Source organism: Nostoc sp. (assembly GCF_036916985.1).
Taxonomy (GTDB): Bacteria; Cyanobacteriota; Cyanobacteriia; order Cyanobacteriales; family Nostocaceae; genus Nostoc.
Map to the genome: position 1 here is coordinate 1 of NZ_JBALFD010000052.1, position 57,671 is coordinate 57,671.

Genomic DNA, 57,671 nt, shown 5'->3' on the forward strand with positions numbered 1-57,671 from the left:
AGTTCAGAGGTCGAAGTTTCGAGTTCAGAGGTCGAAGTTCCGAGTTCAGAGGTCGAAGTTCCGAGTTCAGAGGTCGAAGTTCCGAGTTCAGAGGTCGAAGTTCCGAGTTCAGAGGTCGAAGTTTCGAGTTCAGAGGTCGAAGTTCCGAGTTCAGAGGTCGAAGTTCCGAGTTCAGAGGTCGAAGTTCCGAGTTCAGAGGTTGAAGTTCCGAGTTCAGAGGTTGAAGTTTCGAGTTCTAACTCTCCCTCATCTCTCCGATTTCCCAAAACCCTCCCCAACTCTTCCACCCAGTTGGTGTAAACACGCATTACCACCGGTAAATAATCCTGAATACCGATCGCTTTATTCTTTAAAGCTGGCACTAGTCCCGCATTCACCAGGGAACTTTTGCCTACACCCGATTGCCCATGAATTACTATTAACTTATAATCAGACCGACCCATGCGTTCAATTAAACGTTCTACATCCAAGAGGCGACCAGATGCAGCAATTTCTGGGGCAATGTTTCCTTGGGGAGAGTTTGAGCGCAATGTCTCGACAAATGCCTGTTTTGTAGCTTCTAACCTACCCGCACCAATAAAAGCCCGCAAGCCAAATTGCTGTTCAATGGAACGCCGTTGCTGTTTAATGTTGTATGCTTTGAGATATTCTTTCTGCTCAAAATAAAGCTGCTGCAAAAATCTGAGTATATCCAAATAAAGCCTGACATCTTCTAGGGGATTACCCACATCTCTAGCAGTTTCTAAGCTGAGAGTTGCCTGTTGAGTTTGACCTAAATGGTATTGAGAATGACCTAAAATAAATCGATATAAACTCAAATCTTTTGATTCTAAAACCCTTTCGGGAATATCAGATAAAACCTGACTTTTTACCTCATCCGCGAAACCTAACCCCCCAGCCCCCTTCCCTACGTTCGCGCAGCGTCTCGAAGAGAGGGAAGGGGGATAATTCAAAGGCTCTCTCCTTGCAGGAGAGAGGTTTTTCAGATCCCGTGAAAAGTCAGCAGATAAAACCCCTGACATATTAGCTGATTCTAGATTGGGAATCTCATCAAAAACTTTTAAGGCTTCCTTAACTAACTGATTTGCTTTCAGCCAGTTATTTTGAGCCAAAGCCACCGCAGCTAAAAAGCCGTAATCTTTCGCTAATTCCCTTGGCTGGTTGTTAGTTTGATGGATTACTAAAGCTTGCTCTGAAAGACTCTGCAACATTTCCCACTTTTGCAAGTCTCGTAAGATATCACCAAATTTAACTAATGAATTGGCGATTAAATCTGGATTTTGGAACTGGTTAATAAAATCAATATACGCTTGAACATAATGCCAAGTCGCTTGCCAATCTGGATGATTGATATCTTGATGCTTAAAAGCTTTGAGATAATAGCAAAACCCAATATCACCGAGGATTTTTGCCTGTCGTTCTAAATTATGATTTTGCTGCCAGAGCTTCTCAGCTTTGTGATAATGCTCTAACGCCGAATCTTTTTGATTATTTATTTGTTTAATAAAACCTAACAAAGATTCTAAATTAGCTTGAATTTCTAAATTATAAACATCTGGCTTATTGAGTAAATATCTTTGCGCTGCTTCTAACTCATTTTCTAATTTAATATATACATCTACGCTAAATTTTAAGTTATTGCTAAACCATTGATTAGCCGTTTCGATGACAAAATCTACTAATTCCTGTGTTGATATGGGAAAGTCTCTCGTAGTTGCCCAACTTTCCAAATCTGGCGCAAACTCTATTAGTTGCTTGTAGATTTCATCGTCAATCCACAACACTAAGGGAAAAGCAAAATTCTTGCGAAACTCCTCCCGCACCTGATTCGCAGAAGTTAATATCACAGACAAATTCTGCACTGATTCCAAACCGACAACCATCACACAGGCTGGTATTTCTTCGCCGACTTCTTCCCGAATTGCAGTATAAAGAGTCCTGTTAGATTGCTGCACCACCAAGACACGAATTTCAACTTGACAAATTTCCTGCAATCTGGAGATTAAGCGATCGCGCAAGCTACCATAATTACACCGTGCCAAAATCAGCTTAAACTTTCCCGCAGAGGATTCTATTGCCCAAGCTAATTGTTGCAGAGTGCGTTCGCTGTTTACATGGTTATCTTCTGATGGTTGCGAGTCTGTCATAAGAGTCTGTCATAAGTTAAAAGGGCGGTTAGAAACCGCGTCTACACAGGCAAAACCCACCTCCGTGGGTTATAAAATCTTGATTTTCTCTTAGCCCACGGAGGTGGGCTTTGTTTGTGTAGCCGCGAATTCCATTCGCCCTGGCTATAAGTTGATTCTTGGATTGTTTTCACTGCAACTCTCTGGCTTCTGCCAATATGGGGTTGACATCAAACCAAGATTCACCACCATCGCGGTATTCAAAGACAAACCGACTGCGAATCAGTTTTTGATATCCCTGGTCATCACTTACCTTTTTCCTTTCCTTGACGTGACGTAACAATTGCCACTCATCATCAGAAATCGGTAACATGATTTCATTACGCCGAGAACGAATAACTTGCTCTAAAGTTTCACGAGTTAGGGGAAGACTCATTTCTTCCATAATCCAGGTATTCAGCAGCCTCAGCACGTCCCGCACATGACCACCGCTCATTTTACATAACCGTTCAAGGCTAGCAGCACTATCAAAAATCTCGGTAATTTTATTTAAACGCTCCTCTTCTGGCAAGTCAGGAAAAGCTCTCGCTAGTACCATTTGCTGCATAAGTGCCATTCCCTGTGTATGAACACTGCCATCAGTTTTTTGTACAGGTACCATTGGTAACACTTTGGGATCTTCTGGGAAACGCTGAGTCAGCATTCCGTAATCGTTGGAAAACTTTAAAGCCAAGGGCATAGTGTAGAGTAGATGACAATTCAGCCTTGTTAAAAACTCACCTTGATCGACAAATAAATATTCCTGCTGCGGACGACCCCAAGGTTTGGCACGATTATCTATGCGGTCAAGATTATCGACAATTACAACTAGACCTTTTTTACCCTGCTGTTTGAGTTTAGCGATCGCAGGTTCTAATAATTCTTGATTAATCGCTTCCAGCAGTTTAGTTTTTTGCGGTGCTAAATACTGATTGAGTTTTTCTCGCAGCGTTGGGTCATTTTTCATCTTCGCGGTGATTTCACCAATACCCACAGACAGAGAAAACTTTTCTTTATCTGCGGATAAACCGACATCACCAAGCACTGGAACCTTAACTTTTCCCGCCGTCACCTCGGAGTTTAAGACTTTCCAAGCACCTTGCAGCAACTCATTAAATTTGTTAGGTGTCTCCAGAGTAATTTTATCCAGACTTTGACTCACCCGCCGAGCGATCGCTAGCAGCACATCAGCAATATCGACATCAGTCATTTCTAAGTCATCACTGGACTCAAAATAGACAACGTGGAAATCTAACTTTTCCAGTTCTGCCTGTAACCGTAATAGTTCTGTCGATTTACCACAACCAATATGCCCAGTAAATAAAGTACAAGTGGGTTCATTCGGCTTAAAAAAAGTAATTTTCTGCTTCAGCTTGCCAAGAATATCACCACCTCGTACCGAGGAAAAATCTATATAATACTTGCCATCAGAGCTATTTTTGACAAACAGAGTTCTGCTGGGATCGCTAGCCTGATAAAATTCCCGTAAATCTATGGGCATAACCTGGTAGTGCAATTATCTCGTCTTGTCTTAACACATCTTGTGCAAAAGGATAAAGTTACTTACATCATGGATCTCACTATTTCGGAGAATTTTCGCATTTACTACCTCAAAAGCCATCGAATGACATCGCTAATTCTCTGCGTACCTCTGTGCCCCTCTGCGTTTAAAAATATTTAAGTTATCTGCAAAAACCGAGACTCTTTTTTGATACTATTTAAGACCGGACTCTTTAAATACTGATTGACGTATGAGCAAAGGTACCCTGTTTGACAAAGTTTGGGACTTACACACCGTTGGTACACTTCCCTCAGGGCTAACGCAACTATTTATCGGGCTTCATCTAGTTCATGAAGTCACCAGTCCCCAGGCCTTTGCTATGTTACGCGAGAAGGGTCTAAAAGTACTGTTTCCAGAACGAACTGTGGCCACGGTCGATCATATTGTGCCCACAGATAATCAAACGCGTCCCTTTGCCGATAGCTTGGCAGAGGAAATGATTCAAGCCCTGGAAAATAATTGTCAAGAAAATAACATAACTTTTTACAATATTGGTTCTGGTAGTCAGGGTATAGTTCACGTCATCGCCCCAGAACTGGGAATCACCCAGCCAGGAATGACGATCGCTTGTGGAGATAGTCACACTTCCAGTCATGGGGCATTTGGTGCGATCGCATTTGGCATTGGTACTAGTCAAGTTAGGGATGTTCTTGCTTCCCAAACCCTTGCCCTTTCCAAACTGAAAGTCCGCAAAATAGAAGTTAACGGCACTCTCAACCCAGGAGTTTACGCCAAAGATGTCATCCTGCATATCATCCGCACCCTTGGGGTAAAAGGTGGTGTGGGTTATGGCTACGAATTTGCAGGGACGACCTTTGCACAAATGAATATGGAAGAAAGGATGACTGTCTGCAATATGGCGATCGAAGGCGGTGCTAGATGCGGCTACGTCAATCCCGATCGTGTCACCTATGATTACCTCAAAGGCAGAGATTTTGCTCCCAAAGATGCAGATTGGGATCAAGCAGTAGTTTGGTGGGAATCCATCAAGAGTGATGCTGATGCCCAGTACGATGATGTAGTAGTATTTGACGCGGCGGAAATTCCTCCTACCGTCACCTGGGGGATTACTCCCGGTCAAGGTATCGGTGTCAATCAGTCAGTGCCTCAACCAGAAGAACTGCTGGAAGAAGACCGATTTATTGCCGAAGAAGCTTACCGCTACATGGATTTATATCCTGGTCAACCCATCAAGGGCACTAAAATAGATGTCTGCTTTATTGGTAGTTGCACCAACGGCAGAATTAGTGATTTACGAGAAGCGGCAAAAATCGCCAAAGGTCGCCACGTTGCAGAAGGAATCAAAGCCTTCGTTGTCCCTGGTTCTGAAAGGGTGAAGGAAGAGGCGGAAGCTGAAGGACTGGATAAAATCTTTCAGGAAGCCGGATTTGAGTGGCGGGAACCGGGATGTTCCATGTGCCTGGCTATGAACCCCGATAAGTTAGAAGGAAGACAAATCAGCGCCTCCTCCTCCAACCGCAACTTTAAAGGAAGACAGGGTTCCTCTTCCGGTCGGACATTGTTAATGAGTCCGGCGATGGTCGCCACTGCTGCCATTAAAGGCGAAGTCTCTGATGTGCGCGAGTTGCTGTAACCCCATCTTGTGACAGAGAAAACTCTCTTAAACTTTCTTTCTTTCCTTTGCGTTCTTTGCGGTTCGTTTCTTATAAAAATTATGGTGAGTGAAGTTAAAACGGTTTCAGGACGCGGTATACCCTTAGTGGGCAATGATATAGATACCGATCGCATCATTCCCGCACGATATTTGAAAGCCATTACCTTTGATGGCTTAGGCGAAGGCGCGTTTATTGATGATCGGAAAGCGCTTAAAGGTGAACACGCCTTTGACCAACCCCAGTATCAAGGCGCGAAGATTTTAATAGTCAACCGTAACTTTGGCTGTGGTTCATCACGGGAACATGCACCCCAAGCGATCGCCAAATGGGGAATCCAAGCTTTAATCGGTGAAAGCTTTGCCGAAATCTTTTTTGGTAACTGTGTGGCAATGGGCATACCTTGTCTGACAGCCGATGCTGTGACTGTTAAACAACTACAAGATTTAGTTGCTGCTAATCCCCAAGCCGCCGTGACAGTAAATCTGGAAACCTTGCAAGTGCAAATTGATGATTACACCGCCCCAGTTGCGATCGGTGAAGGGACAAGAAGCACATTTATTTCTGGAACTTGGGACGCTTGCGGTCAGTTGGTGGCTAACGCTGATCAAGTTCGGTCAACGGCTGCAAAATTACCTTATGTGGGTTGGGGCAATTTAGCCGCAAGTTAACGATGTGTAAAAAATTAATTGCCTTTGCAATCCCCATCTTCGGAGTAACTTGTTCGTCTTAGCATCTCGTATAGAAGATGGGGAATTTCGCAACCTGTTAAAAGCCACTTTTAGGAGTTTCTATAGTATTAGGACTCTCTGTAGTGGTAGGTTTCTTAGTATCGGGAACTTTCTGTTCGGTACTCTTTTGATTACCTTGATTCCCTAGTCTAGTTAGTGCTTCTTTTGCCAGATTTGCGGCTGCTTGTTTAAATAATGGTTCTATTTTATTTCGCCAATATTGAGTATTCGGCAACTTTTCTGGATGGTTTCTATAATCTAAAACTTTATCCCATTTCCCATCATCTATTGCTTTATTGATCTCATTAGACAAAGCCTCAGCCTTCGCCCAATCTTGTTGCCACTGGGCAATCATTTTGCCCGTCTCTTGGATACCAGAAGCAGCATTTGCCGGAATTGTTCTCAAAAGTGCGATCGCTCCTGTTATATCCCCTGAATCATACTTCTGTCTTGCTTGTTCTATAATATTGGCACTGTTATCACTAGGCTGCGATCGTTCTGATTTCCCAGCATCGTCAGCTGACCCCTTCGACTTTTCTGGTAATGAAGTTGCGACATCCCGCGATTTTGATTTTGTTTTGGTAGTCGGTCGATTCGCAATCGAGCTACTATCATCTACAATCTTTGTTGCAATGCCTTTTTCGCGTAAGCAAGAACTCCATTCTTGATTATTGGTTATCTCATCCGAGTCGACCCAAGCCAAACGACCAGGTTTAAGTTTAATTTCTACCCAACCTCCTTTTGTCCGCTTGCCAGTCACCTCGAAATTGGTGTTATCAGCAACAGTTTGCAAAACATTATTAGAATTTATCGAACTAGGTTTAGAACGGATATTAGAATTTCCCGCGACAATAGCCAAGCATTTGTCTGTTAAGGCAGTATTATTACCTGTAATATTTAAAGCGAAATTTTTCATATTTGGATATACATTTGCTACCAAAGCAGCCGCACCACCCGCCAATAATATGCCAATTAATATCGGCCATGGGTCGGATTTCTGAGAATCTTGACGCCCAGGTTTCGCGCGGACAGGATTTGCCGGTGCAACTGCAACAGTTTGCAGGCGAGATACTTGAGGCTGGGATTTAGCTGTTTGGTAGCTGGAATTATTGGCGGCTTCTTGAGATGTGGAAAGTGCTGGTACAGGATTAATTGCCTCTTTACACGCTTGCAATGCCTCCGTGGCGCTTTGGTAGCGGTCTTTGAAGTGATAACGTACCATCTTAGACAACACTGCCGCCAGTCGATGGTTCACGGTTACTGAATGACGCCAGATGATTTCGCCCGTTTCTGGGTCTTCTTGCAATTCTGTTGGCTGTAATCCTGTTAATGCTTGAATGGCAATCACACCAAGGGAATAGATATCGCTGTTGGGGCGGGGTTTACCTTGCCCTTGTTCTGTGGGCATATAGCCAGGAGTGCCAATAACTACTGTCGCCGAGGCTTGTCCGCCCACTGCTACCATTTGTGTACGCAGTTGCTTCACTGCCCCAAAATCTACTAAAACTAACTTATTATCGGAAGCGCGACGAATGATATTATCCGGTTTGATATCGCGGTGAATCACGCCTTGGCGATGGACAAATTCGAGAATTTCTAAAACTTCCTGCAACAGTTGAATTACCTGGCTTTCATTCCAGCGCTTACCAGGGATAAGTTCTTCAGCTAAGGTATGTCCTTCAATATATTCTTGTACTAGATAGAATTCTTGATTGTCGTCAAAATACGCTAGTAGCCTGGGTATTTGGTCATGATTGCCCAGTCTTTCTAAGGTTTCGGCTTCACTGTTGAATAGGCGTTTCGCAGTATCAAAAACTCTGGGGTCAGTTCCGGGTTTAAGGTGCTTAACAACGCAGATGGGATTGCCAGGCCGTCTAGTATCTTGAGCAATATAGGTTTGACCAAATCCTCCCATCGCGAGGACTCGAATTACTTGGTAACGATGATCTAGTAGCTTGCCTATCATATTCCCTCCCCAGAGTTCTTACCTAATTTTCCAGCTAGTAATAAATATCTCCAAATTTTCTTCAATGAAATCCGCTATCTTGAGAAAAGATTTAGATTAAAAACGCAGCTTTTTAATAAACATAGACTGTTTATTTTTCTTTATAGTGCCCCTGTTTACTACCAATGCCACCTAAAATAACAAACTCAGTTGCATGGCAACAGGCTGAAATCCTCATGCAGCCTGCTTTCATTCGGGTTATCGACAATCTCCGCAAGCTGCTTGATGAATCTTCCTGGACGGGAACTTACCATGATGTCCTGATTTGGCCGCCTAGCACCACTGATGAAATCAAAGCATTGGTGACTGAACTGTTGCAAGCAATGGAAACTGCAACGCCCCAAGAGGCAGATGAAATCAGAGAGACTCTGGCTCGTCTGCCGATGCCCCATCCAGGATATCATCTACGTTTAGAGCGTCAACAGCAGCAAGCAAGTATCGATTTGTGGGAACTCTGTTATCAAGTGTGTTTTCTTAAATACAGCCCAGTTGAGGAATCTGCTGATGTTGATACTAGTTTAATTGATGAACTCGGTGAAGTGGATTGGCTGCGTTTGGATGCGAAGGCAAAGGAGTTAGTTGAACAGGCATTTGCTAAATTACCAGAGAGTTGAACAAGAGGCAAGGGGGCAGGGTGCAGGGAGCAGGGGAGATAGAATAGAAAAGGGATTCGACCCCTTCCTGTTCGAGAACCACTTAACAAAAGTGGAGGACGTAAGAACATGTTCCCCCCTTCATTCCACCACAGGAGTCAGAGGTCATTTTTCTCCGCTCCCTGCCCCCTACCTCTTCGTTAAAGGCTGTATGGTAGTTTTGCACCCACTTTCAGATTTCATCGACTGCGATTTTGCCATCAGCGACTTATCTTGTAGCTATTGGTACGAAGGCCGCTGTCTGGAAAGTGGCCTTCGCCTAAAATTACCCCGCACCTCAATGTCTGAAGCGATCGCCCACGGACTAATGCAAGAGTTAGCTAATAATGACTGTTATTCTCGTGAAGGCAAGATGTATGGCATCCTATTGGTTGAACTGCCTAATGGCGAACAATGGGTACTAAAAGCCTTCTCAGGTCTTTTAAATGGTTGTAGTGTTGTTGAGGGCTGGGTGCCACCAATTCCAGGTAGAGACAAAGTTGCTTTCGAGGAAGCCCGTACTTTGGCACAGTTGGACGCGATTAAGCAAGAACTTCTGACCTTGAAGCAACTGACCGAACGCCAGCAATATGAAACTCTATTAAATGATTTTGAACAACAATTGCAAGCAATGAGCGATCGCCATCGCGATTGCAAACATCAACGACAGGAAAAGCGTCAGCAAATCTGCAAGACACTCAGCCCAGAAGCACTGACTATTGCTCTTGAACAACTCGATGAAGAAAGTCGCCAGCAGGGAATTGAGCGACGACAACTTAAACGCCAACAAAATGACCGATTACAACCCCTGCAACAGTTAATTGCAGCAACAGATGCGCGAATTAGTGAACTGAAACAACAGCGTAAAGCACTGTCTCGTCAATTACAAGCTCAAATGCAGGCTAGCTATAGCTTGACTAATTTTTCTGGGCGATCGCAATCATTGCAAGAATTGATGCCAGGAGGTTCCCCCACTGGTACAGGAGACTGTTGTGCCCCAAAGCTGCTTCATTATGCGGCAACACATAATCTCAAACCGTTGGCAATGGCAGAATTTTGGTGGGGTGCGTCTTCCATGAAAAGTGCTGAGTTTCGAGTGCTGAGTGCTGAGTTGAAAGACCGCTCACAAGAGGCGGAGTATGAACCTTCTCCGAGTATGGTAAATCAAGATAAAATTCAGGGAGAATTTTATGGAGCATGTGCGGAGCGATGTCAGCCATTGATGGGGTTTTTGCTCTCAGGGTTAAGACCTAACCCCCCAACTCCCTTGCCTTGCAGGGAAGGGGGAGAGGTCACTTTACCCATTATTTATGAAGACGAATGGCTGATTGCGGTAAATAAACCTGCTGGGTTACTTTCGGTACCTGGTCGTTATCGCGATCGCCAAGATAGTGTCTTGAGTCGCTTCGCTCATCTGTTACCGGATGGTATGTCACTTACATCTGTGCATCGCCTAGATCAAGAAACTTCCGGGATTTTGTTGTTAGCACGCGATCGCCAAACCCATCGACAACTCAGCCAGCAGTTTCAGCAACGCCAGGTTCACAAGGTTTATGAAGCCATACTTGCCGGTGCTGTAACAGTTGACCAAGGTGTAATTGACTTGCCATTGTGGGGAGATCCTGAAAATCGCCCCTATCAAAAAGTTGATTGGCAGCATGGCAAACCCAGCTTGACACAATTCCGGGTAATGGCAAGAGAAGGAGACTACACCCGCGTAGAATTTACGCCACTAACAGGACGCACCCATCAATTGAGAGTTCATGCGGCTGATGCGCGAGGACTGGGGATTGCTATTTTAGGCGAGCGTCTTTATGGATGCTGTGCAGTTACTAGTCGGTTACATCTGCACGCCAGAGAACTTCGCTTCAAGCATCCGCAGTTAGAAAAAACCCTGCATCTACAAGCAATTATGCCCTTCTGATGCGTTCTCTAATTTCCACTTGAAGACTACAACGGGGAATAGGGTTGAAAATCTCTTGATATATGACCTCACTTATCTGAAATCTGCTGTATTAAGCTGTTGCGCCTTTAATTTGCACTAATATTTTTCCAATATGATTGTGGGGTGGGCATATAGCCTGGGCGGGCAAGATGGCCACCCTACATAAGTTAATTGGATATTTTTTTATTTGTCAGTCCCTAAATAGACCACACGGTAGAGGCACAGCAATGCTGTGCCCTGACGATAGATATGGTTCAAATACATGAAAACTGCTGTAAATCCCAATAACCCCAAATAGCTAAAGCTATGCTTTGTCTCTCCTCACAGCTAGCCTATTGCTTTTTAACTTTGTATGTGATAATTTCTGCTTGTAGTTAATTCAACGGTTATCCGACCGACTTGCCGTATTTACGGGAACTAGTATCACAATTAAGAGACTTCCCAATCAAAATATCCAACTATAAATGATTGTGAGATACCCCACAAAATTTGGATAGTTTGTTACTTGGAAATCCCTAAATGAGCATTAACTATGAGAGTGCTGGAGTTGATATCTAAACTCTCATTCTTATCTTTTTTTTTAATAAAAGGAGTAATAAAAAAGTTGTTAAATCAATTCAAAAAGTTCTTATTTTTATTGCCGCAACGCTCAAGCAAATCCTTGAGTGCCTTATTGATTGCTAGTTCCTGGCTAGGTTTGGGGATTTCTAGCTGCGCTCCAAGTAACTCTGCAAATACTAATACCACTGCCCAAAATGTCAGTAATCAAACTCAAGAAAAAACTAGTTTGATTCGCTTGGGATATCAAAAGGGAGGTGTAGTACCAATTGCACGTCAACGAGGAGAGTTAGAAAAGAAGCTTGTAGCTCAGAATATCAAAGTTGAATGGGCTGGCCCCTTTGACCGATGTGCTACCTTACTCCAAGCAATTAGCGCGAATCAAGCCGATATTGGTGGGTGCGGAGACATTCCTGGGTTATCAGCTATTGCTGCCGGTCAAGAGCTTTGTATTGGGGCTGTCCAGCGTCCCAGACCAGAATCATTGGGCAGTGCGATCGTCGTTCGGGGCGATTCTCCTATCCGTAAACCTGCTGACCTTGTAGGTAAAAAAGTTGCAGTAAATCAGGCTGGTGCAGGTGAGTATTTGTTATTAAAAGTATTGGAAAAAGAGAAAATTTCTAAAGATAAAGTTCAGCGTGTATTTTTAGCGCCAACTGATGCTGCACCCGCCCTCTATCAAGGAACTGTGGACGCTTGGGCAGTTTGGGAACCATACGTTTCAGTTGCCGAATTAGAGCATGGTGCTAGGAGAATCACCACAACCCATCCAGCTCCTACCTACAGTGTAATGCTTGTGCGTAATGAGGCGGCGGCTAAATCTCCAGAAGCCGTGAAAGCTGCTTTTAGCGGTTTAACCGAGGAATACGATTGGTTGAATGCAAATACGGCAAAATCAGCCGAATATCTGGTCAAAGATATCAAAATCTCTCCAGCCGTAGCCAAGCGGGTAACTGAAAATCAAGGGCCGCAACTACTTGCCACACCAAATGCTGATGATGTTGCAAAAATTCAGAAAACTGCTGACTGGATGCTAGAGCAAAAGATTTTACCCAAAAGAGTAGATGTTGCTGCTACTATCTGCCCCACCGCTAAGTAGGAGGTGGGGGGCAGGGAGCAGGGAGCAAGGGAGAAGAGTTTTCATGCGCTGCGCCCCGCCCCTCTGCCTCTTTCCAATGCCCCATTCCCAAATTAAGATTTGTAATTTTTGAGGTGATGCACTATGCCAATTGAATTTATTGGGATGATTGGAACGCGACAAATATCTGAGTTAGATGGGCCGACAGTTTCAATCACAGGTGGTTCTATAGATGCCGCTTATGTCCGCAAGTTTGCTCAGGCACATGAGGAGGGTGGTTTTGATCGGGTATTGGTTGGTTATGGCTCAACTGGCCCCGATGGCTTAACTGTGGCTTCCTTCGCGGCGGCGGCAACAGAACGGTTGAAATTTTTAATCGCCCACCGCCCTGGTTTTGTGGCTCCGACACTCTTCGCCCGGAAGACGGCAACTTTAGATCATTTTACTAATGGTCGCATTGCTGTACACATTATTACAGGTGGCAGTGATGCCGAACAGCAACGCGATGGTGATTGGCTTGACCACGATACGCGTTATCGCCGTACAGATGAGTACCTCGATATTGTGCGGCGGGTGTGGACGAGTAATACTCCCTTCGATTATGAGGGCGAATTCTATCGTGTGAAAGATGCTTACTCAGATGTGAAGCCTTTACAACAACCCCATATACCTCTATATTTTGGTGGTGCTTCTGGTGCAGCAATACCTGTGGGTGCAAAGCATAGTGATGTCTATGCCATGTGGGGAGAACCCATTGCGGCGGTTAAGGAACGGATACGCGAAGTAAAAGCCGTAACACCGCCAGGGCGATCGCCACGCTTCAGTGTCTCGTTGCGGCCGATTCTGGGTGCTACTGAAAAGAAAGCTTGGGAAAAAGCGCACTCGATTTTATCGCGGGTTAAGGAAATTCGGGCTGCAAAAACAGAAAATCAACTGCCGATCACTCCCGACTTTAATTCAGCACGTCCGCAAGCAGTGGGTTCCAATCGGTTATTACAGTTTGCTCAAGAAAGCGAAATTTTCGACAAACGCTTATGGACGCCCATTGCCGCCGCTACTGGTGCTTATGGTAATACTACTGCCCTCGTTGGTACACCGGAGCAAGTCGCAGAGTCCTTGGTGGATTACTATGATGCAGGGGTAACTACTCTATTGATTCGGGGATTCGATCCCTTAGGAGATGCGATCGCCTATGGTCGTGATGTGATTCCCCTAGTCCGCGCAGAAGTGCAACGGCGGGAGCGACAAGCCGCTGTTGTTGCTTAGTGCAGCGTTGCGTAAAATCGTAGTGTTTTTCAACGCAGAGGTATGCAGAGTGTATTGAAGTACTACAGCACTCGCTATTTTACCTGAAAACTGCTGTAAATAATTTGATTATTTCAAAATAGCATGACCAAAGTATTCATTCTCGATGCCAACCAAGAACCGTTATATCCAGTACGCATCAGCCATGCTAGGCTGCTATTGTCACAAGGGAAAGCTACGGTATTTCAGCGATATCCTTTTACGATCATTCTGAAAGAGTCCCTTTCTCATCTAAAACTTGAGCAACTTGGCTTTAAGATTCACCCTGGTGTTAAAACTACTAGTACTATTGTCAATAAAGATAACAAAATTGGTATTAATATTAGTCGCCTCCCAAACAGAGGAGTATAGATGACAAACCACACAATTTTGGAACCATTACCGGAAGACCAATGGTTTATTGAGAGTCAGGAACTACGATCCTTTGTCGCAAAGGTGCGGGAAATTAGCGCCAGTACTGTTGACGATCGCCCACAAACTCTCGCTAGACTAGAACCCTATTTTCAAGAACTCCTTGCCCAACAGGGATGGCTACCGGAAAAGTTTGCCCAAGTCAATCCTGAAAGCCGGATGGGTGGCGGTATTGGTCAGTGGCTACTTTATCGCGCCAAAGACCGCTCACTGTCAGTATTCAGTTTGGTGATTCCCCCAGGTTCCACAACTCCCGTCCACGACCATTTAGCTTGGGGATTGATTGGTTTATATCAAGGCAATCAAGAAGAAACAGTCTATCGCCGTGTAGATAGCGGTGATGCCGAAGGACACGCACAATTACAAGTAACTGAAGTGCGATCGCTTCAACCAGGAGATATCTACCGCCTGTTACCGCCAGATGGTGATATCCACGCCGTCAAAACCACATCCCAGAGCGCATCTGTATCTATCCATATTCTAGGTAATGATACTGGTTGCATTTTGCGTCACCAGTTCATCCCAGAATCTCACAGCGTCAAATCCTTTCGCTCTGGATATTCCAACGCTCCCTGTAAAGAGGAAGAGGAAAAAGAACATGCCCAAGTACGATAGACCACAACCCCCAGTATTTGATCGAGTTGAAGACGAACGCCTGTACCGTAAGCAACGCCTCGCTGCTGCCTTTCGCCTGTTTGGCAAATTTGGATTCAGTGAGGGAATCGCCGGACATATTACAGCTCGCGATCCAGAGTTTACAGACCATTTCTGGGTCAATCCATTAGGGACATACTTCGGTCATATCCGAGTTTCTGACCTGATCTTAGTTAACAGAGAAGGTGAGGTGGTTAAAGGTGATGCTCAGGTAAATCAAGCTGCTTTCGCCATCCATTCTCAGATTCATGAAGCTCGACCTGATGTCATCGCGGCGGCTCACGCCCATTCCCTTTATGGTAAAGCCTGGTCTAGTTTGGGGCGTCTCCTTGACCCCTTGACTCAAGATTCTTGTGCTTTTTACGAAGACCATGCCCTGTTTGACGATTTTACAGGTGTTGTTTTAGAAACTTCTGAAGGTCTGCGATTGGCCCAAGCTTTGGAGTCAAAGAAAGCTATTATCTTACGTAACCACAGCATTTTAACTGTGGGACATACAGTAGATGAAGCTGCTTTCTGGTACATTAGCTTAGAGCGATCATGCCAAGCCCAATTGCTAGCAGAAGCAGCGGGTAGACCAACTACTATTAAACACGAAACAGCTCGTTTAACTCAAACTCAAGTAGGGTCACATACAAGTGGGTGGTTCGGCTTTCAGCCCCTTTACGACAGGATTGTGCGCGAAGAGCCTGACTTACTGAATTAGTGGTATGTTTTTTGTCACTGCGACAATAGGCGAGAAAGTATTAATTACCCCACTTATCTCTATTTTTATCTCGACTTTCCCTGACTTTCTTAGTATACTGCAATACCGTTGAGTTAAGTATTTCTTCCTTCTTTTCTTTTGCATTATTCTCTACAAGACGCTATGGGTTCGCGTAGCATTTCGTAGAGAAGGCCGTTTGTTAAAAAAAACTGACTACTTGAGGATGTGCATTATCCATAACCCTTGTAGAGACGTAGAGTACTACGTCTCTATATTCATATTCGGAGATATGCCTTGAAGATTCGCGGGGGCGATCGCACTTTCCCCCTTGCAAGCACTGCACTATGCATTTCCCAGTAGGACAGACTTGTTATTCGTGACAAGTTAAGATGAAATTCTTTTTGTCAATAGTACTTGGCTAAAAATAAATGCTGGTGTGCGGGTATTCAATTAACTTGTGTAAATGCTTTTTTGGAATATTTTCACAACCACTTCAAACAAATATGAAGTGTGGCTATTTAATTAACTTGTGTAAATGCTTTTTCCGGTCAGGATAAATGGCGCTTGTTTTAATGACGCTTAGGCGTAGGCATCGTCAGCCCTAAAATTGTGTTTCCTACGTCTGTTTTTCGCAAAATTTTCAGCACTATTACTTATTGACAAATTGTTTATGACCTCAAACTGTCAATTGACAGAATTGCTTAGTTCAAACTGCGATCGCCTCCATTAGAATCTCATTCGTTGCACCTGAGTTTTTACTCTCTACCAATGCCTATCAAATCGCGAATGTCTTGAGAAATCGAACATATCGCTCAAATCGCCGATGGCTGGGCCATTAATCGGTACATAGGGATTTTTACGGCGGGTTTCAGGATTGGGTAGATTGTCACGACTACGACTGGTGAGTGGTGACAGTCTCCAATTCTTCTCGATAAACTTCAGAATTGAAACATGGTCATAATACGTATGAACAACGCGACCACCACGAGAATATGGCGACACCACAATTAAAGGAATCCGTGTTCCGTCGCCGAAGAAGTCGAGGGGCTGAATGTAGCCAGAATCGTAATATCCACCACCTTCATCAACTGTAATCAGGATTGCTGTGTCTTTCCAGAGTTCGGGCTTGCTTTGAACCTCTTTGATAATCTTCTTAGTAAAAGCTTCAAACAGATCAAATTTTGATGATGCTGGATGACCGTCAAGTAAGCCACCAGGCTTCACAAAGGAAACGGCGGGTAGATAATTGTTGTGAATATCATTATCCAGATCCGTGGTGTCCTTCAAATGCTCCGTTCGTACCTTCTCGTTCGCCATAATTGACGTCACGTACTGGAAGGGGTTGCAAATGTTGCAATAGACGTTGGTGTTACTGGTGGGATTTTGAACGTATTTATTCCAACCTTCACCGTAGTATCGCCACGAAATCCTCTTTTCCAACAACGCATCACCAATGGTGCGAATGGGTGACGGCGGGATCACAAAACCATTGTTAGTGACCCCGTTGTTAACTGTTCCGTTACCAAAATAGCCAGGATCGTAGTTGTTCAGCAGATAGTAGGTATTCGCTGCACAGTTAGACTTTGGTTTGTAGGGGAGGGAATTCAGATAATTCAAAACAGGTCTTACCCCTGGCTGACTGGAGTCAGAACAATTGGTATAAGTACCACCAGAATAGCCATCCTGGGTGTAGAAGTTGTTGGTTCCAGGCTGCGGATTGGGATTCTCGATCTCATTTGGCGGCGGTGTCGCTGGATTGCCTTTACCATTGCTGTACCAAATGGCATCACCGATACCAATCATTACTGAGTTTGCGCCAGTACCACCCATAACAGGTTGGTGGTAGTTATCGCTGATTGCATAGTTATCAGCCAGAGACTTGAAGTATGGCACATCTCCGTCATTGACGTTGTAGAAGCCCATAGAGGTAGCCCCCTCCTTATCGGTGAAGGTCGAAAATGGCTTCCCATTACTACCTGCGCTAACACTTACCTCAACCCAAGGGAAAAGATCCTTAAGACAGCCACTAGGATTCTCTGCACTGGCATGGCTAATGCTGCAATCCACCTGCTGCCACATCTGATAGAAGCGGTGTACAGGGCTAGCTGCGTAAGCGTCATAAGGCAGGCTAGGCGTTAGTTGGAAAGGGCCACTCCGTAAGTTATTGACGTTCTGGATTCGGGTATCAACAGTACCACTCGGCAATCCAGTTGCACCTGTCAGTAGCAGCTTGACATCCTCCGGTAGCAGCGCAGGTTCGGCAGCTTGGGCAGCAGCCAAGGTCTTAAAGGGAGGTGGACTTGTGTCACTTGCAACTTTTCCACCACCAGCTTTCGGTGGTGGTAGCGTTGTATAGGGTTCTTTGTTAGCAGGACTTATCGAGAAGGTGTTGGTGACGGAAGCTTTATATTGAGTTGCTGCTTGGAAGTTCGGCCCAGGTCTTCCATTAGCATTGATAATGCCCTTGGATAACAGATTAGAAACTGTCTGCCCTGATCGCGGTTGGTAAGTACCAAAGAGATGATCGAAGGTTCGGTTCTCGCCAACAATGACAATGACGTGTTTGATCGGAGTCAGGGTTCTAATCTCCTCAGCCTGGGCAAGAGTGGAGAATATCGGCCCTCCAGTCAGCCCCATAATCACTGCACCGATAGATGCATAGTTTAAACATTTTTGTCTATCAGGTTTGGTCAACATGACATCACTAGAATGAACTACCGAGAATTAAGACTAGTGATAGAGCATTAAACTGTGATTATGTTTTTAGTAAATATTCTTTAACAAAACCTTAACCCAAAATAGAGGTAGTCTAGCTTTGGAACTTCCAAAAATTAAATTACTCAATTTTTGCATCCAATAGCCTGGATTTCTCACCAGATTTATCAAACTGAAGTGCAGAGGTCGTAGGGGCGGGTTAAGCGAGACATTCATCAATGATGGATCATATCTGTTAACCCGCCCCTACTGAAGAGTGAGAAATGCGGGAATAGGAGCAGGGGGACAAGGTAGACAAGGTAGCCTCCCCCCTCTTCCTTGTCTCCCCAAAGCGAATACTCGTAAATTGGCGAAGGTGTTGCTTGATTGAACCCTATTGTCGTATACTCCGGTAAACCTATAAGTTTATAGTATTCATATAGTTCGGAGAAATCATATTGATGATTAACTTAATCTTGCGTCGTTTCATTGCCAAGTGGATATCATTCATAAAATTCAGGAATATCCCCTTTAGCAACCAGTATTATAAGTTATTCTTTTCTTCTCCTTTGCCAATAGTGGGGGCTTTTGTTACAGGTCTTTGTCTGAGCTTGCTATTTGCTGCCTGTTCATCGACACCTACAGTTAATGCCCCCAATCCCAGCGCCACATCTGTTAGTAATTCTACTTCCAATGCAAAAGTAGTCAGATTTGGCTATCAAAAATCGACCATTTTGTTGAGAGCTAAGGGTGTTTTAGAAAAGCGTTTAGCACCTGAAGGTATCACTGTACAGTGGACTGAATTTCAAGCGGGGCCACAACTACTAGAAGCGATGAATGTCGGTAGCATTGACATCGGCCCAGTAGGAGAATCACCGCCAATATTTGCCCAAGCTGCGGGAGCATCACTAACTTATGTTGTTGGTACTGCTGCTAGTCCGGCTGGTTCAGCAATTCTTGTTCCCCAAAATTCACAAATTAAAAAAGTTACTGACCTAAAAGGTAAAAAAGTTGCCTTTCAAAAAGGATCTAGTGCCCACTTATTGTTAGTCCAAGCTTTAGAAAAAGCTGGATTGAAATATACAGACATTGAACCTAAATATTTGGCTCCAGCAGATGCCCGCGCGGCATTTGTCAAGGGTAGTGTGGATGCCTGGGTAATTTGGGACCCATTCTATGCAGCGGCTCAAGAGGCAACTAAAGCCAGAGTCCTGATTGATGGCACGGGAATTAATAAACAGGGAGGATATTATTTGATGACCCGCAAGTTTGTTACAGAAAATCCGCAAACTGTCAAGGCAATACTGGAGGAAATTCAAAATCTAGAAGAATGGTCTAAAACCCATCGAGAAGAAGTAGCAAAAACTCTTGCACCTGTGTTAGGAATTGATCTAGAAACGATGAGGAAGGCAACTAACAGACGAACTTTTGGGCTTGTACCAGTTGATGACAATTTGATAAATCTCCAACAAGGTGTTGCAGATACATATTACAAATTGAAGTTAATTCCCAAAGAGGTAAAAGTGAAGGATGCAGTGTTGACAAAAGAAGAATACGCTGCTTTTTCACCAAAAACTTAAACTAGTACAATGAATCAGTTGTAAGGGCATAGAAATGTATGCCCCTACAGATTAAATTGGTATTAGTAGCAAAACAATTGACAACTTTTGAAATGTAAATCTTGGAATTAATTATGACTAATGCTACAGAACTACTGCGATCGCGCTACGGTGAAACTCCTTTCAATTCGGAAATTGAATGGAATGATTCGCTGACATCACTGCTATCTCACCGTTCGATCCGGTCTTATGTATCAGATCCTCTACCACCAGGAACTCTAGAGTTGCTAATTGCAGCCGCCCAATCTGCATCTACTTCCTCTAATTTACAAACCTGGAGTGTAGTTGCAATCGAAGACCAAGAACGCAAAGAAGAATTATCTAAACTAGCGTCAAATCAAGCACACATTAAGCAAGTGCCTTTATTCTTGGTTTGGTTAGCAGACTTGGCGCGTCTAAGTTACGTTGCTGACAGTCGCGGACTATCTCATGATGCTTTAGAATATTTGGAATCCTTTGTGACAGCTACAATCGATGCCGCATTGGCAGCGCAAAATGCAACTGTAGCTGCTGAGTCCCTTGGTTTGGGAACAGTGTATATCGGCGCACTACGGAACCATCCTCAAGAAGTAGCAGCACTACTGAATTTACCGCCTTCTGTGTTCCCTGTATTTGGGTTGTGTGTGGGTTATCCGAATCCTGATGTGCCAGCGGCGATTAAACCACGCTTACCCCAGACAGCTGTGCTGCACCGTGAAACCTATAAATTAGCAGAACAAGAAGAAGCGATCGCTCACTACAATGACATCATCAAAGACTTTTACACTGAACAAAAGATGAATGTAGCCGGCGATTGGTCAGAACACTCAGCCCAGCGAATTGCAACAGTGGAGGCTTTGAGAGGACGCGATCGCTTGCGTGAAATTCTTAATAACCTCGGCTTCAAGTTATTGTAAACAAGAAGAATCAAGATTAGGGATTTGCAACTCTGTGGTAAAGTAGCCAGTCTTTGTGACTAAAACTTAGTCCTCGCGTACTGCTTTTCCCAATCCCCAATCCCTAGTCCCCAATCCCCAGTCCCTAGTTCCAACTCCAAGCATTAGCGGTGATGAAATTCGATTTCTTTCTCCAGAATCTTGATGTCATAGTTGCCAAAAAAATCGTGGCCCAGTAAGCCGATACTTGCTTTTGGTGCGATCGCTACCTGAAGATTATTACCTGTAACCCCACCTACTGCAATGGATTTTACTTTACCAGTTGGGAATTCTACTTCGCTACCATCAGCAATTTGGGCTTGCATTGTACCCGTAGCCTGAAGTTTAAGTGTATTCGCCATATTTAGAGTGATAATCGTTCCACTAGCACCTGTATCTACAATCATTTCAAAGGTTTTTTTGTCATTGAAAGTGACATCAATCACAGGAGTTCCACCAAAACGGCGTTTGATGGGAACTCGAAAAACTTCGTTGTCTGGAGGTGCAATTATATTAGCATTGCCACAAAGCCTTCCTAATCCAACAGTTTTACCAGAGGAAGTTACCATGTAACATGCTCCTGGATCGTCTGCTGTTGCTTGATGAGAGAATGCTAAAAATATCAGCGTCGGCATTATTGCGATTGCAGCTAGGTTAACTGTCGTAATCCAACGCTTCCAAGCATTCTTCATATTATATTGCTCTCCAATTTCTCTGATATTTTTTGATAACTAAATTACTCATAACTACTGCAAAATTTGTGTCAAAATCCCAGATTATTAATCCAAAAACACCATATTTATATATAGCGGTTATGTTTATATGCAATATGCTATGACCTCTCTAATCAAAGGAGATATATATACAATATTACTCACTTTCCCTTATATATAAGGGGTTAATGGTTAGGTATATATTAGATTCAACGGAAAAGCGCTATAGTGATTTTTTACTTATGTGCCTTTAGAAAATAAAATTGCATTTTACTCAATACATCTTAACTAGGATTACTGATTGATAAATTAAAGATTAGGTAAAGACATGATAATAACACTTAGAGCAGATTAAGTGTGACATACTAATTACAAGAACCAGCTTTGAGATTGCCTCGTTCCCAGTCGGAGGCTGTAAACGAGAGTTGAAAAGGGTTCGGTCTTAAGTTGACACCAATGAGCAATGCTGTGCCCCTACCGCGTGGTCTATTTACCTGAAAATAGCTGTAAGATAAATTTTTTAGCTTACTCCAGTTTTTCTGCTGCATTTACAGCAATTGCGATCGCATTTTTCACAGCAATGTCTCTTTGTTCTAGAATGATATTTTCACTAACAGTACGCCTAGCTACTACACCGCAAATAGCCGCTGCTGCAAAATTATACACTCCTGCCATTTTGAATAGTGTGCCGCATTCCATCTCGTAATTCAAGATATTCAAGCGTCGATATTCTTCTGTAATGCCATGCAGCGATCGCATTAAATATGGATTTGCTGAGTCGGTGCGTTCTTGTCCTTCATAAAAAGTATCAACTGATGCCGTAATCCCGATGTAATGTTCAACCTCTAATTCTCGTGCGGCTTTAACTAAAGCGACTGTCAGAAAAGGATCGGCTGCGGCTGGATACTCCACAGGTGCAATGTCATTAGCTGCACCTTGGCGACACAATGCTGCACTGCTAATGACAATACTACCAACGGTTATGTGGGGTTGAATAGAACCACAAGTTCCAATACGAATGATTTGCCGGATTCCTACTTGCACCAACTCATTGACTACAATACTTAATGAAGGCGCACCCATACCACTTGTAGCTGATAAGATACGGCGACCATTAGGTAAGTATCCCACATAGCTATTGAGTCCGCGATTTTCTGACAACACGCGTATATCTTGTAAATAAGTTTGGGCAATTAGACGCGATCGCTCTGGATCGCCAGATAATAGGGCAATCCTGGGAGACGATGAACCCAAATCATCTTGCCCAAAGCCAATGTGATAAAAGCGTTTACTAGTCATAGAGTTGAGAGTAGCGATCGCCCTAACACAATACCAAAGCTAGGAGCAGGGGGACAAGGTAGCAATATCTCTCCCAAGTCTCCCCAAAGCGATTGATTATTTTTTTATTTGGAAGTCTCTTAACTAAAAAGGCGATCGCATTATCGCCTACGCCGATCACTTATAACCAAGGGTTTATAGCCCAAAACACTTGTAGGGACGGCGATTTATCGCGTATCGAAAACCCAAAATTGTTGCTAGTAGCCCTTAACCCAAGCATATTGGTTTGATCCATTCTGTGACTTCTGGGACATTTTCTTGGTTTAATGCCCAAGTTCACCTGCAACATGCACCAGAAGAATTTGAGCGTACTACTGAGTCTACAATTAATACTGAAGACTGGTAAGTAATTATTAATACTATATTTAGCAATAACAAATCTAAAAATCTTTCCAAGTATATACGAGCCTGCTTTCAAATCTCAGCTAGGGTAGAACCCTTAATTGACCAATTTGGTTCTTCTGGGCAAAGTAAATGCTTGTATAAGACAATTTCTTAACAAACATACTTAAGTAAAAGCTGCGTTTATTACATAGATATATTGAAGCTAAAGTAAAAAAAATAACGGTAAATTAGCTGGTTACAATTTAGCGTTAGTCTCAATACAATATAACAAAATACACTTACAACCCTGATGTAGAGATTTATCGCACTTAAAAGACCAATTATTTACAAACCCTTAACTAAAGCATATTGCAATATAACAAATTAGACATTATCTGCTACTTAAATAGTGGATTTTGAACTAATTACTATCAAAAAACTTTGGGTATTTAAAAACCAAAACTGGGGCAGATTATACTTTCTACAACCAAGCCGGGAAGCTACTTTTGCTTGAATATTAAAAATTGAAAATTGGTATCACTAAAAATGCAAGAAGTACTAGTATTGATTGAAAAAAATAAACAAGAATATGCTCAACTGCCCTTGTTTAATTTTATGCAAAACAAAAGTATAAATCCCAGACAAAGGTTAGCTTGGGCACCATGCGCCGCTCATTTTATTATGAATTTTGGAGAACTAAATAAGTATTTTTTGCGAACAGAACCAACAAACGATCCAATTCAGGCACTAATTAACAAGCATACTTATGAAGACGATCATCATTGGCTGTGGTTTTTGGAAGATTTGAAGAATCTAGAACTTGATAAATTATTGAATTTTAGTGAGGCATTAAAATTTCTTTGGAGTGAAGAAACTAAGAATGCTCGCTGGCTAAACTATCAGCTATATCGCTATACTTCAAACGCTACTCCCATTCAGAAGATCATAATTATTGAAGTTCTCGAAGCGACCGGAAACATTATGTTTTCAAATGCGGCAGAGGTGGGTACAGAAATTAAAGCCATTACCCAAAAACCATGCCGATATTTTGCTGATTTTCATCTGAATGTTGAAACTGGTCACATCACGGGTACATCTGGAATAGAGCAACTTTTACAAGACATTGAAATATCAGAAGCAAATCGCCAAGAAGCTTTGGAATTAGTTGAGAACTTATTTACAGTTTTCACGCAATTTACAAATGGGCTTTTGGTATATGCCCAAACCCATAAAATCGAGCAAGAATTGAAAGCTGTCTAAATTCTTGAACAAGCTTTTTGTAATTTACTTCCCTACTTAATTTTAGACTTAAAGAGGAGCTTTTGCTATGTCGCAGAATGTACAGGATGTACGAAATATTGTAATTGTTGGTGGTGGTTCATCCGGTTGGATGACGGCAGCTTATTTGAGTAAAGCACTAGACAAAAATATCAATATTACTCTGGTGGAATCATCTAATATCACCAAAATTGGTGTTGGGGAAGCAACTTTTAGTACCATCAAAGTATTCTTTGATTTTCTAGGGCTACAAGAATATGAATGGATGCCAAAATGTAATGCAACGTATAAGATGGCAATTAAGTTTGTCAACTGGAATGCAAAAGGGCAACATTTCTACCATCCTTTTCAGAGATATGAGGTAATTGATGGCTTTGATATCTCGGAATGGTGGCTGAAAATGAAGAAAGACCAAGAAGCATTTGATTATGCTTGCTTTCTAACTCCTTGGCTGTGCGACCATAAACTGTCACCGAGATATTTAGATGGTAAAGTCTTTGATAACAAAGTTCAAAATGAATTTTCTCAAGAGCATATCGTCAAGAAAAATATCCTGGATAAGTTAAAGATTCAGTACCCCTATGCTTATCATTTTGATGCGAATCTACTGGCAAGATTCATGAAAGATTATGCAATGGAAAGGGGAGTGAAGCAAATTGTTGATGATGTGGTGGATATTAAGTTAACTGAGGATGGGAGCATAGATAGTCTCACAACCAACAAGCATGGTATTCTCAGCGGCGATCTTTTCATTGATTGTACTGGTTTCCGTGGTCTTTTGATTAATAAAGCCCTTGGTGAGCCATTCATTTCTTACTCAGATTCACTGTTGTGCGATCGCGCGATCGCCATGCAAATACCAACCGATATCCAAAAAGATGGTATCAACCCTTACACCACCTCAACTGCGCTTTCGTCTGGTTGGGTCTGGAACATACCTTTGTATGGCAGAAATGGTACTGGGTATGTTTATTCCAGTGCATTCATTTCTGCCGAAGACGCAGAACAGGAATTTCGCCAGCATTTGGGAGCCGCTGCTGAGAATCGTCAAGCCTCTCATATCCAGATGCGGATTGGACGTAACAGAAACTCATGGGTGAAAAACTGTGTAGCAATTGGTCTTTCCAGTGGATTTGTGGAACCACTAGAATCTACTGGCATCTTCTTTATTCAACATGGAATTGAAGAGTTAGTTAACCACTTTCCCAGCAAATCTTTCAATCAAGAGCTAATTCATAGCTATAACAAAGTTATTGCTGACTGCATAGATGGTGTGCGAGAATTTTTGACACTTCATTACTATGCTAGCAATCGCACCGACACAGAATTCTGGAAAGCAACTAAGAACAATATCAAAGTTCCAGAAGAACTACAGGAAAAATTAAGGTTATGGAAAAATAGACTACCCAGCAATAAGACTATCAACCCAAAATACCACGGCTTCGAGTCTTACTCTTATTCGGTAATGTTGTTGGGGCTAAATTACATACCTGAAAGCAGTCTTCCCATTTTAGAACATATCGGAAATCACAATGCTGAAGCTGCATTTTTGGAAATTAGGGAAAGAGCCAATTACCTAACTTCAACCTTGCCGTCTCAGTATGAATACTTAACTCATGTAATGAAGTCACAAGAACAGTCAGAGTATCTTAATGCGGTTAGCGATCGCTCACATCAGATTCCTACGCTAATTTCATAATTTTAGGAGAATCCAAGATGATAGTGAAACAAGTATGCGTGATTGGGGCTGGAGTCAGCGGATTAGTCTCAGCAAAGACATTTATTGAAGAAGGTTACGAAGTGACACTGTTTGAGAAACGACAGGGACTTGGTGGTGTGTGGGAAAGGTCGAGGGCTTACCCAGGACTGTCAATTCAAAATCCCAGAGACACCTATGCTTTCTCAGACTATCCTATGCCTGCCTCTTATCCCGAATGGCCTTCAGGAGAGCAAATATGCGCTTACCTTGAATCCTATGCCCAACACTTTGGCGTCACAGAAAAAATTCAGTTCGGTGCAAACGTCACTAAAGTGGAGCGCAAATCAGGAAATACTCCTGGATGGATGGTTAGTGTTAGCTTTCAAGAAGATGGTAAGGAGATCGGAAAACAAAATTACGAGTTTGATTTTGTGATTGTGTGCAATGGCACTTATGATATTCCCTACATTCCTAACTTGCCAGGGATGGAAGAGTTCATTGCCGCCGGAGGTCAGGTAATACATACTAACAACTTTAATGACGGCTCTGTAATTGAGGGCAAGCGAGTGGTTGTTGTCGGTTTTGGCAAGTCAGCCACCGATTTGGCGAATCTCGCAGCAAGCAAAGCCAAGGAATGTACCCTTGTGTTCCGTCAAGCGCTGTGGAAAGTTCCCAACTTCTTTCTCGGTCTGTTGAACATCAAGTATATTTTCCTAAGTCGGTTTGCAGAAATTTGGATGCCCTATCATAAACTTCAAGGATGGGAAAAGTGGCTGCATAGTTTTGGCAAGCCTCTGGTGTGGGCATTCTGGCGGCTGAATGAAACTATCCTACGCTTACAGCTTCCCCTTGATGCTTGTGGGATGGTGCCCAAACAACCGATGAACAAATTGATTGGCTGTAGTATCGCCTTAGTACCTAAAGGCTTTTTTGAGCATGTACGTGCGGGTAAAATTCGTGCTATCAAGACCAAGATCAACAAATTTTTTGCTAGTGGCGTCGAATTGGATAACGGCGAACAAATACAGGCAGATGTTGTTATTTTTGGCACAGGTTTTCTTCAGGATATCCCCTTTTTAGAAGATAAGTATCGCAGACATGTATTTGATCAGGAAGGCACTATCCATCTTTATCGCCATCTGATTCATCCTCATGTTCCACAGATGGGTTTTGTTGGTTATAACTATACTTTCTGTGCCCAGTTATCAGCAGAAATTGGTGCTAGGTGGTTATCAGAGTATGTCAAAGAAGGTATACCTTTACCATCCCCCCAACAGATGCTACAGGATGTAACAGCAGAGTTGGAATGGAGAAAGAAAGATAGGCCTTATGCTTTCGTCAGCGGAGCATGTGTAACTCCTTTTACATTCCATTATATTGATGAATTGCTTCAAGATATGGGTTTGAATAGCCGCCGTCAAGCAGGGAACTTGATTGGGGAATTTCTGATGCCAATAGATCCATCTGCTTACAAGCATCTGGGTGAGGAATTACAAGCAAAACAAAAACAACATCCATCTCTCAATGATTTGGCGATCGCGGCAAGTCAAGTATAGAAGTGAGAAGCAAGGTATAAAGTGTTTTTTATTCCTGAATTCTGTTAGCACCGCTGGGCGTAGCCCATTCTGAATTTTGCTGTAAATGCGTAATATCATGTCTGGTTAAACACTTGTCATTGCATTCGCCCTTGGCGTTCCCGCAGGGTACGAAGCGTTAGCGTAGTGAACGCGAGTGCGTCTCTAAGAGTTGCAATCCCAAAACCTTTGCGATTGCTTCGCTTTACTTCGTTGCGATCCCAATGACATATCGTAAGTGATTTAGCGGACATGATATAACAGCTTGTCTCACTGTTGCAGTGGAATCTCAATCACAAACTCAGTTCCCTCTCCCAGAGTTGATTCACAGCTTAACTGACCCTTGTGTTTGTCTACTACCACTTGATAGCTAATTGATAACCCCAACCCCGTACCACTTCCTACGGACTTAGTGGTAAAAAATGGATCAAATATTTTCTGCTGCACCTGTGCAGTCATGCCATAACCGTTATCAGCAATCCGAATCTTTAACGTGTTTACTTCTCCTAATTCAGTACGAATACGAATCTGAGGATTTCTCCTTGGAGAATCTTCGCCATTGTTGTAGTCCTCTAAAGCATCGATCGCATTACTTAAAATATTCATAAGCACTTGGTTGAGTTGACCAGCATAGCAAATAACATCCGGCAGTTGTGCGTATTCTTTAAAGACTTCAATTTCCGGTCGGTCGCTCTTTTCCTTGAGTCGGTGCTGCAAAATCATAAGGGTACTGTCGATGCCTTCATGGATATTGACAGGCTTCATTTCCGATTCATCTAGCCGAGAGAAGTTACGTAAGCTCAGAATAATATTTCGGATACGGGAACTTCCTACCTTCATCGAGTCGAGAACCTTTGGGAGGTCTTCTGTCAGGAATTCTAGATCCATTTCCTCAATTTTTTGCTCCACTATTGCTGAGGGATGGGGATATTGTTGCTGATAAAGATTAATTAAATCTAGCAATTGTTGAACATAGTCACTTGCGTGAGTAATATTACCATGAATAAAATTGATAGGGTTATTAATTTCATGGGCAATTCCCGCCACCATTTGCCCTAATGAAGACATTTTTTCGCTTTGGATTAATTTACTTTGGGTACTTTGTAATTCTTCTAGAGCTTCTTGCAAATGCTGATTTTTTTCGTTAAGTTCTGCTGTTCTTACTACCACCCTTTCCTCTAATATATGACTGTACTTCTCCAATTGCTCATTCGCTTCAGCCAAATTATTGTAGAGAATGGCATTTTCTAAAGAGATTGCAGCTTGGATAGTTAACAGCTTGAGAACTTCTAGGCGATCGCGTGTAAATGCTCCTGTAGTTAAATTATTTTCTAGATAAATCAGTCCCAGAAATTTACCCTGGTTAAGCATCGGAATACATAATATACTCTTTGGCTCCTCACGGTTAATATAACTATCTACTGCAAAAGAAGCTTTCGCTTTAATGTCATCAATTACTAATATTTCTTGGGTTCGTTTGACATAATTAATCAAAGAGATAGGAACACAATCGCTGGATTCTAAAGGAATAGATAAAAACTCGTGAGTATCTCTAAAAGTAGAACCAGGACTAATTGCGGCAACAGTTAAGTCTAAGCTATTAGCTTCACTCAATATCAGCACACATTTAGAAGCTCCTGCATTCTCCATGACAACTTCCATTAAAGTAGAAAGGAGTGCCTCCAGTTCAATCTCTCCAGACACGGCTTGAGAAGCTTTAATCACAGTCCCCAAATCTAACATATCTGAAATACTAGTGTTGGAGCCAATCACAGTTTCATTCGTGATCAGAGTAGATTTATTGCTAAGTGTAGATAGGTATAGACTCAGTTCAGGTAGATTTTTTTCACTGTAAGAATAGCTAGGTTCTTCTTGCTGAATCATCGGGAGAAGCAATTCAGAATAGCGTTTTTGTAAGTCATAAACTTTAGCTAATGCTCCCCAGCGAACATAGCAATAGTAGGCATCAGTGAGGTAGAATTGGGCAATTCTTTGTTTACCCCATTTGAGATAAAATATAGCCGCTAATTCGCAAGCAAGAGCTTCTTCGTTAATGTAATCATTTTCTTTGGCAAGAGAAATAGCTTTCTCATAATTATCTATCGCTTCAAGATATTGACCAAGAACTCGATGCCGTTCTGCCTCTACTAAATAAAATTTATGCAAGTGGTTCATGGGAGCCTGATCTCCCCAATTTTGCATTTTTTTCTGATTTTCTGTCACTCTATGCAGGATTTCTTTTTGTTCAAATTCATCGAAATCAGAATAGACTGCTAGATGCGTCAATGAATCATAGAAATAAAATTGAGCAGTAACAAACATGCCGACACCAGCATATAAGTACTTTTCTGCTATGACAGTATTTTTCAGAGCTTGAGAGTAATCAGCCAGCAGATAACATACCTGAAGTTTGCAGAAATATAGGAAAAATAGTGCGACTCCATCTTTAGCTTTTAGATGAAGTGGTAGCATTTTCTCTTCATCATAAGCTGTACCAGTTAAACTCTGCGGATTTTGAACATTTCCTAGCAGATTCAAGATTGTTTGCCGAAATATTTCATTCCAATAAAATACTCTTTCTTGCTTTATTTGCTTAATGGTCTTGCTATATACTTCTATATCTTGTTCAAGTTTTATTAGTTCATGACCTGTGAAGTATGCATGTTGGGAGTAACCATAAAGAGCATAAGCTGCAAATTCCATATCTCCTACTTCGAGATTAGTTGTATAAGACTCAAGTAAGGGTTTCAATGTTTGCTTTAGATGCTCTTTCCAATGTCTGACAAGGTGATTAAATGTTTCCATCACCTTGCCAGTTACTTCTTTTGTTTGGAAATTAGGTAACAAACTATCAGCTAGTTTCCCAAATTTATATCCAGAATCAATATCTCCTATTACCCCACACAACATTACTCCATACATCACATACGCAAAAGCAGACAAAGGAGAATTACCAAATTTGATTGATAAATTGATCTGTTTCAGAATAATAAACAGTAATAATTCTGGCGCAACTGTATAAGCAAGACCAATTGAACTAGATAGAATACGCATGATTATCAGTGGTTGCGCTTCTGTAATTTCTGGCAGTTCAATTAAGTCTTGAATGGATCTATTAGCCAATTTTGCAGATGTTGTCTCTATCGCTAACTGAATATCTGATTGGCTAGGATTTGTAGGGAACTCTACTCCCAAAGTTTTCAAAAAGGTTTTTGCAATATGGACAGCTTCTAGTTCTTTTCCTTGTGCGCCATAAGACTGTATTTTAACTTCATAAGCTTTCACTTGATCTAGTGAAGTTTTCGCTTTTAGCAACACAACCTGGACAAATTTTTCTGTATATTCAAAGTCACCACTGAGATAGGCCGCCTCTGTTGCTGTATTATACAAAGCTAAGGTGAGATCGTATTTAGTATCCCAACTATCATCTGCTAGTAGCTCAATTCCAATAGTTAAATACTTCAGTGCCGATGAATAAGCTGTTGATACCAAAGCTTTACGTCCAGCCATCAGACTCATTTCAGCTAACTCATTACGTTTAGCTTGATGGGTAATAAATTCGGCTGCAATATTGAAATGATTGACAAGCTCAAAAATATTTTCTTCCCGTTCGGCAACTGGAGTATTCTTAAAGAGAAGCAGCCCGATTTTTAAGTGTATTTGCTTGATTTGGTCTTTAGCAATTAGAGAATAGGCTGCTTGCTGAACTCTGTCATGTACGAATTTATATTTTGGTATTTGGGCGTTAGTAAGTGATAAATTTTCCGATTCTCTAGTTGAAAAGCTTAATAATTGTCTATCATTTTCTGGTGTAAAATTATAACCATCTTTCTGAGGTATAATCAGTCCTTCAAGTAATGCTTGCCATAAGTCAGATGCAGTATCTATTAAAGATTTTTCATTAACAAGTGACAATGTTTTTAAGTCAAATTCATTACCTATACAAGCAGATATTTTTAATACATTTTGTACATTCTGGGGCAATTTTCCTATTTGTATCCCCATAAACTCTACGACATCATCTGTAAGAGATAAGGTTTTAATTTTGGTAATATCGTACTTCCAATGACCTGCATCAAAATCTAATTCAATTAGTCCGTCATCATATAATAGTTTAATAAATTGAGACGCAAAAAATGGGTTCCCTTTAGTTTTGAAAAACACCATTTGAGTCAGAGGTACAGCAATGTTTTCTGGACAACGTAGTGTATCGGCAATCATTTGATTTAAATCAATCTGACTTAAAGGTGAGAGTTTAATTGTATTAATTACTGCTCCTGCTTTGGCAATTTCTTGTAGTGTCAAATGTAGCGGATGTAGATTTGACACTTCATTATCCCTATAGGCACTAATTAGTAGCAGACTACCTTTACTTTCATATATATTCTCTTTATCTTTAGGAAGGGAAGAAGAATTTCCATCCATTAATAATTGAATAAACTTCAAGGAAGCCGTATCTGCCCATTGCAAATCATCTAGAAAAATTACCAGAGGATGCTCTTTAGTAGTGAAGACCTGGATAAATCTCTGGAACAATAAATTGAAGCGATTTTGAGCAGCGCTACCAGCAAGTTCAGCAGATGGAGGTTGTTTGCCAATAATTATTTCAAGTTCAGGAATTACATTAATGATTACCTGAGATTGTGTATTCAATGCCGATAAAATTTTGGTTTTCCACTGTTGAATTTGGGTGTCTGTTTCGGAAAGTATTTGACTAATTAAATCTCGTAAAGCTTGCACCAATCCTGACAACGGGATGTCACGTTGGAATTGGTCAAATTTTCCTTTGATGAAGTAACTACGCTGTCTAGCAATGGGTTTGTGGACTTCATTCACCACAGCAGTTTTGCCAATCCCTGAGTAACCAGAGACTAAAATCATTTCCGTGCTTCCCTTTGTCACTCGGTCAAAAGTAGTGAGGAGAATTTCAATCTCTCTTTGACGACCATAAAGTTTTTCAGGAATGGCAAAATGATTCGAGATATCCCGAATCCCTAATTCAAAGGCTGTAATATTTCCTTTCTCTTGCCATTGGTTTTGACATCTCTCTAAGTCATACCTGAGTCCATGAGCGCTCTGATATCGGTCTTCGGCATTTTTTGCCATCAGCTTACTGATAATATCAGATAAAATTGTGGGAATATTGGAGTTAATATGACTGGCCTTTGGCGGTTCTTTGGCAATGTGAGAATAGACTAACTCCATCGGTTCAGTAGTACTAAATGGTAACTGCCCTGTCAAGAGTTCAAAGAAGGTGATACCCAAGGAATAAAAATCGGTACGGTAGTCTATACCTCGATTCATGCGTCCTGTTTGTTCAGGGGAAATATAAGCTAGAGTACCTTCTAGGACGTTGGGATTTGTGAGAAATTTAATTTCTTTTGGTAATAGAGTAGCAATACTAAAATCGATGATTCTGGTCTTACCTGTTATCGGATGAATCAAAATGTTAGCAGGCTTGATATCTTTGTGAATGATGCGATGGTGATGTAGCCGTTCTAAAGTTGCGCTAATTTCAATGGCAATATCGAAAAACTCACTCAATGAAACAGAATGATTTCCTTTTTTATGCTCTTCTAACTGCCACAGATTAAGAGCAATACCACCAAAATCTTCCATTACTATAATATATCTATTGTGGTATTTTTCTAAGCTTATTGGTTTGACTATCCCTGAAATTTCAAGATTATGGGTAATGGTATATTGATTATGAAATTGATTAATCTCAGTGAAATTAGGATCTTCATTACGCATCAGTTTTAAAATAACTGATTGCTGATCTTTTTGTCTAATAGCTCGATAAACTAAAGTTTTTTTACCTGAATATAATTGCTGAATAATGCGATAGCCAAGTATAGGAAATAATCTATCTGATTCTACTAACATTGCATCTAGTTAATGATAATTTTCTTTCTATAGGTTTAGTATACCCAGAGCATAGTTGTTACTATCAGTGAACAGTACGATTTTGCAAAGTGCTAAACATTAGGGTTATTAACCATAGTTTTGAAAGCAAGATATATTTTATAACCTATGCTATACAGCAATCTGATTTGATTTCTGAATCACTCGTAGAGGTAAGGGACTGGGGATAAGGGGTAATGGGGACTGGGGACTGGGAAGAAGGAATAAAGGTGTACTGAGTTTTGTTCAAAAATCAAATATGAGTCCTATATGTCCTATATATAGCAAGATGAGAATTTACGTAAGTTATCACCAAATTACAAATGCGATCGCACCCACATACCATTACCCATTAAGTTTTTCAGACTTTACTACTACCCATTGCGTCACAGGCGCCATTGCTCGCCAGCCCAGAAATTTACCAATAGGTTCCGCCCGTTGAATGGCAATACGAGTTAAATCGCCACCGACTTGCTCATGCCATTGAAATAAAGTTTGCTCACCCTCTACCGTAACCACATTTGCTACCAAACGCCCACCTGGACGCAATGCTTCCCAGCAAACATCAAAAAGTCCCGTTGCTGTCACCCCACCACCAATAAAAATAGCATCTGGTATTGGCAAGTCTTTCAGGGCGTGGGGCGCTTTCCCTTCAATGATTTGCAGATTTGGAGTACCGAGAGTGCTGGCATTATCGGCAATGTAAAGTAGTCTAGATGAGTTTTGTTCGATCGCGATCGCCCGACACCGAGCATTACCCCGCATCCATTCAATAGAAATTGAGCCGCAACCTGCGCCAACATCCCACAATAATTCTCCGGGTGTGGGTGCTAAAGCTGCAAGGGTAATTGCCCTAACTTCACGTTTAGTTAACTGTCCATCGTGGTGATAGGCGTTATCTGGTAATCCTGGTAACTTTGGTAAAGGAATAACCCCAGCATCAGCAATACAATCAACTGCGATCGCATTCAAAGCCGCAACTTCAGTTTCACCCCAAGATGCAGCCGTACCTTTAATAATTTTTTCATGAACGCCGCCCATACGCTCCAGTACAGTGATTTTGCTGCCACCATAGCCGCGATTTGTCAAAATTTGAGCAACAATGGCGGGTGTGTCTTTACCCTCACTCAAAATTAATAGCCGTGCTTTTGGGTAAATGTAAGACTGGAGTAAGGAGGATGGACGACCATTCAAACTCAAGGTTTCCACCTCAGTTAAAGACCATCCAACCCTAGCACAGGCGAGACTGAAGGCTGAAGGTGCGGGGATAATCGTCATTTCAGAGACAGGAATTCGCCGCATCAAGGTGACACCAATGCCGTAACACATGGGATCGCCGCTTGCGAGTACGCAGATTGACTGACCCCGACGCTGGATAATTTCGTCAATTGAAGTGCTAATGGGAGATGTCCAGACTAGTTTCTCGCGTTGGTCATCTGTAGGGAGCATTGCTAAATGGCGATCGCCTCCCACAATTACTTTAGCTTGAGTGATTAGGGAAAGAGCGATCGCACTTAACCCCTGTAACCCATCTTCCCCAATGCCGACGATAGAAAGCCATTTCTCTGTCATATCAAATTCATGATTAATGATCGGAGTTAGCTTCAGCAGCTTGATACGCTTGTAGCAGCCTAGCATGATCGAGAGTAAATCCTACCTGCATGCCTATCTGAGCAAATAAATCAATCTCAGGTTGTAGCCAATCACGGGATTCAGAACACTGATGTGCAATTAACAAGCCAAATAGCTGCTCATCTTTGATAATTGGTGCGACTAAATTTGCTTTCACACTAAAGGATTCGAGCAATTTAATATGACAATCAGCCAAACCAGACTCATAAATGTTGTTGATGGCGACAACGCGACCAGACTGGTACTTTTCTACATAGCCTTGAGTGAAGCAGGGGTCATGGATTTTAGACCGCAAAACTTTGGGATAACCTGGAACCACTGATTCGGCAATTATAATTCCGAACCAATTAGCGTAAAAGCTATAAACCAGTACTCGGTCAGTACTCAGTGCTTTACGAACCTCTTCCACAGTAGTTTTAATGACATCTTCTTCTTTGAGCGATTGGCGAATGCTACGGATAATATCTACTAGTAACTGACTTCGCATCCTTTCAGCTTCGACTCTTTGTAGGAGCCTAGCATGGTCGAGAGCAAATCCCACTTGCATTGCTATCTGGCCAAATAAATCAATTTCAGATTGTTGCCAATCACGGGGTCTGGAACACTGATGTGCAATTAACAAGCCAAATAGCTGTTCATCTTTAATAATGGGAGCGACTAAATTTGCTTTCACACCAAAGGATTCGAGCAGGTTAATGTGACAATTAGCCAAACCTGCTTCATAAATGTTGTTTATTGCAAGAACGCGACCAGACTGATACTCTTCTACATAGCCTTGACCAAAACATGGGTCTTGGATTTCAGCTCGCAAAACTTTTGGGTAGGTGAGAACAACTGATTCGGCAATTACAGTTCCAGACCAATTAGAATCAAAGCTATAAACCATCACTCGGTCAGTACTTAGAGCTTTACGAACCTCTTCTACTGTGATTTTGAGAACATCCTCTTCGTTGAGCGATTGGCGAATGCTGCCGATAGTATCCGCTAGCAATTGACTTTGCACACCTTCTGCCTCAATGCGTTGCAGGAGTCTGGCATGGTCGAGAGCAAATCCAACTTGCATCGCTATTTGGGCAAATAAATCAATCTCAGATTGTTGCCAATCACGGGGTCTAGAACATTGATGTGCAATTAATAAGCCAAATAGTTGTTCATCTTTGAGGATGGGTGCGACCAAATTTGCTTTCACAGCAAAAGATTCGAGCAGACTAATATGACAATCAGCCAAACCAGCTTCATAAATGTTGTTTGTGGCGACAACGCGACCAGACTGATACTTTTCTACATAACCTTGACCGAAACATAAGTCTTGAATTTCAGACCGCAAAACTTTGGGATAACCTGGAACTACTGATTCAGCAATTATAATTCCAGACCAATTAGGGTTAAAGCTATAAACTAGCACTCGGTCAGTACTCAGTTCTTTACGAACCTCTTCTACTGTCGTTTTGAGGACATCTTCTTCGTTGAGTGATTGGCGAATGCTGCGGGTAATTTCTATAAATACCTGAGCTTTATCGGCTTTAGTATCTACCTGTTGTAGAAGCTTGGCATAGTCAAGGGCAAATCCGACCTGCATGGCTATCTGAGCAAACAAATCAATCTCAGATTGTTGCCAAAATCGCAGTCGAGAACACTGATGTGCAATCAATAAACCGAATAGCCGTTTGCCTTTGAGAATAGGTGCGACTAAAGTAGATTTGACAGCAAATTGCTCGAGTAATTCAAGATCACCATCGCTAAGATCGGCTTGATAGATATCATCAATAGAACGGATACAAGCATTCTGGTATTTTTCGATATACCCTACCTCGAATCCAGGGTCAGAGACTTTAACCCCTAATATTTTCGGTAAACCAGGTATCACAGATTCGGCGATAAAGGTTCCATTACAGTTGGAGTTGAAGCAAAAGATGGTTACGCGATCAATGCTTAAAGCTTTACGAATTTCTTCCGAGGTAGTTTTGAGAACATCTTCCTTATTGAATGATTCTCGCACCCAGCGGGTAATTTTGATTAATAATTGGGAGTAATCTGCTTCAGCTTCTTTCTCTTGCACCAAAACTGAAAGCAGGTCTGTGAATAAGGTGATGTTTCTCTCTAACATCACTAATTCATCTTGGCTAGCGATAAAAACTTGAGTAAACTCACTGTCTGGACGTAGCCGATTTTTGATATTGTTAGAAATTGCAGCAGCGTTGCTAACTCGACTAATAACTCGATTTGTCACAAAAACAGCGATCGCACCAGCTAAAATTGCTGTAACCCCCATACCAGTTAATAAGAGTGATAGTTGTCTTTGTAGGGCAAGTTCAATTTCTGTTGAACTTTTGACACTTTCTTGTCTAACTGGCGGAATTTGTTTGCTAATTAAATTAATGCCGTAGTAGTAAGTAGTTGTTCCAATTGCAACCACAGGCAGGACACTAATACTGAGTGCCCACGCTATTGCTTTAGTCTTTAAACTCCATTTTTGCTGCCATAGCCTTTGTTGACGATTTTGCCTTGCTTGCTTTTGAGAAAAAGACTGACTCATAAATCAAACCTGGAGTGCTGCAATTGAGAATTAAGTAAATAACCTCACCACCAAATTTTACACAAAATTAAACAACGACTGGCTTTGAGGAGTATTTTAAAGCAGTAATCTTCTACATCATGTCCCTGTCCCATACAGCTTTTATCGTAAAATCAAGGGTTTAAATCCCCAACTCCAACTGTCTTTAATTTTGAATTTTGAATTGTTAATGCCTTTGATCTGAAAAAATTAGGTCTGGTTAACAATCAAATTGCGATCGCCAATCGAATGAGAAGGAGTCAACCCCTTCGGGGAATTCAAAATGACGCTCTCTACGAGACGCTAAAAGCGTAGCTTGCTTCTCTGAAAGAGTACGCAGACTCGCTCTAAGCGTTCGCGCAGCGTCTCGTAGAGAAGCCATGCCGTTGGCGGAGCCTCTCGTAGAGAAGGCTTTACGCTGCGCTAACAAAATTCAAAATTAATGATCCCCATGCCCCAAAATAGTCTAGCTTATTGCTCCAGTGGGAAATAATCCCCTGATGTCCCGCCACTCTTACTTATTAAACGAATGGATTCAATTTGAATCGACTTTTCTAAGGCCTTTGCCATATCGTATAAAGTCAGGGCAGCTACAGAAACGGCGGTTAAGGCTTCCATCTCTACACCGGTTTCAGCTTTAGTTTTGACTGTGGCTTGAATTTGATAACCAGGTAGTTGGGGATCGGGTGTAATTTCGACTGCGATTTTTTGCAAAGGCAAGGGATGACACAGAGGAATTAAAGTTGCTGTTTGTTTGGCTGCCATAATTCCAGCCAATCTTGCAGTTGCTAACACATCCCCTTTGGGAACATTTCCGGCTTGAATGGCAGCGAAGGTGGCTGGCAACATCCGCACATTGGCCGCGGCTACGGCTTGGCGAATGGTGGGTGCTTTATCAGACACATCCACCATCTGTGCCTGTCCTTGACGATCTAGATGGGTGAGGTTCGCAAAATTAGATGGAAAATTATCTTGCGTCATTTGGTTAGAACGTGTTAATATAGATTGTCGGTGAGGGCGTGTAGCTCAGTGGACTAGAGCACGTGGCTACGGACCACGGTGTCGGGGGTTCGAATCCCTCCTCGCCCGTTTTTAAAAGTTAAGAGTTGAAGGTTAGGAGTGATGAGTTAAATTTCATCACTCCTAAGTTTTAAGTCGTTTAAGGCGTAAGCATCTGGAGCTAGACCTAGTGCGAAGCGTAGGGAGTTGGATAAGTCTTTGCTCGATCGGGTGAGAAAGACCACAAGTGCTAAAAAAGTGATTGCAGCACCGTAGCCAAACATATTTCGGTAGCCTACAAGTTCTGCGATGATACCCAAAAGAGGAGCAGCGATCGCAATCCCCATATCAAGTCCAGCTATGCATATAGCAAAAACTTTCCCCCGCTCTTGAGGTAGGGAGCGGTCTGCCATCATGGTGATCATCATCGAGATCAGTGTACCACCACCCGCACCTTCAGCGATCGCAGCCAGTAAGAAAACGATCGCACTGTTAGCCTGCCACAGCAGTAGTAACGCTAAAACGTAGCAAAAAATACCAAAGGTAATAAATAAACCACGACCGAAGCGATCGCTTGCCTTACCAGAAAATATTCTGATACTAAAACTAGAAATTGCCGCAGCTGTAAAAAACAGTCCGCCATTGAAGTCCAGATTAGTGGATTTGAGGAACAGCGACACAAAGGTATGTATAGCACCAAGGGATAAACCAACCAGCAACATCACTATAGTTGGAACTTTCACCCGTGGACTGAGCAAAATTTGCCAAAAGTTGCGATTCCCTTCTTCAGTTTGCTCCTGTATTTGCGCTGGCGGATTAGTGACTTGTACAATCCCCAAGAAGGCGACAAAACCCAATTCAGCGGATAACAAAAATAACGGGCCGTAACCACTTGTAGCTTCTAAATACCCTCCCAAGGCAGGGCCAATTGCTAAACCAATGGGAGTTGTCAGGCTCATGTAACCAATGATTTCACCACGAGTTTGGGCGGGAGCTAAATCTGCGACTAAGGCGCTGTAGCCAGTGGTAAAAGCAGCAACGCTAATGCCGTGAAAAATTCGCACCAGAATTAACAGTCCAATTGATTGGGTTGCTAAGTAACCAAAGGGTGCGACCATAGCAACTATTGTCCCAATCAGCAAGACAATTTTGCGGCTACGTTCATCGGCTAGTTTTCCCAACGTCGGGCGAGATAGTAATAACCCAATGGCGAAACTGCCCATAACAAGCCCAATCTCTTGCTTACTTGCGCCCACTTCATCGATGTAAAGCGGTAGGGTTGGTAAGAGCGAAGACATACTCGACCAGAATAATAAACCTGCTGTAAATAAAACAAGCAGGCTGCGCCGTAGTTCGGTGTCAAAGGTATTAAATGATTTCAAGGTAGATGCGATTTGATGAGTTTTTTGTCAATCGTTAGGGACTGGGGACTAGGGACTGGGGATTGGGATGAGAGGGAGCAGGGAAGAAGCAAGGGAGCAGGGAGAAGAATTTTCCCCTCCGCCCCCCGCACCCTGCGCCTCTGCCTCTTTCCAATGCCCAATGACTATTGTTACCTTACTTAACATTTTTTGCTACTACTTCTCGCACGCGATATATGGGCCGTCCTTGGGATTCATGGTATGTACGCATAAGTAATTCTGCTAAAAGACCGAAACAAAACAACTGTACTCCCGTTACCAGCAGGAGAACTGCTAAAATCAGTAAAGGGCGATTGCCAATCATCTCACCTAGAGCCAATTTGACGAAAGTCAAGTAAATGCCGATCGCAGTGCCCGAAAACATTGAAATCAAGCCCAACAGCCCAAAAACGTGCATCGGACGGGTGAGGAATTTTTTCATAAACAGAATGGTTAACAAATCCATCAACACCCGGAATGTCCGCCAAATTCCATATTTACTACGACCAAAACGACGGGCATGATGACGTACAGGTACTTCGGTAATTCTAGCTCCTTCGATGTACGCCAAAGCAGGTAAAAATCGGTGTAATTCCCCGTAGAGGTTCATATCTGCTAACAGTTCGGGACGATAGGCTTTCAATGAACAACCATAATCATGAATATTCACGCTAGTAGTACGTCGAATTAGCCAATTGGCAATTTTGGAAGGAAGTAACCGATTTACAGCACCATCTTGACGTTTTTGCCGCCAACCACTCACTAAATCGTAACCTTCATCCAGCTTTGCTAATAACATGGGGATATCAGCTGGATCGTTCTGGAGATCGGCATCTAAAGTGACGATCGCTTTACCGACTGCATAATAAAATCCCGCAGCCATCGCCGCCGTTTGTCCGTAATTGCGACGCAAAATCACCGCCTTTAAATCAGTGCGGATTTGCGCCTCTTTTTTGAGAAAATCCCCAGAACCATCTGTAGAACCATCATCCACACAAATGATTTCATAACTTATCTGACTAGAGGCTAAAGTAGATGCGATCGCTTCTAGTAAAAGCGGCAAACTTTCTACCTCGTCATGTATCGGCACCACCACTGAAACATCTGGGACAATTGCTGAAATCCCCCCATTTTCCCCCATCACCCCTTGATCAACTAACCCACTCCTCATAAGCCTCAGCACCCTCAGCGTCTCTGTGGTTCGTAACTCTTAAAAACTCTACCAGCACCCCGCACCTGCTGATAATATGACAGACTAACCCGATCTCCCTGTTCCGAAAGAACATCAATCCCAATCCCATCCCGTCCCTGATCTTTCCCAGAACTATGAATATAATAACCATCGGCCAAATAAAGTCCGACATGGGTGGCTTTTTGGCTACTTCCAAAAAATACTAGATCCCCAGCTGCCAATTCGGCAATCGTAATTGGTTGAGTGAATCCTTCCTGTTGATAGGCATCTCTAGGTAGCCAAATCCCTACCGAAGCAAACGCCGCCTGCATCAACCCAGAACAGTCATAATTTGGCCCAACCGTACCACCCCAAAGATAATAATTTGATTGTTGCATCGCTTTTTGGGTAAAGGCGATAATCTCTGTGAGGAATTTTTTAATTTCAGATTCAGAAAATGTTGCCGCCTGATAAGGTACAGTAGCAGGTTGTAATGAATCCAAATCTGAAAGAGATACCCATCCCGGATAATCATCTTCACATAAATAAACTTCGACTGCTAAATTTTGATAATTTGATGTTACCCATAAATGTCGCCCAGATGCGGCTTGAGTTGCTAAACGCGTACATTCAGGAGAATCATATAAATTCAAGTCAGCTAAACACTGATACTCTCCTGATTTTGGATTTTGGATTTGTGATTTTAGATTAAAGGACATTATTAGAGAAAGAGAATGATTTTTTTTAATAAAGACGATCAACTAGAAAATCTGGGTAATGGTATTTTAGATGCAGCTTGGGCAGAATTTCCAACCTTAGCGCGTAATCAAATTGCCCTGACTTGGGTTGTTTACGATCCACCAGTGCGAGTAAATACTGGTGGTGCGCTGACTCCCAACGCTTTTTGGGATCACCCAGTTCGTGGTTTTACTTATCGTGGTGTTGAACGGATTTATCCTGCCAGTGTAGTCAAGCTATTTTACCTGGTGGCGGTAAACGAATGGCTAGAAAAAGGCATGACTCAAACTTCCAAGGAGTTGGAGCGAGCCTTGCGCGATATGATTGTGGATTCTAGTAATGATGCTACTAGCTTGGTTGTGGATATTTTGACTGGCACTACCTCAGGGCCGGAATTACCAACTGGGCCCTTTGAAACCTGGCAATATCAGCGTAATATTGTGAACCGCTATTACCAATCGTTGGGTTGGGAAGAGATGGAGACGATTAACGTCTGTCAAAAAACTTGGGGTGATGGCCCTTATGGACGGGAACGGACGTTTGTGGGAGAGTTGCTGGAAAATCGCAATATGTTAACCACAAATGCGATCGCGCGCTTACTGCATAGTATTGTTGGTGGGGTAGCGGTTTCAAGTGGGCGATCGCAAGCCATGATGGCTTTACTGAAACGTCCTCTCAATGATTTGTCTCCTGATGCTGAGGAAAATCAGGTGACAGGATTCTTAGGCGGTGGACTTCCAGAAAATGCTCAAATTTGGTCAAAAGCAGGTTGGACAAGTCAAGTTCGCCATGATGCCGCCTATATTGAGTTACCAGAACAACGTCCCTATCTCTTAGTAGTTTTTACTGAAGGGAAAGCACAGGCTAAGAGTCGGGCTATTTTGCCCTTTGTTTCTAAACTAGTTGCTGAAGCGATCGCTAGTCTATGATCTACCCCTGTTTGATTGCCAGAATACTTATTTCTTGCTGTGCATCCTTCTATGCAAGACGAAGCGCGTTATTATTTGTATTGTAAGGAGCGACATCTTTGGGGTTAATCTGTATGGCTCGGTTATAGTCATCAATTGCCCCCTAGAAATTTTCTAAGTTATCGCGGGCAAGACCCCGACTATTGTAGGCATTAAGATACTGGAAATTTAGGCAAGTTGCTGTAGTAGTATAGTCAATATTTTAAACTAGTTATTACCCATTTTTCTTGTTTATATAACTATAATACATATTATCTAAATAGTCATATATGTAATGAAAGATTCATTTGCAAAAACAGCAGAATCACTCCGCCAAAGTTTCAAAGGATATTTGCGATCGCTTAACCGTTGGTTGTTAAATACACCAGAAAGGGCACTCTTAGAAGCTTACCAAGCCGCTCAAAGAATTAAAAGCATTGAGGACGAACATTTTGATCGCAAAAAAATATCCTCACAGTCAGTAAAATATACTGAAAATGTCATGTCTTATTGGCAAGTATATCTCAATAAGAACCTAACTATTATTAAAATCAGGCTGGCAGAATTTCAACTTAGTCGGGGAGTTGTCAATATTTCTAATTCTGTTTTGTTAGAAAAACTAAAGGTTATTGATGAAGTCGTAGAAAGATACGCTATCAAAGATGAAATAATTAACAACAGCCCATTAGCGTCAACTTCTCAACCTCTCACAAATAATCTGACCAGAGTAAAAAGACAGCCAAACTCATCTAACATCAATAATATTGATGTTAAACCTCCAACTCAAATAAATGGGGTGATTCCGGGTTCTATCGGCAGAACAATTCATAAAATCCAAGAAGATTTTGCACCCCAGACAGAAGAAGAGTTTCTCAGAAATTATCGCATTTCTAAAAGTAGAACAATAATTGCCTTGAGATTTTTGGTAATTCTAATTATTGTACCGCTTTTAACTCAGTTTTTATCTAAAGAATTTTTAGTAACTCCAATATTACAAAGAGTTAGAGGAGATAATATAACTCAAATTTTCATCAATTCTGACATGGAAAAAGAAGCTCTCCATGAATTACAAAATTTTCAACAATCACTGAGATTTGAATATTTGCTTAATCAAGCGCCGCCACTTTCTTCAGAGTCAATTCAAGAAAAAATCAAAGACAAAGCTGTTGAAATATCTGAAGAATTTCGCGCCAAAAGTAATAGTAATCTGGGTAATGTTTTTGCTGATTTAATCTCGCTATTTTCTTTTGGGATAATTATCGCTCTGAGTAAAAGAGAAATTGTGATTCTCAAGTCTTTTATGGATACTATTGTCTATGGTCTTAGCGATAGTGCTAAAGCTTTTTTGATTATTTTATTTACAGATATATTTGTAGGATTTCACTCCCCAGATGGCTGGGAAGTCCTTCTGGCAGGATTGGCAGAACATTTAGGTCTACCAGCCAGTAGAAATGTCATCTTTTTCTTTATTGCTACATTCCCAGTGATTTTAAACACTATCTTTAAATACTGGATATTCCGCTATCTCAGTCGTTTATCTCCTTCAGCATTAGCTACATTAAAAGAGATGGACGAGTAGTCGCTTCTCTACGAGACGCTGCGCGAACGCTCCCAATTTAAAATGACGCTCGTGACGCTCGATGACTCGCTAACGCTGCGCTATCGCTCTTAGCGTCTTCCTTTGGGAGAAGACTCGCTAACGCTGCGCTAACAAAATTCAAAATTAATGATCCCCATCAATTGATTTATGGGCTTGTATCCTTTTCGGTCATTAGTCATTGGTCATTAGTATTAATGGCTTCGATTTTCCCATCACTTTTTATGAAAATGAACAAAGTGATGTTTTCGTGGTTCTGTAATGAATTAATTACGAATTACGAATTACGTAGCTTGGTTCTCGCCAGAGGCGAGTATTACGAATTATTTTGGTACATTTACCTCCTAATTCGCTAGGCTTATGTATATCCTGGTTCTTCTGAAGCGTGCTATGGATTTTGAAAGCAAAACCAATACCCCAACTCCTACAGACAACATAGAGTTTGCTCAACCAACGACTACTCGTAAGCCACTACAGTTATTGCGAGATACTGAAGCTTTGCTACGTCACCCAACTGTAGCAACACTATCGCCGATTTTGCCACCAAAACTGAGCAATAGATTTCAAGAAACCTCATCTTTGGCAGATGAATCCTTTAAGGAACTAGCAGAAATTGACCTAAATACTATTAGTGATTTTGAACTGCGTTCGGCACGAATTCTTGTTGGCTTGAGCCTTGTCGGCTTTGGGGCACTCATGATATTAGTGCTACTGCTATACTTAACTACATTGCATCCAGAACTCAGTACAGTTGAGAAAATTCGGCAATATTGGTATCAATATGTTTGGTTTGTCAGCTTAGGTGTCACGGGGATGTTTATCTTGGGACGTGAAGCAATGCGTCCTATAACAAAGCAACGGAAGTAATTGATTAATAAATTATAATTTTCGGTCATTAATACTTTCAAGTATGCTTGGCTATTAATTAGCAATTAGGAGATTTTATATATGAATCATGATGCTTTCATTGTTCCGCCAGGTTCAAAGATTTCTCTGAAAAAAAACTATGACCCAGCTTATAAGACTGAGTTTAATGAAAAAACTGATGCTGCAATCAAATTACAGAAAGACATTGAACGACTAGCTAATTACCAAAATATTCTCTATGCTCAAAACACCTATTCTTTGTTAATTATTTTTCAAGCAATGGATGCTGCTGGCAAAGATAGCACTATTAAACACGTGACTTCTGGGGTGAACCCACAAGGATTTCAGGTGTTTGGTTTTAAGGGGCCCAGTACGGAAGAATTAGACCATGATTATCTGTGGCGTTCAATGAAGTCCTTGCCAGAAAGAGGTCGAATTGGCATATTCAATCGTTCATACTATGAAGAAGTCTTAGTAGTTCGTGTCCATCCAGAAATGCTGAAAAAACAGCAACTTCCCAAGTTTCCTGATGGAAAAAAGATATGGAAACAGCGTTTTGAAGAAATCAATAATTTTGAAAAATATTTGGTAAATAACGGTGTAATCATCCTAAAATTTTTTCTAAATGTCTCAAAATCAGAGCAGAAGAAACGTTTTTTAGAACGGATAGAATTTCCTGAAAAGAATTGGAAGTTTTCAGATAATGATGTTCGAGAACGAGCTTTTTGGGATGATTATATGAATGCTTATGAAGAGGTTTTTAACAATACTAGTACTAAATGGGCCCCGTGGTATATTATTCCTGCCGATCGCAAATGGTTTACACGCCTGACCGTTGCCAATATCATCTGCACAAAATTAGAAGAATTAAATCTGCAATACCCAACAGTTAGTGAAGAACATAAGCAGCAGCTTTTGGAGGCGAAACGCATTCTAGAGCAGGAAGGTTAACATATCAACGTGATAGGTAATAGGTTTTGGAATTTCTTGGTTGAGGCAAGCAGTTCTTGAGCAGGGGAAGAGTTTTGCCTCCCCTGCTTATCCAAGCAGTATTGAGATTGCCACGCTTAACTTGGTTCCGCTCGCAATTACATTTTATAGGACTCATATTTGATTTTTGAACAAAACTCAGTACACCTTTATTCCTTCTTCCCAGTTCCCAGTCCCCAGTCCCTTACCTCTACGAGTGATTCAGAAATCAAAGACGCTCGATAGCGCAGCGTTAGCGACGCAGGAGCGTCTGACTCGCTACCGCTTCGCTATCGGATTGCTATATATTTAATTGCGTATACTTACTTAAAAGCAAAAAAGCTGAAGGTAGTTCGGATATACTGTATAATTTACTTAAGCAAAGATAAAAATCGTAACTTTATTAATGCTATCTGTAGCTAAAAAAGTTAGGCAGATAGTCATAGATGGAAAATCATGATTCAAATGGCAGAAAATGCCAAAAATCATCCACTTCACTTTACTAATACTGCCTTTGATATAGTAGCGATCGCAGCCTCGGCAGGCGGTCTGACTGCTTTAGTTAAAGTGCTATCAACTCTACCTGAAAAATTTCCAGCCGCGATCGCCATTGTGCAACACCTCGGTCCCCAACACCGCTCGTTCATGGCAGAAATTCTCAGTCGGCGAACGGCTATTACTGTCAAACAAGCACAAGAAGGAGATCGTCTGACCCCAGGAACAGCTTATATTGCTCCACCCAATCGTCACCTGGTGGTTAAGGGTGACGGCACTCTTTCCTTATCACAGTCGAAATTAGTACATTTTTTACGTCCTTCGGCTGATTTATTATTTGAATCGGTTGCAGCTATTTATCAAGAAAGAGCGATCGCTGTTGTATTAACTGGAACAGGTAGCGATGGGGCTACGGGAGTAGAAGCGATTAAAAAAATGGGCGGTACTATTATTGTCCAAGACGTAAAAAGCGCCGAATTTCCCGGAATGCCCTCCGCCGCCATTCAAACTGGCAATGTAGATTTTATTCTCCCCCTTGATGAAATTTCTAGCACCCTTGTGACTTTGGTTGTAGGAGAATTTAACTAAGCTGAGAAGCTGAGAAGAAAAAAGGGCATGGGAGCGGAGAAGATATATTTTAGAGTTCAACCAACTTAGTGTCAACATAGTTTAATGAGTCTTTGATACTCGCAGACTCAGATCGGAACTCCATTCCTTTGCCACCTGCTCTCTTGCCTCTACCTATGACTTCTGCCGAAAGAAATCCCAAATTTGAAAATCTACTGATTTATCTCAGACAAAGCCGGGGATTTGATTTTACAGGCTATAAACGCTCGACTTTGATACGTCGGGTACTCAAACGGATGCAGTCATTAACTATAGAAAATTTTGAAGAATATCAAGACTATCTAGAAGTTTATCCAGAAGAATTCAATTATCTTTTCAATACTATCCTAATTAACGTTACTGCTTTTTTTCGAGATTCATCAGCTTGGGAACATATTGCAGGAGAAATACTGCCTAATCTAATTAGAAATAAAAAGAAATCTGACCAAATTCGCATCTGGAGTGCTGGCTGTGCTTCTGGAGAAGAAGCTTATACCCTAGCAATGTTGATGGCTGAAATATTGGGAGCAGAGGAATTTCGCCAACGAGTGAAAATCTACGCTACAGATGTAGATGAAGATGCTCTCAACCAAGCACGTCTTGCTGTATATTCAGCAAAAGATGTCCAAGCAGTGCCAGATGAACTGCGCCAGAAATACTTTGAAAGTGTCGGCAATCGCTATGTTTTCCGCCAAGACTTGCGCCGCTCAGTAATTTTTGGTCGCCACGATCTGCTTCAGGATGCGCCCATTTCGCGCTTAGATTTACTGGTCAGCCGCAATACATTAATGTATTTTAATTCTGAGACTCAAGGACGAATTCTGGCCCGGTTTCATTTTGCACTCAATGATGATGGCTTTCTGTTTTTGGGGAAAGCAGAGATGCTATTGATGCATTCTAGTCTGTTTCTACCACTTGACTTAAAAAACCGGATATTTACTAAAGTATCAACAGTGAATCTACGCGATCGCCTTTTAGTTATGGCAAATTCAGTAGATGATGAATCTAGCAGCCGTTTGGCTAGACACCTCCGGTTGCGAGATATGGGTTTTGACACAGCCCCAATTGCCCAGATAATCATTGATATCAATGGCACTCTGGTAATGGTAAACGAGCAAGCGCGGACTTTGTTCGCCCTTTCTCCCAAAGATTTAGCTCGTCCCTTCCAGGATCTAGAACTTTCTTATCGGCCGGTTGAATTGCGATCGCTAATTGAACGGGCTTATACTGAACGCCGTCCTGTGAGCCTCACAAATGTAGAGCGCTATTTGTCTAACACAGAAACCCAATATCTGGATGTGCAAATTACGCCTTTACAAGAAACAGACACCAGCTTTTTAGGGGTCAGTATCTCCTTTCATGATGTCACCCGTTATATTAAACTCCAAGATGCTCTGCAACGTTCACAACAGGAATTAGAAACTACTAACGAAGAACTCCAATCTACTAATGAAGAATTAGAAACTACTAACGAAGAACTCCAATCTACTAATGAAGAATTAGAAACTACTAACGAAGAACTCCAATCTACTAATGAAGAATTGGAGACGATGAATGAAGAACTCCAATCGACTAATGAAGAACTACAGACAATTAATCACGAACTGAGCGAACGCACCACAGAACTAAATCGCACAAACATTTTTCTTGCCTCTATTCTCAGGAGCTTCCAAACAGGAATAGTGGTAATTGATAGCAGCTTTAATATCTCTATTTGGAATTACATGGTAGAAGATTTATGGGGATTGCGGACTGATGAAGTGATTGGAAAGTCTATCTTCAGCCTAGATATTGGGCTACCTGTTGAGCAGTTGCGATCGCCTATTCGCGACTCTCTATCCGGGAAAAAACAGTTTCAAGAAATGATCTTCGATGCTACCAATCGTCGGGGTAGGCAAATAAAATGTTACCTGGCAATTACTCCGCTACTTGGCATTGAAATGCGAGGAGCAGTTTTGATGATGGTAGATATAGAGAGAGTCAATAGTATGATTTCTACTCAAGAGATGGAGGAACGGCAGCAACAGGAATAACAAATAAACTAGGATTCAGAATTCTGAATGGGCTACGCCCTGCTGCGCTAACAGAATTCTGAATTTTCTACCCATAAAGGAATAGAGCCAATATTCATTACCCACTCGTACAGAATTCATTAGGAATTCTGACTCCTGAGTTATAAATTATTCTTATTAAGAATTAAAAATTAAAAACAGGGATTTAAACCCCGACTGTAGCAAGCTCCCCCAGAATAACTGATGCTATATGATGTAGAGGTATTAAACCATTTAATTTACGATAAAAATGCTGAAGGGCATTGTATTAAATTCTTGCTATCTCTGGTCGCTTTACTGAAGCAGAGGTCAGTTTTTCTTCTGCGTTTCTTGATCAAAGCAATCATCGGAGAAAACTACAAATGACTAAGGAAAATTTTAAACAAGCGATTGTCGAGGCGCATCAACGACTGGAAAATCTCTCACAGCTTGCAAGTCTGGCGGCAGAGAAATATATAGGGCAGGATTCCCCTAAAGAGCTTTTGCAGCAAGCGATGACCGAAATATCTATTTCTCTGGAAGAGTTACAGCAACAAAATGAGGAATTGATCGCTACACGCAATTTGCTAGAAGCAGAAAGCCAACGTTATTACGATTTATTTAACTTTGCCCCAGATGGTTACTTGCTTACAGATGCTACTGGAATTATCCAGGAAGCTAATTATGCTGCGGCTAAGTTATTGAAGGTGCGCCAGTCTTACCTGATTGGTAAACCACTAGCTGTATTTGTGCATCAGACAGAACGGCAGAAATTTCGTCAAATTATGCTGCAATTGCAACAGCAGGGGCAAATCCGCAGAGAAGAATTACGGTTTTTTCATGAAGAAGGAACTACAGACTTTCCCGCAGAACTAACAGCGATCGCTGTGCAAGATAGTCATCAGGGTAAAACTGGAAACTTACGTTGGTTATTCAGAGACATTAGCGCTCGCCACCAGCAAGAGCAGAAAATTCGCGAACAAGCTGCCCTATTAGACATCACAACAGATGCAATTATTGTAGAAGATTTGCACAACCAAATCTTATTCTGGAACCAAGGCGCAGAGAAGATGTACGGCTGGCAAATTCAGGAAGCTCAAGGAAAAAACGCCTGTGAACTTTTATTTAAAAAAACCTCACCTCTACTATCAATAGCTCAGAAAACTGTTATTGAGCATGGAACATGGCAGGGAGAGTTGTATAAATTTAGAAAAGATGGTAGGGAAATAATCATTGCTAGCCGCTGGACGTTGATGCTTGATGCCGTCGGCTTGCCTAAATCAATCTTGATGATTGACACCGATATTACCGAAAAAAAACAACTTGAAACTCAGCTATTGCGTAGTCAACGTTTAGAAAGCTTAGGCACTCTCGCTAGCGGTATCGCTCACGATCTCAACAATCTTCTCACTCCAATCATGGGAATTGCTCATCTGCTGCCCCTAAAATATCCCCATCTTGATGACGTTTCGCTGCAAATGCTGAAGATACTAGAAACCAATGCCAAACGGGGCGGTGATTTGGTGGGGCAAATTTTGTCATTTACCGGTGGTTATGAAAGAGAACACACAATTGTGCTTGTATCACAACTCATCGAAGACATCAAACAGATAGTCCAACAAGCATTTCCCAAATTGATCGATATCAAAACAGATATAGCGCCAAATGTCGGGATGGTTGTCGGAGACAGCACCGCACTGCATCAGGTGTTAATGAACCTAGTAGTCAATGCTCGTGATGCCATGCCTCATGGCGGTAAACTCTGTATTTCTGCCGCCAAGGTGTTCATTGATGAAAACTATGCCAAGATGCACATTGGGGCAACAGTTAATTCCTACGTGAAGATTACAGTTACGGATACTGGAGTTGGCATTCACTCAGAAATTATCGATCGCATTTTTGATCCCTTTTTCACCACCAAAGAAGTAGGTAAGGGTACAGGATTGGGTTTATCTATATTGATGGGCATCGTCAAAAGCCACGGTGGTTTTGTGGAAGTAGCCAGCGAAGTAGGAATTGGAACAAAATTCCAAGTATACCTGCCAAGCAAGGAGGGCAGCATTTCTCAAGTAATAGATGAAATAGAACTGCCAAGAGGTCAGGGAGAATTGATTTTAGTTGTCGATGATGAAGTAGCCATCACTCAGATCACCAAAACCACATTGGAATTCTCTAACTACAAAGTATTGACTGCCCAAAATGGGATTGAGGCCATTGCCCTGTACACCGAACATAAAGATGAAATTAGGCTAGTGCTGATGGATATAATGATGCCGTTAATGGGTGGGGAAACAACCATCAACACCCTGCAAATCATCAACCCACAAGTGCAAATTGTTGCCATGAGTGGATTAGCTAGGTCTGAGGCATTAGCACAAACTATGGGTATTGGTATCCAAGGCTTTTTAGTGAAACCTTTCACCGCCAATGAATTATTGAGCCTTGTTCACAGAATATTCCGTTAAAATCAGCTTGCGAGGATACTTACCTAAATTAAAATTCTGGAGTTTTCTGACTCTGTGCTTACTCAGTTACCAACTATCAACGTCCTGAAACAGCCCACTAGTTCTGCTTGGGTTGAACAAGCGATCGCTAACTTAGATATTATTTTACTCGATCACTCCCACTGTGAACGCAAAGCCGCAGGCGTAGCCTTAAATATGATGTTTCGCTACCCTTCTAATACTAAAATGGTGCGGGAACTAACTGCGATCGCCCGCGAAGAACTTGAACACTTTGAACTAGTTAACCAATGGTTAGAACGCCGGAATATTCCCCTGGCTCCCCTACCACCGCCTCCCTACGGCGCGGGTTTAAAAGCTGCTGTACGCCCCAAAGAACCTGAGCGATTTCTGGATTCCTTACTAGTCACTGGTTTAATCGAAGCTCGTTCTCACGAACGCCTGGGACTACTAGCTGCTCACTGTCCAGAGCCAGAGTTAGCAAAATTTTATCGTGGGTTAATGGCATCCGAAGCGCGTCACTACGGTATATATTGGGTTTTAGCTGCTACTTACTTCGACAGAGAAATAGTCATGCAACGGCTTGATGAATTGGCAACTGTCGAAAGCGAGTTGCTGGCAACTTTGCACCCAGAACCTAGAATTCACAGTTAGTAGACCAAGGGAACAGATATGAAGCTTCAGTTAACACACCTGAGACTACTTGTCTCAAACTATAAAGATTCTTTTCTGTTCTACCGCGATCTGCTAAAGTTTGATGTCGATTGGGGCGATGAAGATAGCGGATATGCTGAGTTTAATACCGGATATCTCAAATTGGGTTTGTTTAAAAAAGAATTAATGGCTGAAGTAGTCCCCAGAATCGAACAGCCTTCTTACGTTGTCAATCGAGATAAAACTGTCTTAATTTTCGCAGTCGATAACGTGGATGAGGTTTATGAGCAAGTAAAGGCTCAGAATGCGATCGTTGTGACTGAACCACAAGATCGCTCAGACTGGGGAATTCGCACAGCTCATTTTCGCGATCCTGATGGCAATCTCATCGAAATCTACAACAATCTTGGAATTGTCAGTTAATTACACTTCTAATCAGGCTCACTTCGATAATTCCGGTTCACTGTCTATGTAGATGGTGGCTTTTTCTTTCTGACTTTATTCATTTAACCAAGGAACAACAGACCGAAATTGTACCAGGTTCAGTAATAGCTGTTGCTGCCAACTGACCGCCAAAATCAAACCTACAGTTTTGGTATGTGTCACATCTTTCTGCTAAAAAGTCATCCTTGAAAAATATCTTAGTACAGCATTTTATTAATTCGTAGCAAATTAAATTTGGCAATACCCAACAATGTTAATGCATCGGCTTGCATTGTTAATGTATCGGCTTGCATTGTTAATGTATCGACTTGCATTGTTAATGTATCGACTTGCATTGTTAATGTATCGGCTTGCATTGTTAATGTATCGACTTACATTGTTAATGTATCGACTTGCATTGTTAATGCCTCGGCTTGCAATCTGACTTTTCACGATATCTGGAAAATCTCTCTCCTACAAAGCTACGGTGTATACACAAGTGATATCTGAAAGGGTTTCAGGCGTTATAGACCCCTTAAATTGTCATTACGAACGCAGTGATAACGCAATACGGTTCAGTTAAGGCTAGCACTCTTTGTCAAAGTCGTTTTTTTTAACGTAACGTGAGTTTGATGAACCTCTCCCTCCCAACCTCCCTCTCCTAAACGGAAAGGGAGGAGCAACGAAAAATTAAGCTTTTTGCTCCCCTCTCCGTGTCAGAGAGGGGCTGGGGGAGAGGTCAAATAAGACTTGTCGAACTCACGTTAACGTAGACGCAAAGCGGTGAAGCAGCGCGGTCTTCTCCCAAAGGGAGAGGCTAGCGCCAAGGGGGTTTCGCCCATGAGCGACTGCTGTTAGCGCAGCGTTAGCGACGTTAGGAGCGTCACCCGGAGGGCTTGCCGCAGGCTACCACAGAGGCGCAGAGGACACAGAGAGAGGAAAGAGAAGGGAAAAATTGCTTAACTGAACTGTATTGGGTGATAACGGAGCGAAGTTATCACATAATCCCGTGGTTAAAGCGATTGCTTGTCTGCGACATGCACTCGCGATCGCTGCGGACAGGCTTCTGGAGCGATCGCACAATCCTATTGCTAGATGACGAAACCAAGTACTAGGGGGAATTTTAAGACTTGTGTATACACGGTAGCTTACAAGGAGAGAGACTTTGAATTTTCCCCCTTCCCGAAACGGGAAGGGGGCTAGGGGGTTAGGTCAATCGTTAGCTTTTCCAGATGACGTAAAAAGTCAGTTGCAGAATAAGCCCTTATAGTTGTCAGATAACTTGATGCTAGATTTATCTGATAACTTGATGCTGGAATATTGGAAAATCCTTCTTGCTTATAAACAGTTTATACCCCACGGTCATTGCTATCTTTGGCAATCAGACTTAATGGGGCTGCATATTTTATCCGATAGTTTAATTGCACTTGCTTATTATTCAATTCCCGTCACCTTAATTTATTTTGTCCGCAAGCGTCAGGATTTGCCGTTCAACTGGATATTTCTGCTATTCGCTACATTTATTATTACTTGTGGTACCACTCACCTAATGGAGATTTGGACGCTATGGTATCCTACCTATTGGCTAAGTGGTTGCATTAAAGCCATCACGGCTTTAATATCAGTGTACACAAGTATTGTGTTGATAGAGTTGATACCAAAGGCACTTGCTCTCCCCAGTTCTGCACAACTGGAGGCAGCCAACCGAGAACTAGAGCAGGAAATCAGCAATCGCAAACAAGCAGAACTCGCACTACAAGAGCGTGAAGGGATGTTGCGGCGAATTGGCGATAATCTTCCCAATGGGGCAATTTATAAGCTAATCCGTGAATTGGATGGCAGCGATCGCTTTGCTTATATCAGCGCGGGGATTGAAAAACTGATGGAAGTCAGCGCAGAAGATACACTGACAGATTCAAGTTTGCTCTATCGCCAGTTCATCCCAGAGGATGTACCACTCCTGTTGGCAGCAGTCGATGAATCCCTGCGGAATCTCTCGGTGTTTGATATACAACTGCGAATCCAAACGCCCAGCGCTCGGCTTAAATGGCTCCATTTTCGTTCCACCCCACGCCAGTTGCAGGATGGTCACGTGCTTTGGGATGGGATGGTGGTGGATGTCACCGACCTCAAACGTGTTGAAGAAACACTACGTAACAGCGAAGCCTTATTAGAAGAATCTCAGCAAGTTGCTCGTTGCGGTAATTGGGAGTTTGAACTTGCAAATGGCAAAATTACCTGGTCAAAGCAGCTTTTTGCCCTCTTTAATCGAGATCCCAGACAAGGAGAGCCGGACTATCAAGAAAATCTGCAACTGTACTGGGCAGAAGACGCAGGAAAATTAGCACAAGCTATCGAACGGGCAATCTTAACTGGCGAATCCTACAAACTCATTCTGCGTGCGTCTCCAACTTACGAGTCTACTCTTTATATTGAGGGGATTGGCCATGCAGAATTTAACGCGGATGGAAAAGTAATTCGCCTCTATGGGACTGCCCAAGATATTACAGAACGCAAGCAGGCAGAAATTGCTCTCAAACAAAGCGAGATTCGCTACCGTGCCATTGTCGAAGATCAGACTGAATTCATTGCCCGATATTTACCAGACGGTACACTCACCTTTGTCAACCAAGCTTATGCACTTTATTTTCGGCGATCGCCAGAGGAACTGATCGGCAGCAACTATCAACCCATTATTTTTGAGGCAGATCGGGAGCGAGTTGCTCAATTAATAGCTTCAACAAGTGCTGATAATCCTGTTGTCATTATTGAGAGTCGCGTACTTGTCGCAGATGGAGTGCGTTGGACTCAGTGGCATAACCGGATGCTGTTTGACGAGAAAGGATGCTTTATAGAATTTCAAACGGTGGGACGCGATATCACAGCCCTCAAGCAAATCGAAGAAACACTTTTTCAAGAAAAAGAATTAGCTCAGGTGACGTTGCACTCGATCGGAGATGCAGTTATTACCACAGATGCCTCTGGCAGGATTCAATACCTCAATCCGGTTGCAGAATCTCTGATCGGATGTAGTGAAGCATCTGCACAAGGGTTGCTATTATTAGAAGTCTTGACAATTGTGGATGAAACTACAGGAGAGTCAGTTCAGAACCCAATTGAGCAAGCGTTACAGGAAAATCGAGTTGTGAGTTTAGCAAACCATACCGTCTTAATTAATCAGAATAATCAAGAGATTGCGATTCAAGATTCAGCCGCGCCTATTCGCAATCGTGAGGGACAAATAATTGGCGCGGTTATGGTGTTTCATGACGTGACTCAGAACCGCAAGCTTTCGTCTCAGCTATCCTGGCAGGCAACCCATGATGCTTTAACCGGATTGGTAAATCGCCAGGAGTTTGAGCGGCGGGTTGAAGAAGCATTGCGCCTTGCTTGTTTAGACTACCAAGTTCATGCATTGTGCTATTTGGATCTCGATCACTTCAAAATCGTAAATGATACCTGCGGTCATCTAGCTGGAGACGAATTACTGCGTCAAATTACTGCCCTATTGCAGGAGAAGATTCGGAAAACCGATACACTAGCACGGTTAGGCGGTGATGAATTTGGTGTATTGCTCACTCAATGTACGATAAAGCAAGCTTTACGAGTTGCCAATGATCTGCTTTCGTGTGTTCAAAAGTTCCGGTTTGTATGGGAAGAACAGATATTCTCAATTGGAGTAAGTATCGGCTTAGTCGGTATCGACATGAATAGCGAGAGCCTTACAGAGATTATCAGGACAGCTGACGCAGCTTGCTATACCTCGAAGAACCGGGGGCGAAATCGCGTGTATTTTGCTCAGACTCAAGATCAGGAGCAACTGCAACGGCGTGGGGAGATGCAGTGGGTCAGCCGCATTTCTCAAGCCTTGGAAAATGATTGGTTTTGTCTCTATGCTCAACCCATTGCCGCCATTACCCCAGCGGCTCAAAACGGTGACCATTATGAAGTGCTGCTGCGGCTCCGGGATGAGCAGGGAAATTTAGTGCTGCCGATGGCGTTTATTCCCGCAGCAGAACGGTACAACATGATGCATCTGATTGATCGGTGGGTGATTCGGACTCTGTTTAGCAATTGGTCAACCTTCGTTGACAATGAACAAAGTATCTATGCGATTAACCTTTCTGGCTCTAGCATCAACGATGATCAGTTCATTGACTTCCTGCATGAGCAGTTTATCCTACACCCCATTTCACCCCAGCGCATTTGCTTTGAGATTACCGAGACTGTGGCGATCGCCAACCTGATCAAAGCCAAGCAGTTCATTCAGTTACTTCAAGGTATGGGCTGTAGCTTTGCATTGGATGATTTTGGGGTAGGGATGTCGTCGTTTGCCTATCTCAAGTCTCTGCCTGTGGATTACCTCAAAATTGACGGGAGCTTTATTCGTAACATTGTCGAGAATCCTGTGGATAATGCGATCGTGACAGCAATCACGCACATTGCTAGTGCGATGGGTATTCAGACGATTGCTGAGTTTGTGGAAAATGACGCGATTTTAGAGCGAATTACAGCACTAGGAATTAATTACGCACAGGGATATGGCATTGCAACACCTCGCCCATTGTGGCCAGGAAAATAATTTAAAGATTGAGTAAGGGTAAGCTTAGATTACGCGATGTGCGACTTAATATTCTGACACCTTGAGAGTATTGTCTGAAATAGACTCTGCCATAAAAGCTATTTGCTGGGTAAATTGGGATATA

Annotated in this window: 39 protein-coding genes and 1 tRNA gene; 26 read left to right on the forward strand and 14 right to left on the reverse strand. The window is 42.2% G+C overall.

Translation table 11 applies throughout. The features are described 5' to 3' along the window. On the reverse strand, positions 1–2,147 hold a 2,147-nt coding region (locus V7L07_RS17595; RefSeq protein ID WP_442936063.1), incomplete at its 3' end, for an nSTAND1 domain-containing NTPase. A 169-nt stretch (positions 2,148–2,316) separates the two neighbouring features. Further along, positions 2,317–3,666, reverse strand: coding sequence for a P-loop NTPase fold protein (locus tag V7L07_RS17600; RefSeq protein WP_335059927.1), 1,350 nt, complete (start codon positions 3,664–3,666; stop codon positions 2,317–2,319). A 250-nt stretch (positions 3,667–3,916) separates the two neighbouring features. On the opposite strand from V7L07_RS17600, the gene leuC reads away from it, so the two are divergent. Continuing rightward, positions 3,917–5,320, forward strand: coding sequence for a 3-isopropylmalate dehydratase large subunit (gene leuC, locus V7L07_RS17605; RefSeq protein WP_335059929.1), 1,404 nt, complete (start codon positions 3,917–3,919; stop codon positions 5,318–5,320). An 81-nt stretch (positions 5,321–5,401) separates the two neighbouring features. Then, positions 5,402–6,010 (forward strand): 3-isopropylmalate dehydratase small subunit, encoded by a 609-nt coding sequence (gene leuD, locus V7L07_RS17610; RefSeq protein ID WP_335059931.1) that lies wholly within the window; start codon positions 5,402–5,404, stop codon positions 6,008–6,010. A 97-nt stretch (positions 6,011–6,107) separates the two neighbouring features. Here the strand turns inward: leuD and V7L07_RS17615 are convergent, their stop codons facing one another. Continuing rightward, on the reverse strand, positions 6,108–8,036 hold the full coding sequence (locus tag V7L07_RS17615) for a serine/threonine protein kinase (RefSeq protein ID WP_335059933.1): 1,929 nt from the start codon (positions 8,034–8,036) through the stop codon (positions 6,108–6,110). 164 nt (positions 8,037–8,200) lie between these two features. Here V7L07_RS17615 and V7L07_RS17620 point away from each other — a divergent pair, with 164 nt between their 5' ends. The 7 genes from V7L07_RS17620 to V7L07_RS17650 all read left to right on the forward strand — a co-directional run bounded on the left by V7L07_RS17620 (position 8,201) and on the right by V7L07_RS17650 (position 15,364). Then, positions 8,201–8,689 carry a hypothetical protein gene (locus V7L07_RS17620; RefSeq protein ID WP_334778260.1) on the forward strand — a complete coding sequence of 163 codons (489 nt, stop codon included), beginning with the start codon at positions 8,201–8,203 and terminating at the stop codon, positions 8,687–8,689. A 190-nt stretch (positions 8,690–8,879) separates the two neighbouring features. Then, positions 8,880–10,631 carry an RluA family pseudouridine synthase gene (locus V7L07_RS17625; RefSeq protein WP_335059935.1) on the forward strand — a complete coding sequence of 584 codons (1,752 nt, stop codon included), beginning with the start codon at positions 8,880–8,882 and terminating at the stop codon, positions 10,629–10,631. 625 nt (positions 10,632–11,256) lie between these two features. Then, positions 11,257–12,309, forward strand: a complete 1,053-nt coding sequence (locus V7L07_RS17630) for an aliphatic sulfonate ABC transporter substrate-binding protein (RefSeq protein WP_335059936.1) — start codon at positions 11,257–11,259, stop codon at positions 12,307–12,309. A gap of 123 nt (positions 12,310–12,432) precedes the next feature. Further along, positions 12,433–13,554, forward strand: coding sequence for an LLM class flavin-dependent oxidoreductase (locus tag V7L07_RS17635; RefSeq protein ID WP_335059938.1), 1,122 nt, complete (start codon positions 12,433–12,435; stop codon positions 13,552–13,554). A 123-nt stretch (positions 13,555–13,677) separates the two neighbouring features. Then, on the forward strand, positions 13,678–13,944 hold the full coding sequence (locus V7L07_RS17640; protein ID WP_335059940.1) for an RRXRR domain-containing protein: 267 nt from the start codon (positions 13,678–13,680) through the stop codon (positions 13,942–13,944). Beyond that, complete coding sequence (locus tag V7L07_RS17645) at positions 13,945–14,619, forward strand: cysteine dioxygenase family protein (RefSeq protein WP_335059942.1); 675 nt, start codon at positions 13,945–13,947, stop codon at positions 14,617–14,619. It begins immediately after the preceding gene. Continuing rightward, a complete protein-coding gene (locus tag V7L07_RS17650; protein ID WP_335059944.1) occupies positions 14,603–15,364 on the forward strand; it encodes a class II aldolase/adducin family protein in 762 nt (253 codons plus the stop codon). The genes V7L07_RS17645 and V7L07_RS17650 overlap by 17 nt, the downstream gene beginning before the upstream one ends. A gap of 762 nt (positions 15,365–16,126) precedes the next feature. On the opposite strand, the gene V7L07_RS17655 is transcribed toward V7L07_RS17650, so the two are convergent. Further along, complete coding sequence (locus tag V7L07_RS17655) at positions 16,127–18,001, reverse strand: alkaline phosphatase family protein (RefSeq protein ID WP_335059947.1); 1,875 nt, start codon at positions 17,999–18,001, stop codon at positions 16,127–16,129. Positions 18,002–18,519: 518 nt separating this feature from the next. On the opposite strand from V7L07_RS17655, the gene V7L07_RS17660 reads away from it, so the two are divergent. After that, positions 18,520–19,638 carry a sulfonate ABC transporter substrate-binding protein gene (locus tag V7L07_RS17660; protein WP_335059949.1) on the forward strand — a complete coding sequence of 373 codons (1,119 nt, stop codon included), beginning with the start codon at positions 18,520–18,522 and terminating at the stop codon, positions 19,636–19,638. 113 nt (positions 19,639–19,751) lie between these two features. Beyond that, positions 19,752–20,573: an NADPH-dependent oxidoreductase gene (locus V7L07_RS17665; RefSeq protein WP_335059951.1), complete on the forward strand. Its 822-nt coding sequence runs from the start codon at positions 19,752–19,754 to the stop codon at positions 20,571–20,573. Between the two features lie 143 nt (positions 20,574–20,716). On the opposite strand, the gene V7L07_RS17670 is transcribed toward V7L07_RS17665, so the two are convergent. Together V7L07_RS17670 and V7L07_RS17675 are read right to left on the reverse strand one after the other, a co-directional pair. After that, the gene (locus tag V7L07_RS17670; RefSeq protein ID WP_335059953.1) at positions 20,717–21,283 is read right to left on the reverse strand and encodes a retropepsin-like aspartic protease family protein; all 567 of its coding nucleotides are present in this window, start codon (positions 21,281–21,283) and stop codon (positions 20,717–20,719) included. A gap of 546 nt (positions 21,284–21,829) precedes the next feature. Beyond that, positions 21,830–22,603, reverse strand: a complete 774-nt coding sequence (locus V7L07_RS17675; protein ID WP_335059955.1) for a nucleoside phosphorylase — start codon at positions 22,601–22,603, stop codon at positions 21,830–21,832. Between the two features lie 909 nt (positions 22,604–23,512). Here V7L07_RS17675 and V7L07_RS17680 point away from each other — a divergent pair. The 3 genes from V7L07_RS17680 (at position 23,513) to V7L07_RS17690 (ending at position 27,499) form a co-directional block, all read left to right on the forward strand. Then, entirely contained in the window at positions 23,513–24,226 is a 714-nt protein-coding gene (locus tag V7L07_RS17680) for a hypothetical protein (protein ID WP_335059957.1), read from the forward strand. 67 nt (positions 24,227–24,293) lie between these two features. After that, positions 24,294–25,943, forward strand: a complete 1,650-nt coding sequence (locus tag V7L07_RS17685) for a tryptophan halogenase family protein (RefSeq protein ID WP_335059959.1) — start codon at positions 24,294–24,296, stop codon at positions 25,941–25,943. A gap of 17 nt (positions 25,944–25,960) precedes the next feature. Then, positions 25,961–27,499, forward strand: coding sequence for a flavin-containing monooxygenase (locus V7L07_RS17690; RefSeq protein WP_335059962.1), 1,539 nt, complete (start codon positions 25,961–25,963; stop codon positions 27,497–27,499). A 288-nt stretch (positions 27,500–27,787) separates the two neighbouring features. Here the strand turns inward: V7L07_RS17690 and V7L07_RS17695 are convergent, their stop codons facing one another. The 4 genes from V7L07_RS17695 to moaC all read right to left on the reverse strand — a co-directional run bounded on the left by V7L07_RS17695 (position 27,788) and on the right by moaC (position 38,588). Further along, positions 27,788–33,403 carry an ATP-binding sensor histidine kinase gene (locus V7L07_RS17695; protein WP_335059964.1) on the reverse strand — a complete coding sequence of 1,872 codons (5,616 nt, stop codon included), beginning with the start codon at positions 33,401–33,403 and terminating at the stop codon, positions 27,788–27,790. Positions 33,404–33,766: 363 nt separating this feature from the next. Next, positions 33,767–34,993: a precorrin-6y C5,15-methyltransferase (decarboxylating) subunit CbiE gene (gene cbiE / locus V7L07_RS17700; protein ID WP_335059966.1), complete on the reverse strand. Its 1,227-nt coding sequence runs from the start codon at positions 34,991–34,993 to the stop codon at positions 33,767–33,769. 13 nt (positions 34,994–35,006) lie between these two features. Next, positions 35,007–37,589, reverse strand: coding sequence for a GAF domain-containing protein (locus V7L07_RS17705; RefSeq protein ID WP_335059969.1), 2,583 nt, complete (start codon positions 37,587–37,589; stop codon positions 35,007–35,009). A gap of 489 nt (positions 37,590–38,078) precedes the next feature. Next, a complete protein-coding gene (gene moaC / locus V7L07_RS17710; protein ID WP_335059971.1) occupies positions 38,079–38,588 on the reverse strand; it encodes a cyclic pyranopterin monophosphate synthase MoaC in 510 nt (169 codons plus the stop codon). 34 nt (positions 38,589–38,622) lie between these two features. Between moaC and V7L07_RS17715 the strand changes: the two genes are divergently transcribed. After that, positions 38,623–38,696 (forward strand) — tRNA-Arg (locus V7L07_RS17715). Between the two features lie 38 nt (positions 38,697–38,734). Here V7L07_RS17715 and V7L07_RS17720 read toward each other — a convergent pair. The 3 genes from V7L07_RS17720 to V7L07_RS17730 form a co-directional block, all read right to left on the reverse strand. After that, positions 38,735–39,988 (reverse strand): MFS transporter, encoded by a 1,254-nt coding sequence (locus tag V7L07_RS17720; RefSeq protein ID WP_335059973.1) that lies wholly within the window; start codon positions 39,986–39,988, stop codon positions 38,735–38,737. A gap of 175 nt (positions 39,989–40,163) precedes the next feature. Further along, positions 40,164–41,177 (reverse strand): glycosyltransferase family 2 protein, encoded by a 1,014-nt coding sequence (locus tag V7L07_RS17725; RefSeq protein ID WP_335059975.1) that lies wholly within the window; start codon positions 41,175–41,177, stop codon positions 40,164–40,166. 14 nt (positions 41,178–41,191) lie between these two features. After that, complete coding sequence (locus tag V7L07_RS17730; RefSeq protein ID WP_335059977.1) at positions 41,192–41,896, reverse strand: C40 family peptidase; 705 nt, start codon at positions 41,894–41,896, stop codon at positions 41,192–41,194. A gap of 15 nt (positions 41,897–41,911) precedes the next feature. Here V7L07_RS17730 and V7L07_RS17735 point away from each other — a divergent pair, with 15 nt between their 5' ends. The 10 genes from V7L07_RS17735 to V7L07_RS17780 all read left to right on the forward strand — a co-directional run bounded on the left by V7L07_RS17735 (position 41,912) and on the right by V7L07_RS17780 (position 52,965). After that, the gene (locus V7L07_RS17735) at positions 41,912–42,844 is read left to right on the forward strand and encodes a serine hydrolase (protein ID WP_335059979.1); all 933 of its coding nucleotides are present in this window, start codon (positions 41,912–41,914) and stop codon (positions 42,842–42,844) included. 313 nt (positions 42,845–43,157) lie between these two features. Continuing rightward, positions 43,158–44,441, forward strand: coding sequence for a proton extrusion protein PcxA (locus V7L07_RS17740; RefSeq protein ID WP_335059981.1), 1,284 nt, complete (start codon positions 43,158–43,160; stop codon positions 44,439–44,441). 408 nt (positions 44,442–44,849) lie between these two features. Then, a complete protein-coding gene (locus V7L07_RS17745) occupies positions 44,850–45,326 on the forward strand; it encodes a hypothetical protein (protein WP_335059983.1) in 477 nt (158 codons plus the stop codon). 81 nt (positions 45,327–45,407) lie between these two features. After that, on the forward strand, positions 45,408–46,277 hold the full coding sequence (locus V7L07_RS17750; RefSeq protein ID WP_335059985.1) for a polyphosphate kinase 2 family protein: 870 nt from the start codon (positions 45,408–45,410) through the stop codon (positions 46,275–46,277). Positions 46,278–46,443: 166 nt separating this feature from the next. Beyond that, positions 46,444–46,608 carry a hypothetical protein gene (locus tag V7L07_RS17755; protein WP_335059987.1) on the forward strand — a complete coding sequence of 55 codons (165 nt, stop codon included), beginning with the start codon at positions 46,444–46,446 and terminating at the stop codon, positions 46,606–46,608. Positions 46,609–46,751: 143 nt separating this feature from the next. After that, the gene (locus tag V7L07_RS17760; protein WP_335059989.1) at positions 46,752–47,378 is read left to right on the forward strand and encodes a chemotaxis protein CheB; all 627 of its coding nucleotides are present in this window, start codon (positions 46,752–46,754) and stop codon (positions 47,376–47,378) included. A 155-nt stretch (positions 47,379–47,533) separates the two neighbouring features. Next, positions 47,534–49,429 carry a CheR family methyltransferase gene (locus V7L07_RS17765; RefSeq protein WP_335059991.1) on the forward strand — a complete coding sequence of 632 codons (1,896 nt, stop codon included), beginning with the start codon at positions 47,534–47,536 and terminating at the stop codon, positions 49,427–49,429. Positions 49,430–49,809: 380 nt separating this feature from the next. Then, positions 49,810–51,891 (forward strand): PAS domain-containing hybrid sensor histidine kinase/response regulator, encoded by a 2,082-nt coding sequence (locus tag V7L07_RS17770; protein ID WP_335059993.1) that lies wholly within the window; start codon positions 49,810–49,812, stop codon positions 51,889–51,891. Between the two features lie 54 nt (positions 51,892–51,945). Continuing rightward, positions 51,946–52,542 (forward strand): tRNA-(ms[2]io[6]A)-hydroxylase, encoded by a 597-nt coding sequence (locus V7L07_RS17775; RefSeq protein WP_334694533.1) that lies wholly within the window; start codon positions 51,946–51,948, stop codon positions 52,540–52,542. An 18-nt stretch (positions 52,543–52,560) separates the two neighbouring features. Next, positions 52,561–52,965 (forward strand): VOC family protein, encoded by a 405-nt coding sequence (locus V7L07_RS17780; protein ID WP_335059995.1) that lies wholly within the window; start codon positions 52,561–52,563, stop codon positions 52,963–52,965. Between the two features lie 218 nt (positions 52,966–53,183). Here the strand turns inward: V7L07_RS17780 and V7L07_RS17785 are convergent, their stop codons facing one another. Further along, positions 53,184–53,342 (reverse strand): hypothetical protein, encoded by a 159-nt coding sequence (locus V7L07_RS17785; RefSeq protein WP_335059997.1) that lies wholly within the window; start codon positions 53,340–53,342, stop codon positions 53,184–53,186. A 908-nt stretch (positions 53,343–54,250) separates the two neighbouring features. Here V7L07_RS17785 and V7L07_RS17790 point away from each other — a divergent pair. Beyond that, positions 54,251–57,547 (forward strand): EAL domain-containing protein, encoded by a 3,297-nt coding sequence (locus V7L07_RS17790; protein WP_442936064.1) that lies wholly within the window; start codon positions 54,251–54,253, stop codon positions 57,545–57,547. Positions 57,548–57,671 lie beyond the last annotated feature (124 nt).

Coding starts and splice junctions, on each gene's coding strand:
- V7L07_RS17600 (WP_335059927.1), bottom strand. CDS start 3,666: ATGCCCATAGATTTACGGGAATTTTATCAGGCTAGCGATCCCAGCAGA.
- leuC (WP_335059929.1), top strand. CDS start 3,917: ATGAGCAAAGGTACCCTGTTTGACAAAGTTTGGGACTTACACACCGTT.
- leuD (WP_335059931.1), top strand. CDS start 5,402: ATGGTGAGTGAAGTTAAAACGGTTTCAGGACGCGGTATACCCTTAGTG.
- V7L07_RS17615 (WP_335059933.1), bottom strand. CDS start 8,036: ATGATAGGCAAGCTACTAGATCATCGTTACCAAGTAATTCGAGTCCTC.
- V7L07_RS17620 (WP_334778260.1), top strand. CDS start 8,201: ATGCCACCTAAAATAACAAACTCAGTTGCATGGCAACAGGCTGAAATC.
- V7L07_RS17625 (WP_335059935.1), top strand. CDS start 8,880: ATGGTAGTTTTGCACCCACTTTCAGATTTCATCGACTGCGATTTTGCC.
- V7L07_RS17635 (WP_335059938.1), top strand. CDS start 12,433: ATGCCAATTGAATTTATTGGGATGATTGGAACGCGACAAATATCTGAG.
- V7L07_RS17640 (WP_335059940.1), top strand. CDS start 13,678: ATGACCAAAGTATTCATTCTCGATGCCAACCAAGAACCGTTATATCCA.
- V7L07_RS17645 (WP_335059942.1), top strand. CDS start 13,945: ATGACAAACCACACAATTTTGGAACCATTACCGGAAGACCAATGGTTT.
- V7L07_RS17650 (WP_335059944.1), top strand. CDS start 14,603: ATGCCCAAGTACGATAGACCACAACCCCCAGTATTTGATCGAGTTGAA.
- V7L07_RS17655 (WP_335059947.1), bottom strand. CDS start 18,001: ATGGGGCTGACTGGAGGGCCGATATTCTCCACTCTTGCCCAGGCTGAG.
- V7L07_RS17660 (WP_335059949.1), top strand. CDS start 18,520: ATGATTAACTTAATCTTGCGTCGTTTCATTGCCAAGTGGATATCATTC.
- V7L07_RS17665 (WP_335059951.1), top strand. CDS start 19,752: ATGACTAATGCTACAGAACTACTGCGATCGCGCTACGGTGAAACTCCT.
- V7L07_RS17670 (WP_335059953.1), bottom strand. CDS start 21,283: ATGAAGAATGCTTGGAAGCGTTGGATTACGACAGTTAACCTAGCTGCA.
- V7L07_RS17675 (WP_335059955.1), bottom strand. CDS start 22,603: ATGACTAGTAAACGCTTTTATCACATTGGCTTTGGGCAAGATGATTTG.
- V7L07_RS17680 (WP_335059957.1), top strand. CDS start 23,513: ATGCAAGAAGTACTAGTATTGATTGAAAAAAATAAACAAGAATATGCT.
- V7L07_RS17685 (WP_335059959.1), top strand. CDS start 24,294: ATGTCGCAGAATGTACAGGATGTACGAAATATTGTAATTGTTGGTGGT.
- V7L07_RS17690 (WP_335059962.1), top strand. CDS start 25,961: ATGATAGTGAAACAAGTATGCGTGATTGGGGCTGGAGTCAGCGGATTA.
- V7L07_RS17695 (WP_335059964.1), bottom strand. CDS start 33,403: ATGTTAGTAGAATCAGATAGATTATTTCCTATACTTGGCTATCGCATT.
- cbiE (WP_335059966.1), bottom strand. CDS start 34,993: ATGACAGAGAAATGGCTTTCTATCGTCGGCATTGGGGAAGATGGGTTA.
- V7L07_RS17705 (WP_335059969.1), bottom strand. CDS start 37,589: ATGAGTCAGTCTTTTTCTCAAAAGCAAGCAAGGCAAAATCGTCAACAA.
- moaC (WP_335059971.1), bottom strand. CDS start 38,588: ATGACGCAAGATAATTTTCCATCTAATTTTGCGAACCTCACCCATCTA.
- V7L07_RS17725 (WP_335059975.1), bottom strand. CDS start 41,177: ATGAGGAGTGGGTTAGTTGATCAAGGGGTGATGGGGGAAAATGGGGGG.
- V7L07_RS17730 (WP_335059977.1), bottom strand. CDS start 41,896: ATGTCCTTTAATCTAAAATCACAAATCCAAAATCCAAAATCAGGAGAG.
- V7L07_RS17735 (WP_335059979.1), top strand. CDS start 41,912: ATGATTTTTTTTAATAAAGACGATCAACTAGAAAATCTGGGTAATGGT.
- V7L07_RS17740 (WP_335059981.1), top strand. CDS start 43,158: ATGAAAGATTCATTTGCAAAAACAGCAGAATCACTCCGCCAAAGTTTC.
- V7L07_RS17745 (WP_335059983.1), top strand. CDS start 44,850: ATGGATTTTGAAAGCAAAACCAATACCCCAACTCCTACAGACAACATA.
- V7L07_RS17750 (WP_335059985.1), top strand. CDS start 45,408: ATGAATCATGATGCTTTCATTGTTCCGCCAGGTTCAAAGATTTCTCTG.
- V7L07_RS17760 (WP_335059989.1), top strand. CDS start 46,752: ATGATTCAAATGGCAGAAAATGCCAAAAATCATCCACTTCACTTTACT.
- V7L07_RS17765 (WP_335059991.1), top strand. CDS start 47,534: ATGACTTCTGCCGAAAGAAATCCCAAATTTGAAAATCTACTGATTTAT.
- V7L07_RS17770 (WP_335059993.1), top strand. CDS start 49,810: ATGACTAAGGAAAATTTTAAACAAGCGATTGTCGAGGCGCATCAACGA.
- V7L07_RS17780 (WP_335059995.1), top strand. CDS start 52,561: ATGAAGCTTCAGTTAACACACCTGAGACTACTTGTCTCAAACTATAAA.
- V7L07_RS17785 (WP_335059997.1), bottom strand. CDS start 53,342: ATGCAAGCCGATACATTAACAATGCAAGTCGATACATTAACAATGCAA.
- V7L07_RS17790 (WP_442936064.1), top strand. CDS start 54,251: ATGCTAGATTTATCTGATAACTTGATGCTGGAATATTGGAAAATCCTT.